Source organism: Nocardioides sp. WJ219, assembly GCF_058559815.1.
This window is the reverse complement of record NZ_JBZUJV010000009.1, coordinates 228,458-286,128: the sequence shown is the minus strand read 5'-3', so window position 1 is coordinate 286,128 and position 57,671 is coordinate 228,458. Positions and strand designations below refer to the sequence as shown.

Genomic DNA, 57,671 nt, shown 5'->3' with positions numbered 1-57,671 from the left:
GGGCTTGCGTCGTCAGATACCCACTTCTACGGACCCGTCCGCTCGTGCCGCGCTTCGGGCTCCGCCCGACCATGCCAAGTCACGTGCTCCGACCATGCCGCGACCTGAGCGGGTGCCGCCGACGCGGGTGCAGTGCCGTCGGACGCCCGAGGTGGTCGCACTGCGTGCGCGTCGGGTTGGACAGGACTCCTTGAGCATGCGACGCCCCGCCGCGCGGCCGGAGGGGGCGGGGTCGTGGACCCCGGCCGACAGCTACGTGCGGACGGGCGCGTGGTCGTTCGCCGGCGCGAAGGCCCTGGCCAGCCAGAACAGCGCGACGACCAGCACCAGCGGCACCGCGAAGCCCAGGCGCAACGACCCGGCACCGACCGCGCCGGCCATCACGGACCCCAGCAGCGCGCCCGCGTAGTTGAACTGGTTGAAACGCGCCACCACGGCGTCCACCCGCGCCTGCCGGGTGGCCGGGTCGGCGTCGCGCCCCGCGAGCGCCGCCGCGGCCGAGAAGCTCAGCGGAGCGACGACCGCGACCCCGCAGCCGAGCAGCGTGAAACCGAGGACAGCCACCCCCCAGGTGGGTGCCGCCACGACGATGACAAGCGCCACCAGCGCGACAGCCGCCCCGACGCGCATCAACCGCACGGCGCCTACGTGCTCGGTCAGCCGGTCACCCGCCAGCCGCACCAGGCCGCTGGCGAGGAGGTAGGGCAGGGTCGCGAGCGCGACGAGATCCTCGGGCGCGGAGAACACATCATCGAGGTAGACCGGTCCCCAGGTCGCGGCGGCGGTGTCGACGGTGTAGAAGACGACGAGGGCAAGGCCGACCAGCACGATGGCTCGCCACGGCACGTCGATGTGGGTCGAGGTGGCGACCTCGCCGCGGTCCCGCGAGAGGTACGGCGCCGCGGCGGTGAGCAGCGGGATCGCCGCGAGCAGCGCGATCACGGACCACGGCGCGTCCGCCGTGGCCAGTGTCAACACGGCCCCGATCACGCCGCCCAGCGTCCACGCGCCGTGGCAGGACGGCAGCACGATCCGGCCGAGCCGGTGCTCGAGCGCGACGGCCTGCATGTTGCTGGTCGCGTCGACCAACCCGAGCCCGACGCCGTACGCCCCCAGGGCGAGCACGAAGACCACTTTCGCGGGCGCCAGTACCAAGACCGCGACGGACACCGCGACCACCAGCAGGCCGGCACGGAGCATCACCGCGCTGCCGAGCCGGGGCGCCAACCGCTCCGCCACGAGGGAGCCCACACCCGCCAGCAGGACCATCATCAGCAGCACGCCCGACAGCGCGAGCTCGCCGAGGTCCCACCGGTCCTGGAAGCGGGGCAGCCGCGTCGTCAGGCTGATGAAGACCAGCCCCTGCGTGCCGAACGCGGCCGCGATCGCGAGCCGGGCGCGACCGAGGTCGGCACCGCCGGGACTGGGCGCACTCATGGCGAGCATCGTGACAGGAGACCCGACGCCCCGCGGCAGACTCGCGGACACAGCCCTTCATCGCCGGCCCCGAGCTCTGGGGGATCCGCCAGGCGAGACCGAGTGGAGCCACAACAGCAAGCACACGTCCACGACCACCCGCGCGCTCACTTCCGACGGCGAGAGGGCGGCGACTGTGTTCGAACCGTGCCTTCAACGACGTCGACGTCGATCACGTGCTGACCAGTCCGCGCTGGCGCACGCGTCGTACGGCTGAACTGGCGAGCTTCTCCCACGCGCAGGCCCGTGCCCCGGCCCCGGCTCGCAACCCGGTTGTAGGTCCCCTCCGTGAGGGTTCCGGTTCGTCAACGGGACACAAGGCGGTCTGACTCACATGGCAATTGCCAACCCGTCCCGTATCACTAGCTCCCAATCGGTATGACTGTTGGGCCATGTGCATCTTGGTACTCATCACCACGGACGATCGGTTGGTAGCACCGCCAGGTGGCCGACGCCGGTACGACGCGGTCAGGGCGCGGATACTCCAGAGCCTCAACCACCGGCCTCATCGGATGCCGCCCGGCGTGTTCAGGACACGGGGGCCACGACGGGTCCAGCCCTAACCGCCACAGCCCGACTCGAACGATGTATGCGGCGTTCTCTGCAACCTCGACCAGGATCTCCTCGAACGAGGCTGCCATCCCCGAGTAGTCGTTCCAGGCGAAGATCGCCTGGGTCATGTCCGTTGAGGTCCCGTAGGGAGCCAACGCATCCTGAGCTGGTGGTCGGTCCGCGAGGCACATGACGCCATAGACCACTCCGCTCCCCTCATCGGCGCCGTCGGAGAACCAGGGCGCCAGGGAGAACCTCAGGCGAACCGGTGTGGTGCGGTGCACCTCATCGATGACCACCCGAGCGACGGCTCCGAGTTCATTCGTCCTCACACAAGCGAGCCAAGCACATCCAGGCTTCGTGGAGCCGCTCGGCGTGGGCTCCGTCGCGCGCTGTCCTGCCGCTCCTTCACCACGGGTCGCCGTGTACGCGAAGAGCCCCGTACCTCGGGTTCCACTCTCCTACCGCTCCGTCGAGCTCCGGGTTTCCGGGACATAAGCCGGGCACAGGTCCACACCGGGCGCCAACGGCTGTCGGCCTCCCATGACGCGTTCCCGCAGGTCAGGTCAACTCATACGGGAACCGGGAGCATCGCCGACGACAACCAGATTGTGACCGTTTCCGGGGCGTAAGCGGGTCACGAGGGCAACGGACTCAAATCTCAAGTGGCCCCTGTCCTGCGTTTCCGCAGGTCAGGGGCCACTTTCTTGTAGCGGGGGCAGGATTTGAACCTGCGACCTCTGGGGTCCTGCGTCCCCGGGTCATCACTACTCAGCAGCGCTACCTCTGTGCCTGGCAGTGGGTGCACACACACCGAACTAGCTCACTCTGAACCATCTCAGTTCCCCACGTATATGGGGGGTTTCTGGGGAACTAGAGCAGTTCGTCCACTATCGATGCGCCAGAACGGGGACCCGGGCGTTGCGGTCGATCAACCTCGCGGATCGCCCGCTCAACAAACGCGCCGCGCCTAGATCTTCAGCTCCGGCCCAGCGCCACCAACCTTCGGCAGCGGCTCAGAAGTCTGGAGGACGCTCACCCCGCCGGGCAGGCGTTCGCGGGCATGGAGTTGCCGTTCACGCCTCAATCGCTGCTCGATTTGAGCGACGGCAGACGCCCGCGAGCGCTCACTCGTAACGGCAAACTGAGACATACGTTGCTTGACGATGAACCGTTCAAGTTCCCGCAACTGTTCGCGAGTCAAGTCCTGGAAGTAGTAGGCGGCAATTGCAAGTCCGAGCATGATCCCATTGACGCTGCGGAGGTCGGAATAGCGTCCTTGCGTCGCCTCGAAGTGGCTCGTCCAACTCTTCCCCCCGATACTGAACGAAAGAAAAGTCGCCATCACCGTGGCTGGAGCGTCGCTCAACAGAGTCGCATCAACGAAGGCCTTGTCTAACGTGCGAATCAGTTTGCGACTAGCCAACGTCTGTTGCATCCCACCGAAACCGATAAGTACAGGCGAGTTGGCGCGAAAAGCCTTCACCACGCGCTCGATTTCAGCCGCCCCAAACTGGTCGCCCTCGAACATTCGACGCGCCACGCTTTCGACGAAGTCAAGAAACTCGTCGTCATCCTCTAGAAGAGTAACGAGCTTCCCCCATACCGAGAGAGTGCGAATCAACACAGCTTCTTTCAGTTCAAGGTCCTTAACTGTCTCGCTATCACGAAGGACGCTAGACACCAACGTGAGGGCATGAGTGATCGCCGAGATGGGCGGCGCGTCCTCGATTCGCTCGACGGGAAATGGTGCGACATCCTCGTCAAGGCGCGAATCAAGCGGATCATAGTGCGCCACCTCGGGCCGCTTCGGATCCGTCGACTCCGATCCCTGAGCCACCTTCCGAAAAGTGAGACTGTCCAACAATTCCTCGATAGAGTTCGAGTCAAGTACGCGATCGACGGCCTTTCCAACCGGGGCGAAAGCACTTCCCTTCGACAATTCGACTTTGCCGAAATTTAGGATGCGCGCTACGCGACGAAGCGCTTCGGCGTCGCCCCGGTTCAGGGCCGCATAGTGCCGGATGATGGGCGCATAATAAAGCGGCCTGTCGAAAAGTTTCTCCCGAAGTTCGGGATCGTTGACCGCCGCCTTCGCGGCAAACAAATGAAGGTAACTGGCCTGCGCGAAACTGACTCTGTTTTCCGAGTAACGGACTACCCGCCGATCGGCCAGGTTGGCAAGCACCTGCGTAGGACTCTCAACCCATCCGACGGAATCGAAGTACGCCGCCAGAATCGCGCTCACATCCTCGTCGAGCATGGCTCCGCTGTCACGCGTCACAAAAGCGGCCGCCAACACCGAGAGAAGCTCTGTTCGCTCGTAGGCATCTAGAGTCCAACGCGCATCTTCGTGAGGATCACCACCGCCTAGGAGGAGAGTCAAGTAGCCGTCCAGCAGCGCAGTTTCCGACGACGTGGCCAGATGCTGCTGACCTTGCATTAGTGCAGAAATAAGGAGGCAGATCGTGAACGGTGTGCGCGGCAGATGTTCATTGTTGATGATGTCAATTGCCTTCTGCGCCATGCGGTTCGCTCGCCCTGGCGCAACGAGAGACGCTATGGACTTGATGTCATGTGCGTTGAGTCGTCCCAGATACCGAGTTCGGAAGCGAGGGGCTAGCGGCCCAACCCCAGTGAGAATCTCCGGCTCTGCGCCCGTTCGAGTACCGAGCACAACGTAGTCGAAATCAAAGTCTTGCAATTCTGTCACTAGTCGACTGAAGATCTTCTCCGGCTTATCCAACACATTATCGATTGCGAGAGCGATGCGCGGCCACTGATCTGTCGCGCGAAGATCGACCCCCGTTGCGCTCAGTTCCTTCACCAGGCGTTTCCGCAAGGGACCCTTTCCCTGCCCGAGAGACCGAAAATCGACGTAGACCGGGACAATCTCAGGGTTGAGTTCATGGACGCGCATGATCAAATAGCGAAGCGCCGTCGAAAGGCCCACCTTCTCATCCGAGGCAAGGACCATGTAATGAGACAGGTCGACTTCCTCATCGAGGTCGCAACGCTGAATGCGCTGCCCCCTCGAGAGTTCTTGTGACTCGGCATACTGTTGAGGCGTCACGGGCAATACCGGAGGCGCAACCACCAGATCTTCTAGGTTGGCGTCATCGACGTCGTCAATGAGATCCCCGAACATGGTTTCATTTCGAATGTCTTCGAGGATGGTTAAAGCTCCCCGAGACGCTACGGCTTCGTTCTTCTCAACTGCCTCGACGTCACGCGGCGCTGGCACTGCCACCTCGCACAACTCGCGCACGAAAGGGGTAAGCTCGGGATAGTCGTCACCATAGACGACGGTTTTAATGCGCGAACCCATGTTCGAATGATTCGCGCTCTCTGAACTTCGACAGATCCAGTAGTGAAAGACCTCTGAATCGCCAATGTTACGGTCGATCCAGTCAAAGATTGCCCCAATGTTCGGGTCATCAACAGTCGAACCGCAACCGACGAAGACAAGGCTTCGCGTACTTGTCAAGGCCCTCTGCAAGTGCTGCGCGACAGGCTCGGCTACGAGTTCGCCGTACTTCTCTGCCCCTAGGATGACCGATTCTGGCTCGCTCCAGACTCCGTGAAGGTGACCCACTGCCGTCGAGCGACCGGCGATTACACGCTCCATCTCACCATGAGCGGTCCAGGTGACTCCAGCGCGCGAGCAGGAATCCTCAATCAGTGTGTCGTAGTTCGTTGTCAAGATGGGCGCGCCGACCGACGCCAGCGAGCGTAGGAGTTCTGGATGCTTGACCTCAATCTTCTCGAACTCAGACCGCAACCAGGCTTTGAAGTCCGGACTTGTTGGGCCGCCCATTGCGGCGACGACCTTAGATGCCGCTCCGATGAGTAGTTGCGTGTCCCCTTCTTCCTTCGCCAGTTGTAACTCACTACGTAGATGTGCGAACCACGCCGGCGACTTATCGGCACCGACTTCCTCTAGGTGGCTAGCCCCGCGGTTAATGAGTCCCACCCACGACAAGTCGGGACGACCGGCTGCGTCTATCGTCGCCCCCGCTCCCACTACAAAGGCGACCTGACCTGCGCTGATCAGTCCTCGCAGGTCTGACAAGTGATCCATCGATGTGTCCCCTAGTGTCAAGACTATTTGACCGACATGATCCCACGCCGCCGGTCGATAGAGGTTGCAGGTGTCAACTTGAGGCTCAATTTTCGGAGACTTCCAACATCTGGGGTTCGTGCAGCGAACCACTGAGAGCGGGTAGGTACCCGCCGTTCCGGTTCGCTGACTTCGAACGATTCGCGCTGACCGAGAGCCGACTCGGCGGATCCGTTGGGTATCAACCGGGCCGCCAGGCGCTGCCAGCAGCGTTCGCTGAGTTGGATCAATTCCATAACGCACCACGCCCCCGCCTGATCGACTCGGCTCGACCTTCGCTCTGCTCAGGTGCGGCCGCCTCTCAGAGCGGATCAGAGTCTCGGAAGCAACAGTTGTAGGTGTGCCACCCTCCATGTTCCGGATCAGCGCGCGTGGTCGCCAGTCGCGGCAACGGGCTACTGAGACAACCGCCGCGGTTCGCTAGCCGTGTCATCTATGTAGCTGGACTCTGGCGGGGCGTTCGGCCTGGCGCGCCCTTCGAGGAGACAGAGTCAGCACATGACAGTCGGCTACGTACGCCTTTCCGAGGATAAGCATGGCGACCAGCTCGGGGTGACGCGTCAGAAGGAAGACATCGTCGCCCTGGCGAAAGCCATCGGCTGGGGCGAGGTCACGGAGATCTACCAAGACAACGACATCACCGCCAACACCGACAAGAACAGGCCCCGCCCCGCCTTCAATCGCCTCCTGGCCGACATCAGATCAAGCCGAGTCAGCCACGTCCTCGTCTACGACCAGGACCGACTCGTGCGCGACATGCGCCAACTCGAAGATGTGGTCGACGCAGTCGAGGCTGGCGGTGTCCTACTCACCAGCGTTAACGGCGACATCGACCTGATCACGGACAACGGTCGGATGGTCGCGCGAATCAAGGCCGCCGTGGCGCGCAACGAGATCGAGAAGCTGTCACGTCGCGTAAAGCGGCAGAAGCTCCAGAGCGCTCAGAGCGGGATCAAGAACCCCGGTTGCAGGCGCACGTTCGGCTACACCCGTGCGTTCGAGGTGGTTCCGGAAGAGGCAGCGATCTTGGTCGATCTCTTCCGTCGCAAGGCAGCCGGGGAGACAACAGCTTCCCTAGTGCGTTGGCTCAACGATGCCGAGGTTCCAACTTCGTTAGGAAACGTAGGAGCGTGGAAGCACGGGCAGGTGACTGTGCTAGTTCGACGACGGGAGTACATCGGCGACGTGACCCTCAACGGGCAAGTGGTAGCCAAAGCAAACTTCCCGGCAATCATTGACGAGGCGACGTTCAGGGCAGCCAATGCCCAGATGCCAACGCATCCACCAGTGTGGCGCAGTAGCCCAGAATCGGGGCTACTGACCGGTGTGCTCGTCTGCGGCGTCTGTAGGGCCTGGATGCGACGGGGGCGTGGGCAATCGTCCGATCGGCTCTACACCTGCCGGGGTCGGAGCGGCGCGTGTGGATCCACCATTGCAAGCGGCGCGGTGGAAGAGGCTGTCGTCCAGGCTATTCGGGTTCGACGACAACAGGCCCCGTCCTCGGTTACACCCGACACCCTCCCCTACAACTGGACCCTGGCCTCGACGATCGAGCAGGAAATCGAACGAGCGAGACAGATACACGCTGCAGGTGGACTCAAGCACTCCGATCTTCTAGTGGTACTTGGACACCTACAAGGGCGCCTCAACGAAGAGCGCGAGGCGGAAGCTCAGACGTCGTCCGACAACGCCGAGCCGGATGAACCTGGCCGTTGGGAAAGCATGAGTCTCGACGCGAAGCGGGCCTGGGTCGCGCGGAGCCTTCGCCAGATCGTCGTAGCCAAGAAGCAACACAACGCGAACGGGACTACGCCCGGTATTGCGCGGGTCACCGTTCATTGGAAAGACGGCAGTTCAACCAACCTGGGTCGCAGGGTCGTCTTGCTGACTGAGGTTGCCGTCGCTGCTGATTGCTCCATCACCTCTGTCTCCAAGCTTCTGCGCGGGAAACAGGGTGTGTCGCTTGAGCTGCGCAGGCGCATCGAGGCTGCCGTTGCCAGCACTGGTTACGAGCATCAAGGGGCGGCGGAGTCCGCGACGAGACTGCAAATCCAGGACCGCTGACGACTCGTCAGTGTGGTCCAGTGATCTATGACGATCATCGACTAGGGGTGGGGTATGACCCCAAGACTCAGGACGTGCTGACGCCGATCGTTAGCAGTTGGGATGCCGCACTCGTCCCCGTCGTAGTAACGGACCATCCCCCGGCGGCAGTCAGAGGCGGAGCAACGGGTGGGCAAGTGAGGCGAGTTGTCCCACGACGGCCCCCGTCTTCCCCGCCGTCCACCAGTCTTGATCACACTGCACGTCAAGCACCTGGGGACGGCTATGGACCATCGCGGAATCGCGCGCCGCCTGGTCGGCTGAAGGCAACTTCGAGCGGCGGCGCAGCCACCTTTGCGGTAGCGAGCCCTAGGCATAACGTTTTGGTAACGGCTGACTGGACCTATTGACAAGGACCTATAACCGATCCCGTGGCCCCTATGGTGGTCATAGTTGCTACAACAACAGCGAGCCACCTTGCGAAAGTGGAACGCGCCCCATCTGGGGGCGGGGCACGGGAGAACCAGAGTCAGGCCGCGCATCGGTTGCGGCGAAAGGCGCTTGACGACCGTCCCCCTCATTCCCGCGCAGGCAACCTGCGCGGTCTGAGGAACGTCATCCTCTACGCCTACGAAAGACGGACTCTTCATGACCACGACTCTGGTGGACCCTGCTACCTCCCATCTCAACCCCGAGCAGCTCGCCGCTCGCTGGGGCACGACGACGGGCCATCTGGCCAACCAGCGCAGCGCCGGACGCGGCGTGGCCTACCTCAAGCTCGGCACCCGGGTGGTGTACCGCCTGAGCGACGTGATTGCCTACGAGGCTGAGTGCATCGTGCAGACCAGCGACAGCAAGCCTGCCGCGTGATCCACTCAGGCAAAGCACCTGACCCGCCTTACGCCGTCCTGGACGACCTGCTGGCGTGGCTTCGGCGCTTCGTCCGTACGGGCAGCGACCACGACCTGTGGCTGCTTGCCCTGTGGACTCTCCACACACACGTGATCGACCAGTGCCGGACGACGCCGCGCCTGCTCGTCACTAGTCCACTGCCAGCCGCTGGCAAGACAACGACCATGGAACACGTGCAGGCACTGGCGCGGCGACCTACGTTCGCGTCCAACGCTCTCAGCGCGTCGGCTCTCGCCAACCTGGCCCGAGAGCGGCGGACCATCCTCATCGACGAGGCTGACAAACACATCGGCAACGGCAGCGAGAGCCAACGCGCTGCGCTGGGGATCGTCAATGCCGGCTACAAGGCATCAGGCACCTACGCCGTGAATGTCGCCGATGACCGCGAGCCGACTGGCTGGCGGGTCGCTGAGGTGGTGGTATTCGGCCCCCTGGCCATGGCGGGGATCTCGCCGGACCTTCCGCCCGACACACTGTCTCGCTGCGTCACGGTGCGGCTGCTGCCCGACGTCGGCGACACCGTGAGTGAGTCCGATTGGGAGCTTATCGAGCACGAGGCTGAGGCACTGCGATCCCGTCTAGCAACCTGGGGAGACAACGCCAGTCTCGCAGCCGGAGAGTCATTGCCTGACGGGGTCACCGGCCGGCTTCGGGAGGTTTGGCGCCCCCTCAAGCGGCTGGCAAACGCGGCTGGTGGTCACTGGCCCGACCGATGCGACGAACTGGCACGGCGACACCTCGCGGAAGCGCACGCGCAACGTGAAGACGGTCTTCTCGCCGAGCGACCACACATCGGCGTCGTTCGGGACCTCTTCGGTGTGTGGCACCTCGCGGACCCCGATCGCAGTGGATTCGCTACGACCGCCGACCTGCTGAACGCGCTGCACAAGCACGCGCCGAGCGTATGGGGACAGGCTCAAGGACTTGGGCGAACGCCTCTCAACGCCAAGCGACTCGGCGAGATGCTGACCAAGCACTACGGAATCCACTCGGACCGACGACGAGTGGGGACGACCAGCGAGCAACGACGCGGATACGTCTGGGCTGACCTCGAGCCGATCTGGGTTGCGCTCGGCCTTATCCCGGCAAACCCGGCCGACCAGCCCGCCGCCGCATAAGCCTTGTCCCAGGCATTTCGGCGCCACACACCCGGCTGCCGAAGCCGAAGTCACTGACACTCACTAGCTGGAGTCCCTACGGGACTGACCCCAGGCTCACCAGACTGCACCGTCGAGTCGTTGACGACCGCAAGCTGACGTCAGCCGTCCTGAATGGCAGAGCGTCATGCCACGCCCCCTCGTCTGCCCCGGCACGCCTGGCCGTCCGGCACATCCGGCCCAGGCCGGGGCTCACTAGAACACCTTCACCGGACAGGAGACACCTCATCACCAGACGGAAACGCAACCGCCAAACGATGCGAGCCCGCATCACCTGCCGCCCCGCCAGGTACGACCGCTGGCCACGTCAACCCTCACTGCCGACAGGCGCGCCGCGACCTGGCTCCCCGACCGACCGGTTCCCCCGCACCATCCACAACCCCATCCAGAACACTGAAACCGTAGGAGAACGATGACCGCCAAGACCAACATGAAGACCGTCGCGTCGAACCTGAAGCGCGCTTACGAGGCACGGACCGAGGCGGAGGCCGACTATCTCGCAGCAGTCGACCGCAGGACGACGACCACCGCGAGCCTCGGAGTACTGGAGCACCGCGCAGAGTCTGGTGATGAGTCTGTGACCGCCGAAGTCCTCATGACCGGCCAGGCTGAACTGGCCCTTGCGGAGCGCGCGCTCACTGGTAGCCGCGCGAGGCTGGAGGCAGCTCGCGGCGCAGAGCGGACCGCCTTCGTCGAGCATGTCGCCGCTCAGGTTGCAGAGGACGTGAGGCTGAACGATGTTGACACCGAGATTGCTAGGGGGTACGCGCTCATGGCGCAGGGAGTCGACGTTGTTGTGAGCGCCCTCCGGGAACGCGATCGCATCAGCGACGAGACTGGTGAGCGGCTTGCCGCCTCCGGAGTTCCTACTGACACGACGGTCGGTCGCCTCCGGTACTCCCCGGTAGTCACGGGAGTCTCGCACCGTCCGGTGGCTGGACAGTGGAACGTCACGCTCGACAACGACCGGCTTACCAACCGTCACGACTTCGGCCACACCCGCAGGCACCTCCGCCGGCTGCTCGAGAACGGGCTGGAGAGCGCTCTGCGCCAGAGCGGCTTCAAGATGACGACCGCCGGGGTCGCCGACCTCTAGGCGACGACCTTGGCCTGGCGTTGCCCTCACCGGTTCCAGGTGGGGGCAGCGCGGCAATCCTGGCGATGCTGAAACCGTGGCGGAACCGCCGCTGCTAACACTAGGCGGTCCGCCAAGGTGCCGTTCTGGGGTCATAGACCAGGGTCATCAAAAGCACTCGACCAATTTGAACTGCCTTGACTATTCCCCACAAACAACGCGATGGTGGCTCGACTGACCGGCGTAGAAGGAGAACACGATGGGCCGACCAACCAATCCCCCCTACGTCTTGGGGACGATCAGCACAAAGCCGCACCCGACCGCGCCTGGCCAAGTACAAGCACGCGGCTACTTCCGCGACACGAACGGTAAGAGGATCGAAATCACTGCCAGCGGCAGGACCGCGCCGGCTGCCAAACGCGCCGTGCAGATGAAGGTCGATCGTGCGCGGATCGAGCACAGAGGCGGCGATCAGGTGCTCAATCAGGACACGAAGCTAGTCCGCGCAGCGGAGATCTGGCTCGACACGAAGGCCCGGGAGCGATTGTCGGCGGCAACGATGCGCGACTATCGGGGCTACGTCGACCGCACAATCAAAGACGGTCCCCTCGCACACCTCTCAGTCTCAGGCGTGAACGACGTGGCACGGATCGAGGCGTGGCTTACTGAGGTTGCCGACACCCGGGGCGAGGTTGCCGCCAAGCAAGCCCGCAAGGTGCTGTCCGGCATCCTCGGACTTGCCGAACGTCGCTGCGCGATCGCGTCCAGCGTCATGCACCGCGTCAAGACTCCCGGAGCTAAGCCGGGAAGCCAGGGTGACCGCAAGTGCAGCGACTCGGACTGTGACCTTGACTGCGGCAAGCGGCACTTAGACACGGCGCGGGCGTTCACGGTGGCAGAGGTCCAGACCGTGCAGACAAACGCGGACTCTGCGAATGCCGACGTAGGCGATCTGACCGCCTTCCTGTTCGGCACCGGCGTGCGGATCTCCGAGGCGCTCCACTGTGTTTCGTGGTCGGACGTCGATCTCGCGACTCGCACCGTGCGGGTTCGTGGGACCAAGACCGCTCACGCCGACCGCGTGCTGGTCATCGGCGAGGCTCTCGCCGAACGGCTCGGGGCACGTGCTGCCCTGCACGGCACGACTGGGCTTGTCTTTGGAGTCACCTACTTCACGAGCAAGTTGGGACAGCCACGCGACCGCAACAACGTCAGCAAGGCGCTGCGACGCGTGTTTGCAAGCGCAGATGTGAGGTGGGCAGGAACGCACACGTTCCGTCGCACGGTTGCATCGTGGCTTGATGAGGCAGGGGCACCGCTAGCGGAGATCGCCAACCAGCTCGGACACGCCGACATCAACGTCACCGCCAAGTATCTCGGCCGCAAGACGGCGCCTACCCGGGCGGCCGACGTCATGGTGCTTCCGCTCGACGGGAAGCCAGGCCTCCGCGCCGTGTGAGCGGGCAGGCTCCGCAGTTTGTGGGGAGTTGATGGGGAACTTCCCCGGAAAGCAACAAGGCCTGATCTGCGTTTTCGCAGGTCAGGCCTTGTTTCTTGTAGCGGGGGCAGGATTTGAACCTGCGACCTCTGGGTTATGAGCCCAGCGAGCTACCGAGCTGCTCCACCCCGCGTCGGTGAACAGAACATTACCTGACCGGGTCGGTCGCTCCCAAATCGGGTCCCAGTCCGTCGGGTCGCCAGTGCGTCACGGCCGCGGTGAAGGCCACCGGTTCGACCACGCGACGGTCGAGCTCGAGCGGGCCGAGGCCGCGGCGGACGAAGACCATCTTCCAAGCCGAGGTCGTCGGGTCGCCGACGACCTCGATCACGGTGGCGTCGCTGGTGAGGTCGAAGGTGCGGCGCAGGTCGCCGAGGCGCAGCTCGAGCACACCCCGCTCCAGCGAGACCTCGGTGGACCGGCCGCCCAGCCACACCACCACGAACAGCGAGATCAGCACCACGAACAACGGCAGCAGGAAGACCGCGGAGACGCCGTCGCCGAGCAGGAACAACCCGGCCAGCGTGAGCAGCCCGGCGCCGGCGAGCGCCGTGGCGACCAGCATCGGCACCCGGTGGGACCGGCTGTCGTGGTACTCACCCGTCGCGGACGGCGTCACCGTCGGCTGGGCCTCGACCTCGGCCTCGGCCTCGACCTCTTCCTCGGCCTCGGTGTCCGGGCGCACCCGGGCGGTGAACCGGCGGCCGAGCCCGCTGAGCGCCGCCGTCCGGGACGCCGGCCGCGCGGTGTCGGTGTCGGAGCCGGCGTCGGCACCGGTGGCCGGTGCGGCGGGGGGCGGCGGGAGCACGACCGGGCGGGTCGCGGTCGGTGCAGGCTCGGGTTCCGGCTCGGGTTCCGGCTCGGGCTCGGGCTCCGGCTCCGGCTCGGGCGGGGCCTCGACCGGCGCCGGCTCGGGCGGAGCGGCGACCGCGACCTCGGCGACCTCGGCGACCTCGGCCTCGACCACCGGCATCGTCACCGGTCGCGGCACGGCCAGCAGCCGGGCGCGGGCCTCGGCCAGCTGGATGGCGAGGTCGGCGGCCCGGGTCTCGGCCTCGGCGCGGGCCTGGGCGTGGCGGGCGGCGGTGCGCTCGGCGTCGGCACGGGCCTGGGCCTGCTGCGCCGCCTCGCGCTTGGCGCTGGAGAGCTGCTCCTGGGCGATCCGCAGCGACTCGCGGTGCTCGCTGAGCAGCGACTCCGCCTGCTGGTGCACGTCGCGGACCCGCTGCTCGGCCTCGCGGCGCTCGTGGGACGCCGTCTCGGCGAGCGCGGCCATGCTCCGGGCGGACTCCTCGGCCTCCAGCCGCGCGCGCGAGGCCTTCTTGGCGGCCTCCTCCGAGGACAGCCGCAGCTGGCTCGCCAACCGGGCCTCCTCGGCGACCGAGGCGGCCTGCTCCTGGCTGGTGGCGGCGATCCGGTTGGCCTCGGCGACCAGCTGGACCTGCTCGCGGGCCTTGACCTCCGCCTGCTCGCGGTCGAGGAGGGCCTGCTCGGCGCGGGCGGCCATCTCGGTGGCCGCGGTCTCGGCGGACATCCGCTGCTCGAGGGCGCGGGTGGTGAAGGCGGTGTACTCCTCGGCACTGGCCGCGGCCGCCTCGGCGACCTCGCGGGCCCGCAGCTCGGCGCTCATCGCCGACTGGTGGGCCTCGGCGGCCAGCCCGGCGTGCCGGCTGGCGGCGCGCTCGGCCTCGCCGCGGGCACGGGTCTGCTCGTGGGCGTTCTCCTGGAGGACCGAGCGCTCCTGCTCGACCTGCTCGACGAAGGTGGCGAACTCGGCCGCCGACCGACGGGCCTGCTCGGCGACGTCGCGGGCCTGCTCCTCGGCGCGGGTGCGCTCGACGAGCGCCAGCCGGGCCAGCTCGGCCTGGGTGGTGGCGGCCTCGTCGGCCGCCCGTCGGGCCTCGGCCAGCTCGGCGACCCGCTGCTCGATCGCGCGCCGCTCCTCGAGCGCCTGCCGGGCGAACGCCGCGTGCTCCTCGGCGGCTGCCGCGGCCTCGTCGGCCACCCGCTGGGCCTGCTCGGCGGCATCGGCGGCCGCGGCGTGGGCCAGGCGGGCCTGCTCGCTCTGCTCTGTCGCGAGCTCCTCGGCGCGGATCCGGGACTTGGCCTGCTCGACCGCGGCCGACTGGAGCACGTCGCGGTCGTTGGCCGCGCGGCGGACGAAGTCGGCGTACTCCTCGGCGGAGGCGGTGACGGTGTCGGCGAGGTCGCGGGCGCGGTCCTCGGCCTGGGTGCGGGCCACCATGGCCTGCTCGGCCAGCGCCGACTGCTCGGCGGCGGCCTGCTCGGCCTGCCGGCGCGCCTCGGCGAGCTCGGTCAGCGCCGACTCGAGCGCCTCCCGCTCCTCGAGCGCGTGCCGGGCGAACGCCGCGTGCTCGTCGGCCTTGCTGCTCGCCTGCTCGGCGACGCTGCGGGCCCGGAGCTCGGCGTCGCGCGCGGCCTGGTGGGCCTCGGCGGAGAGCCGGGCCTGCCGCTGGGCGGCCTCCTCGGCCGCGGTGCGCGCCCGGACCTGCTCACGGGCCAGCCGCTCGAGCCGGTCGCGCTCCTCGTGGGCCTCGCGGACGGCGGCGAGGTGCTCGTCGGCCGCGGCCACCCCGGCCTCGGAGAGCTCGAGGGCCCGCCGCTCGCTGTCGGCGCGGTCGGCGAACGCCTGCTCGGCCAGCTCGGCGTGGTACCTGGCGTTCTCCTCGGCGCGGGCGCGGGCCGCCATCGCCTCCTGCGCCTGCAGGGCCTCGCGCCGCGCGGCGGTCTCGGCGGTCTCGCGCTCGGCGAGCGTGCTCACCACCCGCTCGGCCAGCTCGGTGGCGTGCCGCTCGGCCGAGGACCGCTTGGCCGACTCGGTCTCGGCGAGCTCGACGTGGTCGCGCGCCGACTTCTCGGCCGCCTCCCGGGTCAGCGCGGCGCGCTGCGCGGCCTCCTCGGCCGTACGTCGCTGCTCGGCGTAGCGCGCGGCCGCGGTCTCGGCCTCGGCGCGGGCCCGGTGGGCCTCGGCGGCGGCCTCGGCGTGCTCGCGGGCCAGCCGCTCGGCCTCGGTGCGGGCCTGGATCGCCTCAGTCGCGATCTCCTCGGCCACCAGCCGCTCGGCCGCCTGCTCGGCCGCGGCCATCTCCGCGTCACGGCGCAGCTTGGCTGCTTGCTCCGTGGCACTGGAGTAAGGGGACGACGAGGCCATGGCACCGGTTCTCAGGAGCGGGATCCGCCGGCGGCGCGGCGGGACGACGGCCGAATCCTACCCACCCGCGCCCCGGTCGGCAGACTCGCCGTCGGCGGTGATGAGCACCGCGAGACGCTCGAGGTCCCGCGCGTCGCGACCGGGCCAGCCGTGCAGGATGCGCTGCCACGGCGAGGGCACGGCCGTCATCCCCCAGCGGGCGCCGAGCAGCGCGCCGGCGATGGCCGCGACCGTGTCGGTGTCGTGGCCGATCCGGATCGCGGTGGTGAGCGAGTCGACCAGGTGGCCGCCCGCGTCGTCGGGCTCGGGCGTGTGCGTGATGGCCGACCACGCCGCCTGCAGCGCCCCCACCGACCAGGCGTTGGTGGTGAACGCGCCCGGTGGTGTCGCCTCGGCCTCCGCGAGGACGGCCCGCCAGTGGTCGACGTCGCCCGGCACCCACGGCGCGACGTCGTCGTACGACGGCAGCTCACCGGTCAGCACGGCGTGCCGGATCATCAGGCACCACAGCGCGCACGCCTCCTGCGCGAGGTCCTGGTGGTGGGTGAGGTCGCTGACGACCACCGCCGCCTCCACCAGCGCGGCCGGGTCGTGCAGGTGGGCCAGCGCGACCGGGCCGGTGCGCATCAAGGAGCCGTTGCCCGCGCTGCGGCCGGACTGCTCGTGGACCGCCAGTGCGGCCGCGGTCATCGCCGCCCCCGTCGGCGCGCGTCCCGCGCGGGTCAGCACGGCGGCGGTGTGGATGCCGACGTCGGCCGGGCCGCCGGCGTACCACTCGGCGAACGACCGCGAGATGCCGTCGAGCGCCTCGGGCGTGCGCAGGTCGACGCCGGTCGCCGCGACCTCGGCGATGGCGACGGCCTGCGCGGTGTCGTCGGTCCACTCCCCCGGCGCGAAGTCACCCAGGCCCCCGCCGATCATGTCCGGGACCAGGTCGACCGCGACCGGCGCGAACTCGTAGCCGGCGCCGAGGGCGTCGCCGACCGCGGAGGCCACGAGGACCCCGCACGCGCGGTCGGTCTGGGCCGGGGTGAGGGTCGGGCGGCGCGACACGGGTGCCCCCTACTCCTCGCCGGCGGTCGCGCCCTCGGTGCTGGTCGGGGTGGCGGAGGGCGGCGGCTGGTTGGCCGGGTCGCCGGCCACGATCTGGGCCCGGTAGGCCGCGGCCCGGCGCAGCGCGGCCTCGGCGCGCTCGAGCTCCGTCGCGTACGTCGTGAAGTCGCCGTCCTCGCGGGCGGCGTCGGCCGCCTCGAACGAGCGGATCGCCTGGTCGATGGACTGGTCGAGCAGCTCCTGGAGGGTCTGCTCGCCACCCGGCGGATTGGTGTCGGGCGGCTCGGTGGTCGGCGGCTCGGTGGTGGGCGGTTCGGTGTCGGTGCCGCCGAGCGCGTTGCGGATGGCGGCCTCGAGGTTGACGCCGTAGCCGATGTAGCGGTCGCTGTTGCCGTACTTGACCAGCACGTAGCGCAGCACCGGGTAGCTGGTCTCGGCGGTCTGCTGGTTCTGGCCGTAGACCGGCTGCACGTACATCATCGAGCTGCCGACCGGCAGCGTGAGCATGTTGCCGAACGTCGTGCGGGCGTTGATCCGCAGCTCGGTCAGGGCGGAGTTCACCCCTTCGTCGCTGGCGAACTCGTTGGCCACCTGGCCCGGCCCGGGAGTCTGGTCGTTCTCCTCCTGCTCCTCGGCGTTGGTCAGCTCACGCACCGAGATCTTGCCGTAGTCCTCGCTGGTGGCGTCGGAGTTGACCTCGACGAAGGACGCGAGGTTGGCGCGGTTGTAGGGCACGTAGACCGAGGTGAGGGCGAAGTCGGACGCCTCGGTGCCGTCCACGAACAGCCGGTAGGGCGCCTGGTAGGTGTTGGTGTTGACCGGGTCGGTCGGCACCTCCCAGCGGTCGTTCTCGGCGTACCAGTCGCCGGCGTCCTCGACGTGGTAGCGCGCGTACTGGTAGCGCTGGACCTTGAACAGGTCCTCGGGGTAGCGCAGGTGCTCGCGCAGCCCCTCGGGCATCTCGTCCGCGTCCTTGACGCTGCCGGGGAAGACGTCGCGCCACGTCTGGAGGATCGGGTCCTCCTCGTCCCACGCGTAGAGGACGACCTCGCCGGTGTAGGCGTCGACGGTGGCCTTGACCGCGTTGCGCATGTAGTTGATCTCGTCGGTGGGCACGGTCTGCAGACCCGTGTCGTCGACCTGCAGGGCGTCCTCGATCATCGTCTCGAAGGACTCACGCTGGGCGTTGGGGAACCGGTCGGTCGTCGTGTAGCCGTCGAGCACCCACAGCACCCGGCCGGGGTCCTCCTCGGTGCCCGAGGTGATCACCGGGTAGGCGTCGGAGTCGACGGTCAGCCAGGGGGCGACCTTCTCGACCCGGTCCTGCGGGTTGCGCTCGAAGAGCACCTTGGACTCGTCGTTGACCCGGCCGGAGAGCACGAAGTTGGGCTCGCCGAACTTGATCGCGAACATCAGCTGGTTGAAGCCGCCGCCCACCGAGGCGTCGCCGTCGCCGTCGTACGTCGTGCGCTCGCCGAGGTCGGAGCCCGGCACCGGCAGGTTGAGCTCGACGTCGTTGTTGCCGCCGACGACGGAGTAGTCGGGGCTCTGCTCGCCGTAGTAGATCCGGCTCTCGTAGGGCCCGATCGCCTCGGTGAGGTCGTCCTGGCCGCTGGTGCCCAGGGCCCACTCGATGCCGGCGTCCTCGCTGGTCGACCCGGACTCGCCGGTGACGTCGTCCTCGCGGTCGCGCTGGTTGGCGTAGGCCGCGATCAGGCCGCTGCCGTGGGTGTAGACGGTGTGGAGGTTGGACCAGTTGCGGGCGCCGTCGGGGACGCCGCTCTGCTGCAGCTCGCGGGCGGCGAGCACCAGGGCCCGCTGCCGCCCGTCGATCTCGTAGCGGTCGACGTCGAGCACCTCGGGCACCGAGTAGTAGCCGCGCTCCTGCTGGAGGTTCTCGAACGCCTTGGAGAGCAGCTTGGGGTCGACCGACGGCACCGAGCTGGTGTCGCCGATGAGCTGCTCGATCCCGCCCTCGGGCAGCGCGTCGCTGGCCGGGAAGTCCTCGACCTCGACGTCGTCGATGTCGTAGGCCATCCGGGTCGCCTCGATGTTGGCCTTGATGTAGGGCTCTTCCTTGTCCGACTCCGACGGCTTGACCTGGAACTGCTGGACGATCGCGGGGAAGATCATCCCGATCAGGATCGCGGAGAGGGCCAGCAGCGCGAGGCCGACCGACGGCAGCTGCCAGGTACGGCGCCACACGTTGAGGAAGAACAGCACCGCGCAGATGACCGCGACCGCCATCAGGATGTTCTTGGCCGGCAGCACGGCGTTCTCGGCCGTGTAGTTCATGCCGGTGAAGAGGTCGTTCTTCTGGGTCACCAGGTCGAAGCGGTCGAGGTAGTAGTCGACGCCCTTGGCGAGCACGAACAGCCCGAGCAGCACCGAGATCTGCGCCTGCGCCGAGCCCGAGAGCCGGTCGTGGGTCACCTGGAGGCGCAGCCCGCCGTAGAGGTAGTGCGTGACGATCGCGGCGATGAGCGCGATCACGAGCGTGGCCATCGTGAAGTCGACGACGAAGTGGTACCAGGGCAGGTCGAAGAGGTAGAAGCCGATGCTCTTGTCGAAGTAGGCGTCGGTGGCCTCGACGTCGGGCGCGTTGCGCCACATCAGGAAGGCCTGCCAGTGGCTCAGCCCCGAGGCGCCCGCGAAGGCACCGACGACGAGCGCGACGCCGACCACGAGCCAGGTGCGGATCGGGGTGACGACGTCGCGGTAGCGGTCGAGGCTGGTCTGCTCCCGCGAGCTCGGCCGGAACAGCGGCCGGAAGCGGTAGGCCAGGTAGATGTTGAGGGCGACGGCGCCGCCCAGCAGCGCACCGAAGACCAGGAACAGCACGACCTTGGTCCACAGCATCGTGCTGAAGACCTGCCCGTAGCCGGCGGACTGGTACCACATCCGGTCGGTGTAGATCGAGGCGAAGGCGGTGAGCGCGAAGATCGAGACCACCAGGACCGCCAGGGTGATCAGCAGGGCCCGCGACCGTCCGGGCGCCGTACGGGCCGGGGTGGCCCTGGGGTCGTCGTCGAACAGCTCGCTCACGGCGTCTCGTCCTCTTCAGTCTCTTCGGTGGTGGGGTCGTCGGTCAGGGTGGCGCGCAGCAGCTCGAGCAGGCCGGGCACCAGGTCGAGCGAGCCGACGACCGAGGTGTCGTCGTCGTGGGCCCGCAGCCGCAGCGCACAGTACGTCGACCCCGTTCGGGTCACGCCGGCGACGATGCGCACCTCCTGGCGGTCGGGGTGCTCGCGCGCGAACGCCTGCGCCGCAGCGGGATCGTCGGGCAGCTCGTCGTCTACGCCGGGGGGCAGCACGAGCCGCTCGACCATCGCCGCGCAGCCGGACACGGCCTCGGGCCACACGATCGACTCGAGCACCTGCTCCAGGGGCGTCGCCGGGTCGACCATCTCCTGCTCGACCGCGGTCAGCGACCCGCGCTCGGCGTCGGCGTCCAGGCCCATGGCCTCGGCCAGGGTGGGCTCCTGGCGCACCAGGGTGACGGTGTCGACCAGCGCGTAGAGCCGCGCGTGCTGGTCCCAGCCGTCGGCGGCCAGGTGGCGCTCGATCTCGACGACCGCGCTGGCCAGGGCCGGGTCGGCGTCGAGGTCGGCCCAGCGCGGGTCGGCGGTGAGCGGCTCCTGCGGGTCGGTCACCGGACCGCTCCCGCGAGGATCTCGTCGGCGTCCTCGCACGACGGGAGGTCGGCGTCGGCGTCGGCGGCGTAGTCCTCGAGCGCCGTCCGGACGTCGTGCATGGTCTGCGCCATCATCAGCCTCATGTCGTCGTGGTCGGCCTCGAGCGCGTCGGCGCAGTTCTCGATCGGCACCAGGAACAGGTCGGCCCCCTGCTCGCGGGCGCCGGCGATCTTCTGCTGGATGCCGCCGATCGCCGCGACGGAGCCGTCCGGGTTGAGGGCACCGGTGCCGGCCACCGTGCGCCCGCCGGTCAGCGAGCCCTCGGTGAGCGTGTCGTAGACGGCGAGGGAGAAGACCAGACCGGCGCTGGGGCCGCCGATGGCGGGCGGGATGTTGATCTTGACCTCGAACGGGAAGCGGTACTCGGCGACCTCGGGCAGGATCCCGATCAGCGACCGGTCCCGCTCCGGGTCAGCCACGGGCTCCACCGTGACGGTGCGCCGCGCGCCGTCGCGGGTGATGCCGATCCGCAACGGCTCCCCCGCAGGACTCTCGGTGATCAGGTCGACCAGCTGGTCCACCCGCCGTACCGGGGTGCCGCCGATGCTGGTGAGCACGTCACCGACCTCGAGCACGTCGGCCGCCGGCAGCTCCGCGGTGACCTCGGCGACCTGGACGACCTGGGGCACGACGGTGCCCATCTCGGCGAAGGCGATGTCGACCGCGGTGTCCTGGGAGGTCGTCATCTGGACCTGGCCCTCCTCGCGGTTGCGCTCGGGCGTCTCGTCGGGCTCGTGGACGTAGTCGTAGGGCAGGACGGCCTTGTCGCCGTCGACCCAGGTCTTGAGCAGGCCGAGGAGGTTCTCACCGGGGTCGTCCCCCTGGGCGGCGGGCGGGGAGACCTGCACGGTGGTCATCAGCAGCGACCCGTCGTCGCGGTAGGACCTCCCGCCCGCGACCTGGATGATCTCGGCGTCACCGTTGTCCGGGTCGGTGCCGAGGACGTCGACCGTGCCGCCCGGTGCGTAGGTCGCGTAGGGCAGCTTGCTGATCGAGGCGTAGATGAGCAGCGCGAAGACCGCAGGCACCGCGAGGCACGCGGCGAGCAGGCGCTGACTCATGCGCGAAGCCTCTCATCCGGTCCCAAGGCGGCCCGGAGGCAGGCAGGGTCGGGACGTCAGGACGCCGAGCGGGAGGGACGCACCGCGATGCCGGTGCTGCGCTCGCGCGGCTGCGGGACGACGTACGACGGGGCCGGGCGGGGACGGCGGTGCAGCAGCCGCCGGCGCGGGGCCGGGTCGAGCACCCGGGCCATCCGGCGCAGCGCCACCTCGCGGTCGACGACGCCGCGACCCTCGCGGCCGGCCCACGCCACCCACAGCATCGCGGCGAGGGTCACCGCGACGGTGGGGAGGAGCCAGAGCAGGACCATGCCTCGAGCGTAGGTCGACCACGGCCCGATCGGCGGCAACCGCTACGGCGTGCCGACCCACTCGTCGGAGCCGTCGGCGAAGACCTGGTGCTTCCAGATCGGCACCTGGTCCTTGAGGGTGTCGATGAGGTCGCGGGAGGCGTCGAACGCGGTGCCGCGGTGCGCCGCCGCCGTCGCGACGACCACGGCGAGGTCGCCGATCGCGAGCCGGCCGACCCGGTGGATCGCGGCGACCCCGTGGACGTCGTGGCGGGCGGCGACCTGCTCGCAGACCTCGCGCAGCCGGTCGAGCGCGGACGGGTGCGCGGAGTAGTCCAGGCCGCTGACGGCCCGGCCGCCGTCGTGGTCGCGGACCTTGCCCACGAACAGGGTCACCCCGCCGTCGACGGACTCGTCGAGGCTGGCCAGGACGTCGTCGACGGAGAGCGGGGTGTCGCGGATCTCGACGAGTCGCACGGTGCTGGAGGTCACGCCGTCACCCTAGGCCCGCGGCGTACCGTAGAGGCATGAGCGACCAGCCCGACGACGACCAGCCCAACCCGTTCAAGGGCACGCCGTTCGAGCACCTGTTCTCCGGCGGAGCCCTCAACTTCGGCGCCCTCGGCAACCTCGGCGCAGCGATGCCCGGCGGCGTGGGTGGCATGGACCTGAGCCAGCTGTTCGGCCAGATCCAGTCGCTGATGCAGCCCTACGACGGCGCGCTGAACTGGGACGTCGCGGTCGACCTCGCCCGCAAGTCCGTGGCCGAGAACCCCGACCCGACGCCCACGGCCAAGCAGGCCGACGCCGTCGCCGACGCCGTGCGGCTGGCCGACCACTGGCTCGACGCGGCCACCGAGTTCCCCTCCGGCGTCACCTCCACCGCGGCCTGGAGCCGCGCGGAGTGGATCGTCGGCACGCTCGACGTCTGGAAGGTGCTGATCGAGCCCGTCGCCGAGCAGTCGGTGCACGGGCTGAGCGGGGTCCTCCCCCCCGAGGCCGCCGCGCAGGCCGGCCCCCTCCTCGGCATCCTCGGCAAGGCCGTCGGCGCGATGCTCGCCACCCAGGTCGGCTCCGGCTTCGGCGAGCTGGCCGGCGAGGTCCTCACCGCCTCCGACGTCGGGCTGCCGCTCGGCGCCCGTGGGCGGGCCGCCCTGGTCACCACCAACGTCGCCGCCTTCGCCCAGGGCCTCGACGTGAGCGAGGACGACGTGATCCTCTACCTCGCGCTGCGCGAGGCCGCCCACCACCGGTTGTTCAGCCACGTGCCGTGGTTGCGCGAGCACCTCATCGGCGCCGTCACCGACTACGCCCGCGGCATCGAGGTCAACGCCGAGGGCCTGCAGCGACGGATGGAGGAGCAGCTGCGCGGCATCGACCCCACCGACCCCGGCTCGATGCAGCAGCTGCTCGACGGCGGGCTGTTCGACCTGCCGCGCTCCCCCGCCCAGGCGGCGGCGCTGGAGCGGCTCGAGGTCGCGCTGGCGCTCGTCGAGGGCTGGGTCGACGAGGTCGTCGGCCAGGCCACCGAGGAGCGGATGCCGGCCGCAGCCAGGCTGCAGGAGGCCGTACGCCGTCGCCGCGCCGCCGGCGGGCCGGCCGAGCAGACGTTCTCCGCGCTCGTCGGGCTCGAGCTGCGGCCCCGCCGGCTGCGCGACGCCTCCACCCTGTGGGGCTCGCTGCGCACCCGGCAGGGCACCGAGGCCCGCGACGGCGTGTGGCTGCACCCCGACCTGCTGCCCACCTCGGCCGACCTCGACGACCCGCTGGGCTTCCGCGAGGAGGCCTCGGCGCCCGAGACGCTCACCGAGGACGACTTCGACGCCGAGCTGCGCAAGCTGCTCGGCGACGAGAAGTCCACCGACGACGGCGAGTGAGCGGCCTCCACACCGACGCCCTCGCCACCCTGCGGCGCTGGGCGCCACCGAGCGCGGACCCGGCGGCCCAGGCGGCCCAGCTCGTGCTGCGCGACCGCTACGTCGCCCACCTCGAGACCCACCCCGACGCGATGACGCGGGCGTGCCGTCCCGACCACCTCACCGCCAGCACCGTGGTGCTGTCCGCCGATGGCCGGCACGTGCTGCTGACCCTGCACGCCAAGGCCGGGCAGTGGTTCCAGCTCGGCGGCCACGCCGAGCCGGGCGACCCGACCCTGGCCGGCGCCGCGCTGCGGGAGGCGGTGGAGGAGTCGGGGCTCCCCGACCTGCGGCTGCGGCCCGACCCGGTGCACCTCGACGAGCACGCGGTGCCGTTCTGCGGACCCGCCGACGGCGCGCCGGTGCACCACCTCGACGTCCGGTTCGTGGCGGTGGCGCCCGCCGGCGTGGCGCCGGTGGTGAGCGAGGAGTCGCTCGACGTGCGCTGGTGGCCGGTCGACGCGCTGCCGTCGGCCGAGCTCCGGCCCCTCGTCGAGGCGGCTCAGTCGGCGCTGGGCGGCGGCTCGAACTCCGAGGGCGGCGCGACCTGGGCGGCCTCGGACCAGCCCAGCAGGTAGCCCTTGGCCCGCTCGGCGTGCGGGTAGCGGTCGACCCAGGCCCAGAACCGCGCGTCGTGGCCGGGCTCGAGCAGGTGCGCCAGCTCGTGGACCAGGACGTAGTCGACCACCCACCCGGGCATCGACTGGAGGCGCTCGGAGAGCCGGATGGTGCGGTCACCGGGCGTGCACGAGCCCCACCGCGCGTGCTGGTTGGACACCCAGCGCACCGACTCGGGGGTGGCCAGCCCGCCGAGGTGCTGGTCGCTGAGGACCAGGGCGCGGGCGAGGAGGTCGCCGTCGGTAGAGCGGCCCCGGTTCTCGGCGCGCTCGATCTTGGCCACCATCGTCTCGACCCACTCGGCCTCGTCGGCCGGGCTGAACGACGCCGGGATCAGCACCACGATGCGGTCACCGTCGCGGTAGGCCGACACGGTGCGACGGCGCCGTGCTGAGCGGCGTACCTCCACCTCGGCCATGCGGCCCCACCCTAGGCGACCCCGGCCTACTTCCGGGCCCACTCCAACAGCCTGTCCCGCGGCCAGGTGTTGACGATCCGGTCGGGCTCGATGCCGGCGGCCTCGGCCCGCTCGCACCCGAGCACCAGGAAGTCGAGCTGTCCGGGAGCGTGGGCGTCGGAGTCGATGGAGAACACGCAGCCGGCGTCGCGGGCCAGGGCGAGCAGGTCGTCGGGCGGGTCGCAGCGCTCGGGCCGGGAGTTGATCTCGACGGCGACGTCGTTCTCGGCGCACGCCTCGAAGACCGCCCGCGCGTCGAACTGCGACTGCTTGCGGGTGCCGCGACTGCCGGTGACCATCCGGCCGGTGCAGTGGCCGAGCACGTTGGTGTGCCGGTCGCGCACGGCGCCGATCATCCGCCGGGTCATCGGGACGGCGTCCATCGCGAGCTTGGAGTGCACGCTCGCCACCCGCACGTCGAGCCGGGCGAGCAGCTCGTCGGTCTGGTCGAGCGAGCCGTCGTCGAGGATGTCGACCTCGATGCCCTTGAGCAGCGTGAACCCGTCCTCTCCCCCGCCCCCGAGGTGGCCGTTGACGGCCTCGACCACGCCGAGCTGGCGGGTGAGCCGCTCGGCGCTGAGCCCGTGGGCGACCTTGAGCCGGGGCGAGTGGTCGGTGAGCACGAGGTAGTCGTGACCGAGCTCGATGGCGGTCATCGCCATCTCCTCGATCGGGGAGCCGCCGTCGCTCCAGTCGGAGTGGGAGTGGCAGTCACCGCGCAGTGCGGCGCGCAGGTCGGCGCCACCGGCGGTCAGCGGCGCGGCGTGGGTGCGCTCGAGGTCGGCCAGCCGGGCCGGCAGCTCGCCGCGCACGGCCGCGGTGATCACCTTGGCGGTGCTGGCGCCGACGCCGGGGAGCTGGGTCAGGGTGCCCTCGGCGACGGCACGGGTGAGGTCGTCGTCGGCCAGCGGCAGGATCGCGGCCGCGGCGTTGCGGAACGCCTTGACCTTGTAGGTGTCCTCCCGGTGCCGCTCGAGCAGGAACGCGATCCGGCGCAGCGCGGCCACCGGGCCGCCGTCGTAGGTGATGGGGGTCTCACTCACCGAACTTTTCTTCCTCCACAGGCAGTGGACGAGCATCGTCGCAGGTCACCGCAGCGTACGACGCCTCGCCCACGCCGTTGTCCACACGGCGTGCACAGCCCGGCCCGGCGCGTCTCCCAGGGTCGGGGCGGTTGTCCACAACGTTGTCCACAGGTCTGTCCACAGGGTCGGGCGTCGATCGTTGACCGCGGGTGGTCCGGCTCGTAGCGTGGCGCGCAGTGGGCCCCCGGGCCGGCGCACGACACACGCAAGGGGAAGGCGGGTGTCGGACGTCGGTGCGGGGGCCTCCTCTGCGTCGGGCGGCTACCGGCCCTCGAACCGGGGCGGCCGCTTCTCCTGCGCCGCGCGGATGCCTTCCTGCAGGTCGGCCGTGGCGAGGGTGATCGGCTGGGCCATCGCCTCCCACTGCAGCGCCGCCTCGAGGGTGGCGTGCCGCTCGCGCAGCGCGAGGGTGGTCAGCCGGCTCGCGATCGGCGCGGTCGCCGCGATGCCGGCGGCGGTCTCGAGCGCGGTGTCGAGCAGCGCCTCGGGCTCGACGACCCGCGAGACCAGGCCGAGCGACAGCGCCTCGTCGGCGTCGACGAGCCGCCCGGTGAGCAGCAGGTCGCGCGCGGCGGACTTGCCCACGACCTCGGGCAGCAGGTAGGTGCCGGCCATGCCCGGGTGCATCCCCAGCCGGACGAACGGCACCCCCATCCGGGCCCCGCGGGCGGCGAGGCGGAGGTCGCAGGCCAGCGGCAGGCACAGCCCGGCGCCGATCGCGGCACCGTTGATCGCGGCGAGGGTCGGCACCTCCAGCCTGCGGATCGAGAGCCAGGCCCGGTAGAACGGCAGCATCCGGGCCCGCAGCAGGTCGACCCCCGCGTCGGGCTCGCTCGCGATCCAGGCCGTGTCGCCGCCGGAGCAGAACGCCGGGCCCGCACCGGTGACCACCACGGCCCGCAGCGACCGGTCGGCGGCCAGCTCGTCGACGGCCGCGGCCCAGGACGCCGTCATCTCCGCCGACATCGCGTTGCGCTGCGCGGGGTTGTCGAGGACGAGCAGGGCGACCCCGGCGGCGGGTCGTTCGAGGCGGAGGTGGGTCGGCTCGGGCATGGCGAGCACGATAACGGCGCGCCGGGCGCCTGCGGCCCCCCGCACGGACGGTGCTCTAGGGTCCGAGGAGGCCCCGCGGCGACGCGGTGCCTCCGGCGGGCTTCCCCGACGTCCCCGCCGGTCCCACAGATCAGCAAGGAGGCCGTCATGGCGGAGACCTGGAGCGGCGAGTTCTACTGCGTGAAGTGCAAGGAGAAGCGTGAGGCCGAGGGCGAGGTGAAGGTCAACGACAAGGGCACCCGCATGGCGAAGGCCGTGTGCCCGGTCTGCAGCACCAACCTCAACCGCATCCTCGGCAAGGCCTGACCTCCGCCGTACCGCGCTCGTCGCCGACCCGTCGTCCCCGGACGACGGGTCGGCGCCATTTCGGGGCGGCCATCTCGGGGCGGCCATCTCGGGGCGGCCTGTGGACGACGCCGGCGCGCGTCCGCTCCACCGTGCCAGGCTCGCCCGATGGTCAGCACCGCGACCGCGCTCGGCAACGAGGTGGTCCGACTCGCTCCCGGGGTCCACGTCGTCGCGCGCGACGACGACCACGTGCAGGTCGGGCTCGACCCGCCGGCGCGGGTGATCGTCCGGCGCGACCCCGAGCTGCTGAGCGTGCTCGAGTGCGTGCGACGCGGCTGGCCGCACCCGTTGGCCAGCCCGGCCGCGGTCGCCCTGCGGCGCGCGCTCGACGACGCCGGCCTGCTGGCGGCCGCGGCCCCGGCCTCGGTGCCGGTCCGGACCGGCACCGTCGCCGTGCTCGACCGCGGTCTCGGCACGGGACCGCTCGCCCGGCTGCTGCGCGCCGGCGGGGTCGCGGTGGCGGGGACCGGCCCGGCGGGGTCGACCCCGCCCGACCTCTACGTCGTCGGCACCGCCGGGGTCCTGCCGCGGTCGGTCCTCGACGAGTGGCTCTGCGAGGGCGCTCCCCACCTCGTCGTCTCCGGCACCGGCCGGTCCGGCAGCCTGCGGGTCGGTCCCCTGGTCGAGCCCGGCGTGACCGCCTGCCTGCGCTGCGTCGACGCCGCCGAGTCCGCGCACGACCCCCGTCGCAGCCTCGTGCTCGAGCAGCTCGCGGCGCGCCCCTCGGCGCCGCTCGACCCGGCGTTGGTCGGGCTCGGCCTGGCGTGGGCGGCGCGCGAGGCGACGGCGTACGTCGGTGGGCGTCGTCCGCTCACCTGGTCGGCGACCGTCGACCTGACCGGGACGCACCCGGAGGTACGCACCTGGCAGCGCCACCCGCACTGTGGCTGCGCCTGGGACGACCTGCCGTACTGACCCGCGTGCCGGGCCGGCGGCGGCTCACCAGTGCTCGGAGTCGAGCTTGCCCTCCATGGCCCGCAGGTGCTCGCGCGAGCAGGTGTCGCAGTAGCGCTTGAGCCGGCCCTGCTCCACGCTCGTCGTCCAGGTCAGCGTGTCGGCCTCGGCAGCCTGCCGCCCGCAGAAGTCGCAGCCCAGCGTCATGGACCCACCCTAGGCCGGACGCCAGGAAGCCGGGCCCGACGTGTGTCGAGCCCGGCTTCCCGGTCTGGTGGTTCCTGTGTGGTGGTGGTGCTTCACCCGCGATCATGGGTGACGACCGGAGTTGACGGCTCCGGAGGTTCCTACAGGGCGCGGGCGAGGGCGAGGCGGGCCTGCTGCGCCGCGCGCTCGGCCTTGCGGCTCAGGCGCCGGGTGCGGACCAGGTGGTGGCCGGTCCGCAGCTGCTGCGCCTCTCCCAGGCGCGCGTTCATCTGTGATCGCGCGAGGGCTTCGTGCATGGTCTCCATGGTGGTGCTCCGATCTCGGTGAGTGGTCTGGGTGCTGCGGGTGGTGGTGCTGGGGTGGCTCACGCCACGGCGTCCTTGCGGGGCCGGCCCCGGGGGCGCTTGCGGGGGATCACCGTTCCCTGGAGGAACAGCTCACCGCCCCAGACGCCCCACGGCTCCCGACGCTCGAGGGCGCCGCCGAGGCAGACCTGCCGGACCGGGCAGGTCTGGCACAGCGCCTTGGCGAACTCGACGTCGGCCGGGAGCTCGGCGAACCAGAGCTCGGGGTCGTTGGCCCGGCAGGGCAGCAGGGTCTCGTCGACCCTGTCGGCCTGGTCGTGCAGGCAGCCGAGGCTCGGACCAGAAGTGGCCTGGAACTCGACCAGCTTGCCGTCACTGCGCTCGAGAACTGCCGTCGGCGATTCGGATCGGGTCATCGTGTCACCTCTTTCTTGCTTGATCGCGGATGTGGTGCTGGGTGCTGGGCGGTGCTGGGTGGTGCTGGGGTTCATCCCCTGTGCTCCCTGTGTGGTGCGGAACTGCCTGGAGAAACGACAAAGGCCGCGGATCCCGGTGTTCGGGTTCCGCGGCCTGGAGGCTGCTGAGCTGTTGGGTCTCAACAGATCGGCGGACTCCAGGCGGGGTAACCCGGGACGTAGGCGACGAAGGCCACGTGTCCCTTGGCAGCCAGGTCCTTGCGGTCGCGGAGGTCCGAGACATCGGTCGTCGCCTCGACGGAGGACAGACCGGTGGCGGGGATCCACGTGGCGCGCTGCTCGGTGAGGATGCCGAAGCAGGACTGGCCGCCCATGGGCATGCCAAAGCCGGACGCGGTGGGCGCGCTGGTGCGAGCGAGCGGCGTCTGGTTGGTGATGGTGATCTCCACGGGGGTCACCTCCTTCGGATCTTCTGGCGCGGGCCTTGTCAGGGCCCTGGTGCGCGGACTTGGTTGTTGGCGGGAACGCTACTTGCTCCCCGATGTAAGGAGCAAACTATTTTATGACTTATTTTCAAGGTTTCTCGGTGAGACGCCCGTCACAGGCAGACACGGCCCGTCAGGCATCGGCGACCAGGGCCAGGACGTCGTCGCCGTAGCGGTCGAGCTTGTCGGGACCGACGCCGCTGATCGCCAGCAGTGCCTGGCTCGAGGCGGGCCGTCGCTCGGCGAGCGCCTCGAGGGTGGCGTTGCTGAACACCATGAACGGGGCGATCTCCTCGGCCCGGGCGCGCTCGAGGCGCCAGCCCCGGAGCCGCTCGAACAGCGCCTCGTCGTAGGGCGCCGGGCAGTCGGCGCAGCGGCGTCGCGTCTTGTCGGAACCGGCCAGCGGCTTGCCGCACTCGACGCAGGTCCGGGTGCCGCGCGAGCCCTTCGCGCGCGCCGGTGCGCGGTCGGCGTCGGGCAGCAGCGGGTCGAGGAACCGCGACGGCTTGCGGCGGGCGGCCTGGCCCGGGTTGCGGGCCTGGGCCCAGGACAGGGCGAGGTCGGCGCGGGCGCGGGTCATGCCGACGTAGAGCAGGCGGCGTTCCTCCTCGATCGCCTGCGGGGTCTGGGCGTAGGTGATCGGCAGGGTGCCGTCCTGGAGGCCGACCAGGAACACCGAGTCCCACTCCAGGCCCTTGGCGGCGTGGAACGTCGCCAGGGTCACGCCCTGGGCGACCGGGGCGTGCTGCTCGGCCGCGCGGCGGTCGAGGTCGTCGACGAACGTCGTCAGGTCGGTGCCGGCCTCGCCGGAGTGGGCCTCGGCCTGGCTGACCAGCGCCTGCCAGGACTCCCACCGGTCGCGGGTCTGGCCGCGGGCCTCGGGCGGGTCGGGCGTCCAGCCCATGCCGGACAACGTGTCGCGGACCAGGTCGACCCAGGTGTCGCCGTCGGCGGGGCCCGCTCCCCCGCGCGCTGCCCCCCGGAGCCGGGTGACCGCCTCGCGGACCTCGGGCCGGTCGAAGAACCGGGCCGCACCGCGGATGACGTAGGGGATGCCGGCCTCGGTGAGGGCCTCCTCGTAGGCCTCGGACTGGGCGTTGATGCGGAACAGCACGGCGATCTCTGCCAGGGGGCGGCCGGCCGCACGCTGCCGGGCGACCTCGCGGGCCACCGACGCGGCCTCGGCGACCTCGTCGGGGTGACCGGTGTAGGTCACGGCCGGGCCGGCGGGGCGCTGGGCGCGCAGCTCGACCCCGGCCGAGCCGGTGCCGGCGAGCAGGGTGTTGGCGGCGCCGACGACCTGCGGGGTGGAGCGGTAGTTGCGGACCAGGTCGATCGAGGTGGTGCGCGGGTGCTTGGCGGGGAAGTCGCGCAGGTAGTCGGCGTTGGCGCCGGCGAAGGAGTAGATGGTCTGGGCGGGGTCGCCGACCACGCAGATCTCGTCGCGCCCGCCGAGCCACAGGTCGAGCAGCGCCGACTGGAGCGGCGAGACGTCCTGGAACTCGTCGACGACGAACCACTTGTACTGGCGGCGGACCTGCGCGGCGACGCGCTCGTCCTCGGCGAGCAGCCCGGCGGTCAGGAGCAGGACGTCCTCCATGTCCATCCGACCCTGCTCGCGCTTGACGTCCTCGTAGGCACCGATCAGCCGGCCGACCAGCTCGGGGTCGACCTTGGCGACGGTGCGGCCCCGGGCCTCGGCGACGGCGGGGTAGGAGTCGGGGGTGACGTTGCTGACCTTGGCCCACTCGATCTCGGAGGCCAGGTCGCGCAGCATCGCCTGGTCGGTGCGCAGCCGCAGCGAGCGCGCGGCGCCCACGACGAGCGGGATCTTGGACTCGGTCAGCGTGGGCAGCTCGGTGCCGTGGACGTGGGGCCAGAAGTAGCGCAGCTGGCGCAGCGCCGCGGAGTGGAAGGTGCGGGCCTGGACCGCCGGAGCGCCGAGGGTGCGCAGCCGGCCGCGCATCTCGCCGGCGGCCCGGGTGGTGAAGGTGACGGCGAGGACCTCGCTGGGGGCGTAGACGCCGGTGTGCACGCCGTGGGCGATGCGGTGGGTGATGGCCCGGGTCTTGCCGGTGCCGGCGCCGGCGAGCACGCGCACCGGGCCGCGCAGGGTCTCGGCCACCAGGCGCTGCTCGGGGTCGAGCTGTCCCAGCAGGTCGGCGGGGCGCAGGTCGGCAGCCATGGCGGAACAGAACTCCTGCAGGGGTGGTTGGATCGATCAGGACAGGTCGTTCCGACCCTAGACGCCCGAGGGGACACCCCAGCATGACCACTGGTACGAGCAGCTTCACGATGTACACCACGCCCTGGTGCGGCTACTGCCACCGGCTCAAGAGCCAGCTCGACCACGAGGGCATCAGCTACGACGTCGTCGACATCGAGCAGCAGCCCGAGGCCGTCCAGATCGTCGAGTCGGCCAACAACGGCAACCAGACCGTGCCGACGCTGGTCTACTCCGACGGCACCGCCCAGACGAACCCCTCCCTGGCCCAGGTCAAGGAGAAGGTCGCCAGCCTCGCCTGAGGCTCACCCTTGCCTCACCCGGGCCTCACCAGGCGCCGGGCAGCGGGCCGCCGTACCAGTGCTCGACGAGGGACCGGCTGATCGAGACGCCGCCCGGGAGCACGAGCGTGCCGGCGGTGGCCTGCTCGTGCATCTCGGCGCGCGTGAACCAGCGCGCGTCCTCGAGCTCGTCCTGGTCGACGTGGATCTCGGTGGTCACGGCGCGGCCGAGGAAGCCGAGCATCAGGCTCTGCGGCAGCGGCCACGGCTGGTTGCCGAAGTAGGTGACCTCGCCGACCACCACCCCCGACTCCTCGGCGACCTCGCGGCGCACCGCGTCCTCGAGGGACTCCCCCGGCTCGCAGAAGCCGGCGAGCGTGGAGTAGCGGCCCTCGGGCCACTGGGGCGAGCGGCCCAGCAGGCAGCGCTCGTCGTCGGCGCCGGGCTCGCCCGCGCTGACCAGCATGATCACGGCCGGGTCGGTGCGCGGGAACTGGTGCCGCCCGCACACGGTGCACCGCAGCTCGTGCCCGGCCGCGGCCGGCACGAGCCCGCCCCCGCACCGGGGGCAGTGGCGGGTCGCCCAGTGCCACTCCGCCAGGCCCAGGGCGTGGAGGACCAGGGGCGCGTCGACGGCACCGGTGCCGGCGAGGGCCGGCAGCAGGCCGCGCAGCGGGTACCACTCGCCCTCCTGCGACGCCGCCGCCTCCGGCCCGGTGATCACCGCCCAGTACGTCGTCGCGTCGCGCTCGCCGAGCAGCACCCGCACGCCGTCGGGCGCGGCGGCCGGGTCGACCCAGGGCAGCGTGCCGTCGACGGGGCGCACGCGGGTGCCGGAGACGACCAGCACCCGCGAGCGGGCGTCGTCCCAGCGCTCGGCGAGCCAGGCGTCGTCCTTGCGGTGCACGCCCAGCCGGTCGTGGGCGGCGGCGCTCAGCAGCAGGTGCGGGTAGTCCACCCGGGGAGCCTAGGAGACTCCTAGGGTGGGCCGGGTGAGCACCCACATCGGCGCCGAGGCCGGCGCGATCGCCCCGTTCGTGCTGCTGCCCGGTGACCCCCTGCGGGCGCGCTGGATCGCCGAGACGTTCCTCGACGACCCGGTCTGCTACTCCGAGGTCCGCGGCATGCTCGGCTACACCGGCAGCTGGCGCGGTCGCCCGGTCTCGGTGCAGGGCTCGGGGATGGGGCAGCCCTCGATGGCGATCTACGTCACCGAGCTGTTCCGCGACTACGACGTGCAGGCGGTCGTGCGCGTCGGCTCGTGCGGGGCGCTCACCGAGGACCTCGCGGTGCGCGACATCGTGATCGCCTCCGGTGCGTGCACCGACTCCTCGATGAACCGGATCACGTTCAGCGGGCTCGACTACGCGGCCGTCGCCGACTTCGGGCTGCTCCGCGACGCGGCGGCCGCCGGGCCCGAGGCGCGGGTCGGCCTGCTGTTCAGCGGCGACTCGTTCTACGCCTCGCGGCCCGAGCTGCTGACGCCGATGGTCGAGCACGGGGTGCTGGCGATCGAGATGGAGGCCTGCGCGCTCTACACGCTCGCGGCACGCCACCGCCGGCGCGCGCTGGCGATCTGCACCGTCTCCGACCACATCGTCACCGGCGAGGAGACCACGGCGCAGGAGCGGGAGCAGACGTTCGGCCGGATGGTCGAGATCGCCCTGCAGGCCGGCGTCGGGGACTCGCTCGGGGACTGACCGGGGACTAACCGGCCGGGCCGGGGCGTTGCCCCGGCATGGTGCTGGAAGCCGTCGTCGTCGGAGCCGGGCAGGCCGGGCTGTCGGCGTCGTACCACCTGCGGCGGCGGGGCGTCGACCACCTCGTGCTCGACGCCGACGACGCCCCCGGTGGCGCGTGGCAGCACCGCTGGGACTCGCTGTCGATGCACGACGTGCACGGCGTCGCCGCGCTGCCCGGCGCCCCGGCCCCGGAGACCGACCCGACGGCGCCGGCCAACGTGGAGGTGCCGGCGTACTTCGCGGCCTACGAACGGGAGCACGCCCTGCCCGTCGTACGCCCCGTGCGGGTCGAGCGGGTGCACGACCGGGACGGTCTGCTGGTGGTGGAGGACGGCGAGCGCAGCTGGACCACCCGCACCCTCGTCAACGCCACCGGCACCTGGTCGCAGCCGTTCGTGCCGCACTACCCCGGCGTCGAGTCGTTCGCCGGCCCCCAGTGGCACACCGCCCACTACCCGGGCGCCGAGGCGTTCCGGGGCCTGCGGACCGTGGTCGTGGGGGGCGGCGCCTCGGCCGTGCAGCTGCTGGGCGAGATCGCGCTCGTCACCGACACGGTGTGGGTGACCCGGCGGCCCCCGGTGTGGCGCACCGACGACTTCACGCCCGACGTGGGCCGGGCCGCGGTCGCGCTGGTCGAGGAACGGGTACGCCGCGGGCTGCCGCCGGCCAGCGTGGTCAGCGTGACGGGCCTCGTGCTGCGCGCGCAGGAACGGGCGGCCGAGCAGCTCGGCGCCTACACCCGGCGTCCGATGTTCGCCGCCATCGAGCCCCACGGCGTCCGCTGGGACGACGGCACGGTGGAGCCGGCCGACGCGATCCTGTGGGCCACCGGGTTCCGGCCCGCCGTCGCGCACCTCGCGCCGCTGCACCTGCGCAGCCCGCACGGCGGGATCCGGCTCGACGGCACCACCGCCGTCGCCGACCCCCGGGTGCAGCTGGTGGGCTACGGGCCGTCGGCGAGCACGATCGGCGCCAACCGCGCCGGCCGCGCGGCAGCCCGGGGCGTGGCGGCGTGGCTGGACGGCGCGGAACGGGTCACCGCGTGAACAGCTCCTCGAGGGCGGCCCGGCCGGGCAGGTCGTCGGGCTCGACGAGCTCGCCCGAGCGCACGTAGTAGAACCCCGCCCGCACCCGCTCGGGCGGCAGGTCGTGCAGCTCGGCCCACGCCAGCCGGTAGATCGCCAGCTGCAGCGGGTCGGCCGTCTGGGCGTGGCTGGTCTTCCAGTCGACGACCAGCACGGACCCGGGCGGTCCGTCGGGGTCGCGGTAGACCGCGTCGATGCGGCCGCGCACCACCTGGCCGTCGAGCACCAGCGCGAACGCCGGCTCGACCGCCAGCGGCACCCGGTCGGCGAACTCGCCCTTCTCGAACGCCTCGACCAGCTCCTGCAGCTCGACGTCGTCGGCGACGTCGGAGTCGCCGCGCCCCGAGATCTCGTCGGTGTCGAGCAGGGTGAGCTGGCCGAACCTGGCCTCGACCCAGGCGTGGAAGCGGGTGCCGAACCGGGCGGCCGGCGACGGCGGCCGGGGCATCGGGCGCGCGAGCTCGCGGGCGAACGTCGCGGGGTCGTCGCGCAACCGGGCGACGGCCGTGGCGGACAGGCTCGACGGCATCGGCACCTCGACCACGTCACCCCGGTCGCGGCGGGCCTCGGTGAGGAGCCGCTCGATCTCGTCGTCCCACTCGGCCACCCGCGCCGCGTCCATGATCTCGTCGAGGTCGTCGTCGGCGGTGGGGTCGGCCGCCGCCACCAGGGCCGCCGCCTCGAGGCGCAGCCGCGCCTCCTCGGTCTGCACGGTGGCCGGCCACGGCACCGACGGGTCGTCGTCGGCGTAGGGGTGGGGGTCGCCCTTGACCGGCTTGTCACGCCACGGCTCGGCGTCGAGCCCCCACCGCAGCAGCAGCTCGCGCACGGTGGCCTGGTAGGCCGAGGGCCCGAACGACGTCGTGCGCGGCCCCCAGCAGTAGGACGAGATCGACAGCAGGTGCGCCGGCCGGGTGACCGCGACGTAGCCCAGGCGCAGCTCCTCCTCGGCGTCGTGGGCCCGGGTGGCCTTGCGGTAGGCCTCGAGGGCGGCCTTGTCGTGCCCGGCGAGCTGCGGCAGGTCGCCGGCGTCGCCGCGCAACGGCGACGGGAGGACCGAGGGCGAGGAGGTCCAGAGGACCCGCGAGCGGTTGGAGGGGAAACGCGTCTCGCACACGCCGACGAGGAAGACCGAGGCCCACTCCAGGCCCTTGGCGCGGTGGACGGTGAGGAGCTTGACCGAGTCGGCCTCGCTCGGGCTGGCCAGGTCGAGGCCGTTGCCCTGGTCGTCCTCGGCGGTCAGGTAGGCCAGCAGCGCCGGCAGGGTCACGTCGCCGTCGACGGCCTGGAAGTCGGCGACGCCCTTGACGAAGAAGTCGAGGTTGTCGCGCCGGGCGGCGGCCGCGGTGCTCACCGCCGAGGCGAGCTCGACGTCGACGCCGCTGGCGTCCATGATCCGCCGGACCAGGTCGAGGAGCGGCTCGCCGACGTGGGCGCGCAGGTAGCGCAGCTCGGCGGCCAGCAGCGCGAACCGGTCGAGCGCCTCGGCGGAGTAGGCCGCCTCTCCCGGGTCGGCCAGCGCGTCGTCGAGCGCCGGCAGCTCGGCGGGGTCGACGCCGTCGGCGATCTCGACGAGCTGGTCGGACAGCGCCAGGTCGGCGCCGCCAGCACCCGGACGGCCCGAGATCTCGACCGCGCGGCGGCTCAGCAGCCGCAGGTCGCGCGGTCCGACCGCCCACCGCGGCCCGGTGAGCAGGGTGAGCAGGGACGGGTTGTGGGTGACGTCGTGCAGCAGGTGCAGGGTGGCGACCACCTCGGCGACCTCGGGCAGCCGCAGCAGCCCCTTGAGCCCGACGATCTCGACGGGGACACCGACGGCGGTGAGGGCGTCGAAGACCCCCTCGGCGTGGGAGTTGTCGCGGGTGAGGACGGCGATGTCGGACCACAGCCCGCCCTTCTCGCCGGTGTGCACGGCCCGGACCGCGTCGGTGAGGGCGGCGAGCTCGTCGACGGCGGTCTCGTGGACGGCGACCCGCACCTCGCCGTCGGCCGCACCGTCGGCGGGGAGCAGCGGCTCGACCTGGTCGTAGGCGTCGTAGAGCGGCGCCGCCAGGTGGTTGGCGGTCTCGAGGATCCGGCGGTCGGAGCGGCGGCTCACCGTGAGGTGGAACAGCGCGGGCGCGCCCGACGCCGGCGGGAAGGTGTCGGCGAAGTTGACGATGTTGCTCACCGAGGCGCCGCGCCATCCGTAGATGGCCTGGTTGGGGTCGCCGACCGCGGTGACGGCGTGGCCGAGCCCGGTGGCCCGGTCGGGGCCGGAGTAGAGCCGCGAGAGCATCGTGGCCTGGGCGACCGAGGTGTCCTGGTACTCGTCGAGCAGGACGACGCGGAACTTGCCGCGCTCGACGACGCCGACCTCGGACCGCTCGCGGGCCAGCCGGGCGCCCAGCTCGATCTGGTCGGAGAAGTCCATCAGGCCGAGGTCGGCCTTGAGCCGGCGGTAGTCGGCGACCAGGGCGAGGAGCTCGGCGCGCCGGTCGATCGCGAAGACGGCCTTCTCGGGCGGCTCGCGGTAGGTCTTGCGGTTCTTGCCGGCCTCCTCCTCGGCCACGGCGCGCAGGAACGCCTCCCGCTCCGCGGCGTCGAAGGCGCGGACGTCGTCGAGGGTGACGAGGTGCTCGCTCATCGCGCTGTCGAGGGCCAGGAGGTTCTGGATCGCGGTGGGTGGGTGGTCGGTGAGGTGGTGGACGTCGCCGGTGAAGCGGTCGACCACCCGCGCGCCGAGCTGGTAGCGGGCGGCGTCGGTGACCACCCGGGTGTCGGGCTCGTGACCGATGCGCAGGCCGTGCTCGGTGAGGAGCTGGGCGGCGTAGGCGTTGTAGGTGAGGACGGTGGGCTCGAGGGGCTCGGCGTCACCCTCGTCGGGGGCGTCGGTGGCGTCGGGGGTGGGCCGGGTGGGTTGGGCAGGCTCGGCGCCGAGCGCGCCGGCGGCCACCAGCGCGTCGCGGATCTTGCGGCGCAGCTCGCTCGCCGCCTTGGTGGTGAAGGTGAGGCCGAGGACCTCGTCGGGGCGGACCTGGCCGGTGACGACGAGGTAGACCACCCGGGCGGCCATCAGCGTGGTCTTGCCCGACCCGGCACCGGCGATCACCACGGCCGGCTCGAGGGGCGCCGACACGGCCGCCCACTGCTGCTCGCTGACCGGGAACTCCGACCGCATCACCGCCTGCAGCTCGGCGGGGGTGCTGATCACCCGGCTCATGCCGTCACCGAGCCGGCGCTGCGGGCCGGGCAGATCGGCACGAACGAGCAGTCGCGGCAGTGGGTGCCGGGCACCGCGGGGAACTCCTCGTCGCGCAGCAGCTGCGCCGCCGTGGCGAGCTCGGCGCGCAGCGCGCGCCGCTCGGGGCCGTCGGCCGAGGGCGGGTCCTGGGTCTGGACCACGGCGACGTCGTGGTCGTCGAGGCTGCCGAGCTGGACCAGCTGCGCTCCCCCGGACCGGGCGGGACCGGCACCCTCGGGCAGCAGCTCGTCGACGGCGCCGGCGTCGACGGCGTACTGGTAGAGCGCGAGCTGGCGGTGCTGCTGGACGGCGGTGCCCGAGGGCATCGAGCGGTTGGTCTTGAGGTCGATCACGACGACGCTGCCGTCGGCGGCGAGCTCGAGGCGGTCGGCGAACCCGGTGAGCCGGACCGGCACGTCGGTGCCGTCGGCGCCGGGGACGGTGACCACCGCGGAGAAGTCCTGCTCGACGCCGAGGACAGTGCGGGTGCCGGCGTGGTGCCACCGCAGGAAGCGGGCCAGCGCGGCGCGGGTGCGCTCGTGCTCGCGGTCCTTGGACCAGGGCGTGCGGAACTCGAGCCGGTCCCACACCTCGTCGACGTGGGCCATCAGGGCGTCGCCGTCGTCGACCGACGCGTCGATCTCGCCGCGGGCCACGCGCTCGGCCAGCGCGTGCACGATCTGGCCCAGGCTGGCGGCCTGGTGGGCGCGGGCGACGCCGCCGGCCTCGCGCTGGAGGAACCACTGGGTCGGGCAGACCATCAGGTGCTCGAGCACGCTGGCCGAGACCGGCACCGGCCGGTCGGGGTCGCGGACGGGTTCGGTCGACCACGACCGCGAGCGGGTGCCCCACCACGTCGACGGGTCGGCCTGCGGGGCGAGCCGCCGGGCGCCGGCGGTCTCGCCGGCGAGGCGGGCGAGCCTGCTCGCGGCAGCCCGGCGCAGCGGCTCGGGCGTCGCCGGGTCGGCGAGGGTGCGGCGCAGGTCGCCGACCAGGCCCGCCATCGAGAGCGGCCGCCGCGGCCGACCGACCTGGTGGACGACCGGGACGCCGAGCTCGTCGAGGAAGCGCGAGGGCTGCTCGCCCTCGTCGTCGGGTGACTGCACCGCGGTGACCACGAGCCGCTCGCGGGCGCGCGTGCAGGCGACGTAGAACAGGCGGCGCTCCTCGAGGAGCAGCTCGCGGGCGGTGACCGGGGGGACGAGTCCGTCGTCACCGATGCGGTCGGCCTGCAGCAGCGTGGCCCGGCGCCGCAGGTCGGGCCACCCCTCCTGCTGGACGTGGGCGACGACGACGAGCCGCCACTCCAGCCCCTTGGAGCGGTGGGCGGTGAGCAGGCGGACGGCGGAGCCCCGGGTGCCGCGCTCGGCGAGGGTGTCGGCCGGGATCTGCTGCGCGGCGAGCGTGGCGAACAGGTCGGCGACGCCGAGGTGGACGCGCTGCTCCTCGGCGCGGGCGACGGCGTCGAAGAGCGCGCAGACGGAGTCGAGGTCACGGTGGGCACGGCGGGCCGCTCCCCCGCCCTGCTCGACGGCGCGCCGCAGTCGCTCGGGCCACCAGGTGCCCGACCACAGGTGCCACAGCACCTCCTCGGCCGACGCGCCGGCGTCGAGCTCGGTGCGGCAGGTGGCGAGCAGGCGGGCCAGGGCCCGGGCGCGGTCGACCTCGGCGCCCTCGAGGTCGTCGAGGAAGCCGGCGTCGACCACCGCCGAGCGGAGCAGGTCGCGGGAGGTGGGCGGCGCCTCGTCGTTGGCGCGCCCGGCCGCCTTGGCGCGGGTGCGGAGCTGGCGACCGAGGCGGCGCAGCTGGCCCGCGTCGAGCCCGCCGAGCGGGCTGAGCAGCAACGACTCGGCCCGCGAGGCGTGCACGAAGTCGACGTGGTCGGGGTCGTCGTCGTGCAGGTGGACGACGGCGCGGACGGCGTCGAGCAGCGGCAGGACGGCGGGGTCGCGCACCAGCGGGACCTCGTCGTTGGTCACCTCGACCGGGACGCCGGCCGCCCCGAGCGCCCGGCGCAGCGGCGGGATCGTCGACCGGCCCGAGCGCACCAGCACGGCCATGTCGGACCAGTCGATGCCGTGCTCGAGGTGGGCCCGGCGGAGCAGGTCGGCGAGGTGCTCGGACTCGGCGCGGTCGGTGTCGAAGGTGAACACCTCGGCCTTGCCCGGCGTGGTCGCCTCGGAGACCGGCGCCAGGAACGCGCCCTTGGCGGAGTCGGGGATCGAGCCCGGCAGCGCGAGCCGCGACGCCACCCGCTGCGAGGCGAGGAGCAGGTGGGGCCCGAAGCGCCGGGTGGTGCGCAGCGCGACCACGTCGGCCGGGGCCCCGTCGGGGCGGGGGAACTGGGCGGGGAAGTCGAGGATGCCGCGCACCTCGGCGCCGCGGAACCCGTAGATCGACTGGTGCGGGTCGCCGACGGCGACGAGGTTGCGGCCGTCACCGGCGAGCTGGCGCAGCAGGGCGACCTGCCCGGGGTCGGTGTCCTGGTACTCGTCGACGAAGACGTAGCGGTAGCGCTGGCGCAGCTCGTCGCGGTGGGCGGCGGCCTCGATGGTGGCGCGGCGGATCAGGTCGGCGTAGTCGGTGGCGCCCATCGAGTCGAGGGTGGTGAGGTACTGCTCGAGGAACAGCCCGGCCGCCACCAGCTCGGGGAGGTGGTGCTCGGCGCCGAGGGCGACCAGCTCGTCGCCGTCGAGGCCCTTCTCGCGGGCCCGGGAGAGCACGGCGTTGACCTCGCGGGCGAACCCGCGGGTGCCGAGCGCGCGGTGGAGCCCGTCGGGCCAGCGGACCGACTCGGGGTGGTCGGTGAGCAGCTCGCGCAGGACGACGTCCTGCTCGGGCGCCGAGAGCAGCCGCAGCGGCGCGGCGTAGATGTCGGCGGGCGCGTGGTGGCGCACCAGGGCGTAGGCGAAGGAGTGGAACGTCGAGGCCAGCCCGGTGGCCAGCGTGCGGCCGAGGCGGGCGGTGACCCGGTCGCGCAGCTGCTCGGCGGCCTTGCGCGAGAAGGTCAGCGCGAGCACGTTGTCGGGGTTGACGCCCGGCTGCTGCAACCGGTCGACCACCGCCTCGACCAGGGTCGTGGTCTTGCCGGTGCCGGGGCCGGCGAGCACGAGCAGCGGACCCTCGCGGTGGTCGACGACGGCCTGCTGGTGCTCGTCGAGCACGGGCACGTCGACGGCGACGCGCTCGCGCACGAGCCGGTAGCTCGTGGTCGGGGCGGCGGTGCCGGGGGCGGTCGTGGTCACGACGACCACCTAACCACCGGGCACCGACACCGCCCGCCCCGCTCCGGGTCAGCCGAGACGCAGCCACCGCACGGGCGAGGACCCGGCCTGGACCAGGGCGCTGCCGGCGTACGTCGCCTGCAGCGCGTGCTGGCCGCGCGCGAGCCGCACGGTGAACGTGCGCCGGGTGGCGCTCGGCCCGAACGCGACGGTCCGGAGCACCTGGGAGCCGTCGCGGACGACCACACGGGCGTCGTTGGGCATCCCGACGGCGTCGAAGGTCACGCTGACCTGGACGCGCCGTCCGGCGCGCTCCTCGACGTCCAGACCGACCACCGAGCGGGCCTTGGTCACCCGCACGGTGACCGGGGCGCTGGTCGCGGGCTGCAGCGCGGCCGACGACGGCGTGAACCGAGCGGTGTAGGTGCGGCTGCCGGGGCGGACGCCGGTGACGCTCACCGTGGCCGACCCGTCGGTCACCTCGGCCGTGCCGACGGTCCGGCCCGCGACGTCGAGCACCTCGACGGTGCCCGCTGCCGGCCCGGTGGCCGACATCGCGGTGACGTCGAGGCGGACGGGCCGCGGGTAGGCGACCGGCGACGCCGCGGACAGCGTCACGGTGGTGGCCTGCGGGCCGGGCACCCCGGTGCCGGCGGGACCGGCCCAGAACAGCGCCCGGGCGGCCTGGCTCAGCCCGCCCTTGGGGTGGGTGCGGAAGAACACCGACGTGCCGAAGACGACGGCGCGCGCGCCGGAGGCGGCCTCACCGGAGATGACGGCGGCCTGGCCGGCCGCGTTGGCCGGGCCGTTGGCCAGCGGGAGGCCCTGGCTGGTGCCGGGCCGCCAGTGGCCGGCGAGCAGCGGGTCGGCGGCGTAGGTCTGCTCCACCTCGGTGGTCGCCCCGAGGCCGGTGAACCAGTAGGCCGGGTAGACGAACGCGGCGTCCTGGGCGTACGGCGCGAGCAGCGAGCCCGCGGGGGTGTCGACGTCGACAATGCCGTTGCCCGAGCCGTTGCCGGACACCACGGTGCCCGAGACCAGGCCGAAGGTGCTCGCGACGTTGAACGCCTGGTTGGTGCGGCCCACGATCGACCCGCCCTCGTCGACGAACCGCTGCACCGCGGCGCGTCCCGGCGTGCCGGCCGTCGTGGCGAACGACGTGCCGACCCACAGCACGTCGGCGTCCTCGAGCCCGGTCGGCGTGCCGTTGGTGGCGGCGGTGTTGACGCCGGCGGCCGTGACCGCGACGAGGTCGTCGAACCCCAGCTCGGTCAGCGACAGGCGGTCGTCCTGGTTGCCGACGTAGGCGAGGGTGAGGTCGGTCAGGGCCTTGGTCGACTCGTCGTCGAGGGCGTCGACGTCGGCGGCCGAGGCCCGCTCGACCGGCACGTCGTAGGTCGTGGAGACCTCCGCGACCGCGGCGCGGTCGCCCGGTGCTGCGACGACCGAGCCGTCCTCGAGCATCGACAGCGCGACGCCCTCCTCGAGCAGGGCGTTGACGGCACGGACGTCGTCGACGCCGGCGACGTCGAAGGCCAGGTAGCCCGCGGCCGGCAGGGCGGCGTCGGACGCCGGCGCGGCGACCGGGGCGGTCGGGCCGACCGGGCCGGCGTCGGTGGTCGAGCCGACCTTGTCGACGGTCGCGCCCCACAGGTAGGACCAGCTCCACGCCGAGACGTCGTACATCGACGGCACCTTGGCCGAGATGTCGTCGCCGAGGTCGAGCAGCGAGCTGGCCAGGCCGCGCAGCGGCTGGTGCATGTCGACGACGTAGGACCCGGCGGGGTACGTCGTGCCGCCGACCGTGGCGGGTGCGGTGAGGGCGCCGACCTCGATGCCGTGGAAGAGGAGGGCCTCGACGAGGTTCTCGGCGTCGGCGGCCGAGCGCTGGTCGTCGCCGACCGGGATCACGTAGGCGCGCGGCAGGGTCACCGGCTCCTGGTCGTCGGCGACGTCCCACAGCGGCTTCCACTGCGACGGCCCCGGGATCGCGGCGATGTTGGCGGTGGTGACCGAGGTCTTCGGCTCACCGGCGGCGCCGCGGCGGAAGACCTCGATCTGGTTGGCCAGCATCTCGCGGGCGTTCGTGGGGACGTTCAGGTACTCGACCATGCTGCGCACGGTCTCGACGCCGACCGCGGTGTTGACCCGGGCGTTGGCGGGCGTCTGCCGCACGCCGTTCGGTCCGCCGCGCTGCAGCGGCAGCTCGACGGTGGACGTCGCGGCGCCGTAGAACGCGGCGTACTGGGCGGTGAAGATCGGCGGGAAGTCGTCCCAGCCCGACGGGGTGTCGCGGTAGGGGATCTTGATGAACCCGGTGTTGACGGTGGTGACGTCGGCCGGCGACGCGGCACCGGGGACGTAGTAGGTGTTGCCCGGGATGTCGGCGGCGACGACCTGCCGCTCGACCTCGAGCGCCAGCGCGTAGTTGTGCGGCAGGTAGAGGTCGTACTCGTAGTTGGAGCCGTGCGGCGGGCCGGCGGGCTCGACCTGGAGCACCCGGGTGTAGCCGTGCAGGTCGGAGCTGTAGATCGGCTGGATCGCCTGCGCGGTGCGCACGAACGACGTCGCCTCAGCCGTGGTGTTGGTGATCATGTCGCGGTTGGGGTCGAGACCCAGGGCGGTCGCGCGGGTGGCGTTGGTGCGGCCGTCGGGGTTGAGCGACAGGGAGAAGTAGAGGCGGTTGTTGCGCAGGATGCTGCCGACCTCCGCCGTCGGGGCGGTCACCAGCCAGTCGATGTACTGCATGACCGCGTCGGTGCCCTCCCACTCGTTGCCGTGGATGTTGGCACTGACCCACACCGGGGTCTTGTACTGCGCGAGCAGCCGCGGGTCGGCCGCGGCGGCGGCGGGGTCGGACCTGATCTGCTCGCGCCAGGCGCTCTGCTCGGCGGTCACGTCGGCGGTCTCGGGCGCCGTGACAGTGACCAGGTAGAGGTCGCGGCCCTGCTCGGACTGCCCGACCACCTGGGTCGAGATCCGGTCGCTGGCCGCCATCCAGTCGGTGAGCCGCGGGGCGAGGTCGGCGTGGCTGAGCAGCTCGGCGGTCCGCGCCGCGTCGTCGGGGTTGTCGCGGTAGTAGCGCAGCTGCGGCTGGAACGGGTAGGACGCCGGCATCTCGATCGGGTCCTCGACGGCGGGCGCGGCGGCCGCGCGGCGTACGACGTCGGCGCGGTCGGCCGGCAGCCCGCGCGCGGCGGTGGCGGGGCCGCGACCGGCGTCGGCCGGCGTGCTCGTCGGGTCGGGCGCGGCACGCAGGCCGGTCCCGGGCGGTGCGGCGACCGCTCCGGGGACGACGGCCGGCACCGCCAGCACGGTGGCGAGCAGCGCGCTGCCGCCGAGGGTGAGCAGGGTCCGCTTCAAGGGTCCTCCACGAGAGTCATGCCGCGAGAGTCACGACAGGCCGTCAGGATGTCTGACAACGTGTGTCGTGCGGATGAACTCGCGCCGCCGTCTCGCGATGTGGTTCCCCACCACCCCATCGAGTGGGGTCCGGGCCGCCGGGCGGGGCTCAGGCGTCGGGTGCCCGGTCGTTGTAGACGCCGGCCTGCTCCTGGCCCGAGAGCGCCCCGACGGCCGTCATCACCTCGTCGGTGAGCAGTCGCCGGGCCCGGCCGAGGGGCACGCCGTCGTAGCGGCCCGCCACCTCGATCGGGGCGCCGAACGACACCGTCACCGGCACGATCCGCGGCAGCCGGGCGCCCACCGGCTGCAGCCGCTCGGTGCCGACCAGCCCGACCGGGACGATCGGCACGCCGGCGGTCAGCGCGAGGTGGGCGACGCCGGTGCGGCCGCGGTAGAGCCGGCCGTCGCGCGAGCGGGTGCCCTCGGGGTAGACGCCGAACGCCTCGCCCCGGTCGAGCACCTGCAGGGCGACGTCGAGCGAGGCGATGGCGGCCCTGGTGTCGTCGCGGTCGACCGGCAGCATCCCGAGACCGGTGAACCACGCCTTGGAGATCGCGCCGCGCACCCCGGGGCCGTCGAAGTAGTCGGACTTGGTGAGGAAGACGACCTTGCGCGGCACCACCACCCCGAGGACGACCGAGTCGGCGAAGCTGAGGTGGTTGCTGGCGATCAGCACGCCGCCGGTCGTGGGGACGTGCTCGAGCCCGGTGACCGTGGGCCGCCAGACCGCCTTGGCGACGGGCGGGACCAGCGTGTGCAGGACCCGGTACAACTCCACGCGGGTCAGTCTGGCGGTTACCGGTGAGTCCGACGAACCCCTGTCCGGCGGGAACGCCTAGGCGCGGGTCCACACCCACGGCGTCGTGGTGGTGACCGGCACGAGCCCCGACCGCTCGAGGATCGGGCGCGACATCGGGGTGCAGTCGCTCTGCAGGTAGCGGACGCCGCGGGCCAGGGCGGAGCGCGCCCGGCCGGCGGTCAGCGCCCGGTAGAGGCCCAGCCCGCGGTGGGTCGGGAGCGTCGCGCCGCCCCACAGCCCGGCGAACTCGGTGTCGTCGACCACCACGAGCCGGCCGGACGCCACCGCCGCACCGCGGTCGAACGCGCCCCAGGCCTCGACCCGGCCGTCGCCCCGGGCCACCTGGTCGGCGAGGTCGCCGACGCGGCCGAAGACGCTCCGCGCCACCGCGGACGCCGCGGCGAGCTCGTCGGCCGTCTCGAGCCGGCGCACCTCGAGACCGGGACGCAGCGCGACGTCGACGGCCAGCGCGGAGGCCTCACCCACCATCACCGTCTCGACCTCCTCCGGCACCAGCCCGTGCGCGCGGAGGGCGTCGTGGAGGCCCGGCAGGTCGTCGTGGTCGCGAGCCTTCCACTCGAACGTCGGCACGCCGGTCTCGTCGCGGAACCAGGCGACGGTCGCGGCGACGAGGTCGGCGACGTCGTGGCCGTGCAGGTCCTCGTAGCTGACGAACCCGCGGTCGTCCCAGGTGGCCCGCCACAGGGGCCCGGCCTGCTCCCAGTGGCCGGCGTCCGCGACCTCGGCCACGCCGCGCAGCTGGGCGTCGTAGGCGGCGAGCAGGGCCTCGGGATCCCTCATGCCCGCAAGTCTCGCCCACCTGGGCCCGCGTACTCAGGACGAGGTGAGCCGCGACGTCGATCCGCGCGGCGCCGGCCGGCGGTGGGATGGAGGCATGTTCACCTACGCCAGCTCCCGGTTGTGCCCGTCGTGCCGTGAGCCCCTCCCCCAGCCGGTCGCCCCCGACCATTCCTGTGCCCGGTGCGGCGTGCCGGTGGGCCACCCGCTGGCGGCCGAGGTGTTCGCCACGCTCCAGCGCGCCGACGCCCTCGTCGTCCGCCTGCGCGCCGCGCGGGGCCCCCAGCCCGCGCCGGCCCCGGCGCGGCTCGCACCGGTGCCGTCGGTCGCGTGGCACCCGCGAGGAGCGGAGCCGGGCGGGACGCCGCCGCGCACCGGCGTGCGGACCACCTCGGTGCCCGCGATCCTGCTGGGCCTCGGGGCGCTGTGCCTGCTGGTGGCGGCGGTGACCTTCCTGGCGGTGGCCTGGTCGTGGCTCGGGGTGGGCGGCCGCACGGTGGTGCTCGCGACCCTGACGGTCGCCACCGCGGCCACGGGCAAGCTGCTGGAGGCCCGCGGGTTGCGGATCGCGGCCGAGTCGCTGGTCACCGTCGCCCTCGGCATGCTCCTGCTCGACGTCGTCGGGGCCGAGCGCTCCGGGTGGTTCGACCTCGGCGGCGCCGGCCTGGCGCTGACCCTGGGCCTGTCCCTGGCCGCGGGTGCGGTCCTGCTGGTGCCGGGCGAGCACCGGCTCGTCGTCCCGCAGGTCGCCGCCGTGGGCGGGTTGTTCGTCGCGCAGGCGTCGCTGCCGTTCCTCGTCGGCCACGGCCTGCTGGTCCCGGCCCTGGCCACGGCCGGGTTCATGGGGCTCGCCGTCGCCGTCCGCGACGCCCGCGACCTGGTCGTCGTGAAGTGGGCCGCCGTGACCGCCGCCGGGCTCGCCTGGGCCGACCTCACCCTCACCGCCCTCGCCCGGCTCGTCGACCTCGGCGCTCTCACGGTGGCCGGGCTCTGGGGCAGCAGCACCGGTCCGGCCCTCCTGGTCGCCGCGCTGCTGGTGCTCACCCCGGCCGCACTGAGCCGCAGCACCGAGCTGCTCCAGCTCGTCACCACCACGTCGGCGTCGATGCTCACCGGCCTCGTCGTGCTGCCGGTGCTCGACGACGGCGTGGCCCGCGTGGCCGTCGCCTCGCTCGTGGCGGGCGGGCTGTGGACGGCCGTCACCGCCGTCGTCCCGCGGTCGCACCTCGTGGTGCCGGCCCTCCCGGCCGTCCTGTCGCTGGTCCCCGGTGTGTCGGTGGCGCTGGTGCTCGGCGGGCAGGCGCTCGACTCGGCGCTCACGCCGACCGCCGACCTGTGGCTCGACCCCACCGACCCCGTCGCCCCACCGCTGCTGCTGGTGTGGACCGCCGTCACCGTCTCCGCGCTGCTGGTCGTCCTGGCGCCGCGGAGCGCCCGCGGCGCCGCGGCGGTCCGGGCGGTGCTCGCCGTGCTGCTGCTGGCCGGAGCCGCGACCCTCGCCCTCCAGCCGGTCCCCCTGTGGACGCTCGTCGGCACCCTCGGTCTCGGTGCCGCGGCGTACGCCGTCGACGCGCTGCGCCGCGACGACCTCGCCGCCACGCTCCAGCTCGTCGCGGCCGGGTCGGCGCTGGTGGCCACCCTGGCAGTGGCCGCCCCGAGCAGCGCGCTGCTGCTGGTGCCGCTCGGGCTGCTCGCGGCGACCGCGGCCGCGGCCCTGGTCGCGGGTCGGTGCGCGGGGGCGGCCGAGCTCGGCGGCCTCGCCCTGCCGCCCGCGCTGGGCGGCGTGACCTGGGTGCTGGCCGACCTGGCCGGGCTCGACGCGGCTCGCGGGGTGCCGGTGCTCGTGGTGCTCGCCGCCGTCGCGATCGCTCACCCGCGCGCCGAGGTCGAGGTGACCGCGGCCCTGGCCGGCGTCGTGGTGGCGGCCTCGTCGATCCCCCTGGCGACCGACCAGACCCTCAGCCTGGCGGTGCACCTGACCGTGGCCGGCGCGCTGGTCGTCGTCCACGCGCTGGTGCACCCGTCGCGCCGGCCGCTGGCGTGGGTCGGCTCGGGCCTGCTGGTGCTGGCCACGTGGGTGCGGCTCGCCGACGTCGGTGCCGACGCACCGGAGCTCTACACGATGCCCACCGCGCTCGGCCTGCTCGTGGTGGGCCTGGTGCGGATGCGGCGCGACGACGCCTCCCCCACGGCGGTGGCCCTGCTGCCGGGCCTGCTGCTCGCGACCGTGCCGACCTTCCTGCACGTGGCCGCCAACGACCCGGTCTCGCCGCGCGCCGCGCTGCTGGGGCTCGGCTGCCTGGTCCTGGCGGTCGGTGGCGCCCAGCTGCGCTGGAGCGCGCCGCTGCTCGTGGGGGCCACCGTCGGTGGCCTGCTCACCCTCGTCGAGCTGGCACCGTACGCCGCCGAGACGCCGCAGTGGGTCGTCATCGGCCTGGCCGGCACCGTGCTCGTCGTCGCAGGGACGACGTGGGAGCGCCGGGTCGTCGACCTGCGGCGCGCCACGACGTACGTCGGCCGCCTGCGCTGAGCAGGGTCAGCGCGGCTGCCAGAAGGCCGCCGCGATGTCGACGGCCGTGCCCGACCGGCGCAGCGGCGTGCCCTCCTCGAGGTAGCACTGGCGGGCCTCGTCCTGGTGGCTCGGCGGCAGCGACCCGTCGGCCCGCACGACGCGCCACCAGGGCACGGGCGCGCCGTGCCGGGCCATCACGTTGCCGACCAGCCGCGGGCCGCTGCCGACCACGTCGGCGATCGCGCCGTACGTCGTGACGCGTCCGCGGGGGACGGCCTCGACGAGGGTGAGCACCCGCTCGACGAAGTCCTCGTCAGCGGTCACCATGGCGCGCCAGGTTAGAGGATCGGGTCGAAGGGCTCCGTGCCCCGGGTGAGCTCGAGGCCCGCGATGCCCGAGTGGGCCTGGGCGTAGGCGAGCTCGCGCTGCAGGTCGCCGATGTTGTTCGACAGCGGCAGCGGCGCCAGGCCGAGGGTCGACAGCGTGCCGACCGCCTTGCCGTCACCGGAGACGAACGCCGAGCCGGAGTCGCCGGGGACGCCGGGCGTCACCGTGTAGAGCGGGTGGCTCCACCCGCCGTCGGCCGCGCTGTCGCCGAGGCTGATGCCGGTCTTGGGCGAGAGCGGGGTCAGTCCGGCGCGCAGGCTGGAGTTGCCGTAGGAGTAGACGCGGTCGCCGGCGGCGGTGCCGTCGGAGTCGATGCCCGTCGGGCCGCCCCAGAACGGGATGCTCGGGTTGACCTTGGCGACGTCGCCGGCGCTCACCCGGACCAGCGCGAAGTCGTTGAAGGCGCAGGCGTTGGCGTCGGTCTCACCGTTGGCGCGCATCGTGCGCCACGAGCTGTAGGCCAGGGTGCCGGTGCCGAGCTGGGTGCCTTCCGACAGCAGCGAGCCGCCCTTGCGGAAGGTCACCGTGGTGCCGAGCGGGACCGACTCGTTGAGGCAGCCGTCGGTGTCGGTCGCCTCACCGAGGCCGGCGCAGTGCGCCGCGTAGCCGACGTACACGCCGCCCGCGGCGTCGGTGAACACGAAGTTGCCGGTGCACTGGGCGCCCTGGGTGTACATCTGCACGCCGGGCGTGATAGTGGCGCTGGCCGCCGGCGCGAACGTGGTGACCCGGGTCGGGGCCGCGGTGCTGCTGGGTGCGGCCCCGACGAGGGTGGTGCCGAGGGCGACGACGGTGCTGGCCGCGACGGCGGAGAGCTTGGTGGACAGGCGCATCTGCAGTGTTCCTCCCGGACAGGTGACTGTGACGGAAGGAACAACGGACCCGGCTGCGGGAGGTTACGCCCCGGTAACGGTCTCAGTACGTCGGCTGGCTGGGGTCGACCTGGTTGACCCAGGCCACCACGCCGCCGCCGACGTGCACGGCGTCGGCGTAGCCGGCGCCCTTGACGATGGCCAGGGTCTCCGCGGAGCGCACGCCCGACTTGCAGTGCATGACGACCTGCTTGTCCGAGGGGAGCTTCTCCAGGGCGGAGCCGTTGAGGAAGTCGCCCTTGGGGATCAGCACCGAGCCGGGGATCCGGTTGATCTCGAACTCGTTGGGCTCACGGACGTCGACGAGCACGAAGTCGCGGGTGCCCTCCTCGCGCTCCTTGAGCATGTGCTCGAGCTGGGTCACCGAGATGGTGGAGCCGGCGGCGGCGTCGGCAGCCTCGTCGGAGATCGCACCGCAGAAGGCGTCGTAGTCGATCAGGCCGGTGACGGTGGGGTTGTCGCCGCACAGGGCGCAGCTCGGGTCCTTGCGCACCTTGAGCTTGCGCCACTCCAGCTCGAGGGCGTCGTAGATGACCAGCTTGCCGACGGCGGGGTCGCCGATGCCGGTGAGGACCTTGATCGCCTCGTTGACCTGGATCGAGCCGATGCTCGCGCACAGGACGCCGAGCACGCCGCCCTCGGCGCAGCTGGGCACCATGCCCGGCGGCGGGGGCTCGGGGTAGAGGCAGCGGTAGCAGGGCGCGTCGGGCCCGGAGTGCGGCCAGAAGACCGACGCCTGGCCGTCGAAGCGGTAGATGGAACCCCAGACGTAGGGGATCCCCAGGAAGTACGCCGCGTCGTTGACCATGTAGCGGGTCGCGAAGTTGTCGGTGCCGTCGACGATGAGGTCGTAGCCCTCGAAGACAGCCATGACGTTGTCGTTGTCGAGGCGCTCCTCGTGCAGCACCACGTCGACGTAGGGGTTGGCCTCGAGGATCGACTCCTTGGCCGAGACCGCCTTGGACTTCCCGATGTCGGACTGGGTGTGGATGATCTGGCGCTGCAGGTTGGACTCGTCGACCTCGTCGAACTCGGCGATCCCGAGGGTGCCGACGCCGGCCGCGGCGAGGTAGAGCAGGGCGGGGCTGCCGAGGCCGCCGGCGCCGATCACGAGGACCTTGGCGTTCTTCAGCCGCTTCTGCCCCGTCATGCCCACGTCGGGGATGATCAGGTGGCGGCTGTAGCGGCGTACCTCGTCGATGGTCAGCTCGTCGGCCGGCTCGACCAGCGCGGGAAGGCTCACGGTTGCAACTCCTCTGGTGGTGACACGGTGGTGCGGACCTGGGGAACGCGCCTCGTCCCGTCCATTGTTCCCGCCCCGCCCGCGCGGCGACCGGGCGACGTCCCGTCATCCGGACCCCGAGTAGTGTTCGGCCCGTGGCGACCACACCCCCTGACGTCGACGGCGCACGCCCTCGCGGCGGCCGGCTCCCCCGGCGCGAACGCCGGGTCCAGCTGCTCGAGTCCGCGCTCGAGGTCTTCGTCGCCTCCGGCTACCACGCCGCGGCGATGGACGACATCGCCGACCGCGCCGGGGTCTCCAAGCCGGTCCTCTACCAGCACTTCCCGGGCAAGCTCGAGCTCTACCTCGCGCTGCTCGACGCCACCTGCGACGCGATGATCGAGAACTGCCGCGTCGCCCTGGAGTCGACCCACGACAACAAGCAGCGCGTCGCGGCCGCGATGGGCGCGTTCTACGACTACGTCGGCAGCGACACCGGCGCGTTCCGCCTGGTCTTCGAGTCCGACCTGACCAACGAGCCCGCCGTGCGCCAGCACCTGGAGCGGGTCACCGCCGAGTGCGCCTCGATGATCGCCGCCGTCATCCACGACGACACCGGCCTGCCCGACCCCGCCTCCCGCCTGCTCGCCGTCTCCCTGGTGGGAATGGCGCAGGTGAGCGCGCGGTTCTGGCTCGCGGAGGCCGGCGGCATGGACCGCGAGCAGGCCGTCGCGCTCGTCTCGGGCCTGGCCTGGCGCGGCATCCGCGGCTACCCCCTCACCGACTGACCCAGCCCGCACGTCCCACCCGCAGCACCGACCAGAAGGAGCCTGACCGTGGAGGTCAAGATCGGCGTCCAGCACTCCCCCCGTGAGCTCACCGTCGACACCGACGAGACGCCCGAGGCGGTCGAGAGGCTCGTCGCCGACGCCGTCGCCGGCGAGGGCGTCGTCACGCTGACCGACAGCAAGGGCCGCAAGGTGATCGTCCCCGCCGCCAAGATCGCCTACGTCGAGATCGGCGGCGGCGTCGCCGGCACCGTGGGGTTCCGCAGCTAGCAGCCTGGGACCGTCGGCGGGATTCCCCGGTGCACCGGGGAAACCCGCGCTCCGGGGCCGGAACTCCGCCCCCGAACCGCCAGTCCTGCCCGCGAAGCCCCGGCCGGCCGCGCACGTAGCGACGGCCCGAGCCTGCGGGCGCGGGGCCTACGAGTCCAGCCCCAGCTCGCTCATCCGCTCGGCGTGCCGCTCGGTGAGCCGGGTGAACATCCGTCCCAGTGCGGCCAGGTCGAGGCCGGGGCGGTCGACGCCGCCGCTGAGCAGGGCGGTGAGCGAGTCGCGGTCGGCGGCGACGCGCTGGGCCTGGGTGAGGGCCTCCCCCATCAGCCGGCGTCCCCAGAGCGCGAGGCGGCCACCGACCTTGGGGTCGGCGGCGATCATCCCCCGGACGCGGTCGACGACGAACGCGCCGTGGCCGGCGTCGTCGTCCATCGAGGAGACGACGAGGTCGCGGGTGGTGGGGTCGAGGAAGGCGGCGATCTCGCGGTAGAAGTCGTTGGCGAGCCCGTCGCCGACGTAGGCCTTGACCAGCCCCTCGGGCCAGTCGGCGGGGGCGGTGTGGCGGTGGAAGCTGTCGATCGCGACCCGGAACGGCGCCATCGACTCGAACGGGTCGCCGCCGAGCGCCCGGACCCGGTCGTGCAGCGCGGCGACCTTGCCGAGCTCGGTGGCCGCCATCGTGGCCAGCGCCAGCTTGTCCTCCAGGCTGGGCGCCAGCGTGGCGTCCTCGGCCAGCCGCTCGAACGCCGAGATCTCGCCGTAGGCGATGACGCCGAGGAGGTCGACCACGGCGGCGCGGTAGCCGGGGTCGTCGCCGAACAGTCCCGTCTCGCCGGCGTCGGCGGTGGGATCGGGCGCGGCGGATTCAGCCATGCACGCACCCTATCGATAGACTGGCGCCACGAGTGGGCCTCGCCGGCCGTCTGCCGGCTCCCTGCGCCGCTCGCGAATGTGCGCGGTTGGCCCGCCTCCGAGTCACCAACACCTGCCGGGTCGGCCGCACAGCCATGACCGACCTGAAAGCAGAACATTGACCACCTTCCGTGAGCTCGGGGTCCTCCCCGAGATCTGCGACGCGCTCGAGCGCGCCGGCATCACCACCCCGTTCGCCATCCAGGAGATGACCCTCTCGGTCGCCCTGCTCGGCACCGACCTGATCGGCCAGGCCCGCACCGGCACCGGCAAGACCCTCGCCTTCGGCATCCCGGTGCTGCAGCGCAGCATCACCATGAAGGACCCGGCGTACGCCGACCTGCCCCAGGGCAAGCCGCAGGCCCTGATCGTCGCCCCGACCCGCGAGCTCGCGCTGCAGGTCTCCAACGACCTGCACCTGGCCAGCAAGGACCTCGGCCTGCGCGTCCTCACCGTCTACGGCGGCGTCGGCTACGACACCCAGCTCGACACGCTCCAGAGCGGCGTCGACATCGTCGTCGGTACGCCGGGCCGGCTGATCGACCTGGCCAACCGCCGTTCGCTCGACCTGTCCCACGTGCACGCCGTCGTGCTCGACGAGGCCGACGAGATGCTCGACCTGGGCTTCCTGCCCGACGTCCAGCGGCTGCTGAGCATGACGCCCGAGACCCGCCAGACGATGCTGTTCTCGGCGACCATGCCCGCGGCGATCGTCGCGCTGGCCCGCACCCACATGCGGCACCCGATGAACATCCGCGCCGAGTCGTCCTACGACACCACCATGGTCCCGGCCACGGCGCAGTTCATCTACCAGGCCCACGACCTCGACAAGCCCGAGATCATCGGCCGCGTCCTGCAGGCCGAGGACGCCGACAAGATCATCGTCTTCACCCGCACCAAGCGGCAGTCGCAGCGCATCGCCGACGACCTCGCCGAGCGCGGGTTCAGCGCGTCACCGCTGCACGGCGACATGGCGCAGATCGCCCGCGAGAAGGCCCTGGCCAAGTTCCGCGAGAACAAGATCCGGGTGCTCGTCGCCACCGACGTCGCCGCGCGCGGCATCGACGTCGCCGGGGTCTCGCACGTCATCAACTACACCTGCCCCGAGGACGACAAGACCTACGTCCACCGGATCGGCCGCACCGGCCGCGCCGGCGCCACCGGCACCGCGATCACCTTCGTCGACTGGGCCGACCTGCACCGGTGGAAGATGATCAACAAGACGCTCGACCTGCCCTTCGACGAGCCGCAGGAGACGTACTCGACGTCCGAGCACCTCTACCACGACCAGGGCATCCCGCCGGGCACCAAGGGCCGCATCGTCGACCCCGCGCCGGTCGAGCGGGCGCCGCGCGAGCAGCGCGAGTCCCGCGAGCGCAAGCCGCGCGAGCGCAGTGACCGGTCGCGGTCGCGCACCCGGAGCGGCGCCACCGTCGCGGCGCCGGGCTCGGCCGACACCGACGCCCCGATCACCGCCGGCGAGCCCCAGGAGCGCACCGCGTCGAGCACCAGCGGCAACCGCAACCGCCGGCGTCGTCGCCGCTCGGGCGGTTCCGGTGGCGGCAGCGCCGAGGGCACCAGCACCGCGGCGCCCACCGACGCCTGAGGGACGACGACTGGTCGTCGTGGTCTCTCAGACCACGACGACGGTCGACCCCAGCGGGGCGAAGGCCCAGAGGGCCTTGGCGTCGGCCGTGGTCTGCCGGATGCAGCCGTGCGACTGCGGCGTGCCCAGCTGGGACTTGGTCTGCACCTTCTCGCCGTCGTCGACGGGGATGGTGTGGAACCCGATCGCGGCACCCGTCGGGCCCTGGGTGAAGCGGACGAACCACCTCATCGTCCCGGAGTCGTCGATGCCGGTGGCGTCCTCGGAGCGGGAGTAGACCTGGTAGGTGCCGGGGTCGAGGTTGTCGGTGAGGCTGCCCGAGACCAGGTAGGTGCGCTTGACCACGCCGGCCTCGCCCACCAGCCAGACCCGCTGGTCGGTCTCGCTGAACACCACCCGCTTGCCCTCGCCGGAGTCCTCCGGCACGGGCAGGACCGCGGGCAGGGACGGCGACTCGGTCCCGCTCTCGGACTCGCTCTCGGACTCGGGCGCGACCTCCGGCTCAGGCGTGAGCTCGGGGCGGGGGTCGGACGACGGCGGTGCAGCCGTCGGCGGTGCAGCCGTCGGCGGTGCGGTCTCGGGCCGGTCGACGACCTGCGTCAGGTCGGCGGCGACGGTCGTCTCGCGGGGGCCCTGGTCGTCGGCGGCCGACGGGGACGGCAGCACCCCGACCCCGCCGAGCAGGGCGATCGCGGTGGTGGTCAGGGAGACGCCGAGCACCGCGAACCGCCCGTAGCGGGGCTGGTAGCGCGGCGGCGGGTGCCCGCGGTGCCGGCTCATGCCGACCGCCCTGCCCGGGCGACCAGGTTGGTCGCCACCTCGCGGTAGGCGGCCGCGCCCTTGCTGCTGCGGCTGGTCGCCATGATCGACCGGCCGGCGGCCGGGGCCTCGGCGAACCTGATCGTCTTGGGGATCGGCGGCTCCACGACCTCGAGGTCGTAGGTCTCCGAGATCGTCTCCAGCACGGTGCGCGCGTGGGTCGTGCGCCCGTCGTACAGCGTCGGCAGCACGCCCCACACGGCGAGGTCGCGGTTGGTGAAGCGGCGTACGTCGTGGACCGTGTCGAGCAGCTGGCCGACCCCGCGGTGCGACAGCGTCTCGCACTGCAGCGGGATCAGGACGCCGTCGGCGGCGGTGAGCGCAGCGACGGTCAGCACCCCCAGCGACGGCGGGCAGTCGAGCAGGACCCAGTCGTGGTGGACGTCCTTGGCCGCGAGGTCCTCGAGCATGCCGCGCAGCACGTGCTCGCGGCCGGTCCTGGTGAGCAGGTCGGCCTCGGCCCGGGCCAGCTCGATCGTCGCGGGCATCAGCGAGACACCGTCGTCGGTCTCGACGATCACCTCGGTGGGGTCGAGTCCCTGGGTGAGCACCTGGTGCACCGAGAGCTCGAGGTCCTCGGGGTCGATGCCGAGGGAGAACGTCAGGCAGGCCTGCGGGTCGAGGTCGACGAGCAGCACGGAGAGACCCTGCTCGGCCAGCGCGACACCGATCGAGGCGACGCTGGTCGTCTTGGCGACGCCGCCCTTCTGGTTGGCGATCGCGAGGGTCGTGCGGCGGGGGCTCATCGGGGCCCATCATGCCGGACGGAAGGGGGTGCTTGGATGCCGACATGCCCACTTCCCTCGTCACCGGCGCCACCGCCGGCATCGGTCACGCGTTCGCCGTCCACCTCGCCCGCCGCGGGCACGACCTGGTGCTCGTCGCTCGCGACGGCGCGCGCCTGGACACCGTCGCGACCGACCTCCGCACCGCCCACGGCGTCGAGGTCGAGACGCTGGTGGCCGACCTCGTCGTGCCGTCCCAGCTCGCGCTCGTCGAGGACCGGCTGCGCGACACCGCCCGGCCCGTCGACCTGCTCGTCAACAACGCCGGCTTCGGGTTGAAGAAGCGCTTCCTCGACAACCCCGTCGAGGACGAGGTGGCGATGCTCGACGTGCTGGTGACCACGGTGCTGCGGCTCAGCCACGCGGCGCTCGGTCCGATGACCGCGCGCGGCAGCGGCGGTGTCATCAACGTCTCCAGCGTGGCGGCGTTCCTCCCGCGCGGCACGTACGCCGCCGCCAAGGCGTGGGTCAACAGCTTCAGCGAGTGGGCGGCCCACGAGTACCGCAAGGACGGCGTGACGGTGATGGCGCTCTGTCCGGGGTTCACCAAGACCGAGTTCCACGAGCGGATGGAGGTCAAGCGCGGCGACGGCCTGATGTGGCTCGACGTCGACTTCCTCGTCGACAAGGCGCTCCAGGACTTCGACAAGGGGCGGGTCTACTCCATCCCCGGCGCCCACTACCGGGCCATCGTCGGCCTGACCAAGGTCATCCCGTCGCGGGCGCTGCAGGCCTACCAGTCGATCGGGCGCAAGTAGGCACGCTCGAGCAGGCGCTCGTACTCCTCGGGCGCGGTGGTGTGGCAGCCCAACGGGTGGTCGACCTTGCC

The 57,671-nt window shown here is 71.9% G+C and carries 47 protein-coding genes and 1 tRNA gene (1 of these 48 cut by a window edge); 17 read left to right on the top strand and 31 right to left on the bottom strand.

What is annotated here, in order from left to right; translation table 11 throughout:
• Positions 1-252: 252 nt before the first annotated feature.
• Entirely contained in the window at positions 253-1,437 is a 1,185-nt protein-coding gene (locus tag AC4MBH_RS19505; RefSeq protein ID WP_491797060.1) for an MFS transporter, read from the bottom strand.
• Between the two features lie 1,561 nt (positions 1,438-2,998).
• A complete protein-coding gene (locus AC4MBH_RS19500) occupies positions 2,999-6,109 on the bottom strand; it encodes an SIR2 family protein (RefSeq protein WP_491797059.1) in 3,111 nt (1,036 codons plus the stop codon).
• A 537-nt stretch (positions 6,110-6,646) separates the two neighbouring features.
• Here AC4MBH_RS19500 and AC4MBH_RS19495 point away from each other — a divergent pair.
• From AC4MBH_RS19495 to AC4MBH_RS19475, 5 genes are all read left to right on the top strand, one after another.
• Positions 6,647-8,212, top strand: a complete 1,566-nt coding sequence (locus AC4MBH_RS19495) for a recombinase family protein (protein ID WP_491797058.1) — start codon at positions 6,647-6,649, stop codon at positions 8,210-8,212.
• A gap of 627 nt (positions 8,213-8,839) precedes the next feature.
• Positions 8,840-9,061 (top strand): hypothetical protein, encoded by a 222-nt coding sequence (locus AC4MBH_RS19490; RefSeq protein WP_491797057.1) that lies wholly within the window; start codon positions 8,840-8,842, stop codon positions 9,059-9,061.
• A complete protein-coding gene (locus tag AC4MBH_RS19485; protein ID WP_491797056.1) occupies positions 9,058-10,221 on the top strand; it encodes a DUF3631 domain-containing protein in 1,164 nt (387 codons plus the stop codon). The genes AC4MBH_RS19490 and AC4MBH_RS19485 overlap by 4 nt, the downstream gene beginning before the upstream one ends.
• Before the next feature lie 451 nt (positions 10,222-10,672).
• Complete coding sequence (locus AC4MBH_RS19480) at positions 10,673-11,356, top strand: hypothetical protein (RefSeq protein ID WP_491797055.1); 684 nt, start codon at positions 10,673-10,675, stop codon at positions 11,354-11,356.
• A 238-nt stretch (positions 11,357-11,594) separates the two neighbouring features.
• Positions 11,595-12,794, top strand: a complete 1,200-nt coding sequence (locus AC4MBH_RS19475) for a tyrosine-type recombinase/integrase (protein ID WP_491797054.1) — start codon at positions 11,595-11,597, stop codon at positions 12,792-12,794.
• 98 nt (positions 12,795-12,892) lie between these two features.
• On the opposite strand, the gene AC4MBH_RS19470 is transcribed toward AC4MBH_RS19475, so the two are convergent.
• The 8 genes from AC4MBH_RS19470 to AC4MBH_RS19435 all read right to left on the bottom strand — a co-directional run bounded on the left by AC4MBH_RS19470 (position 12,893) and on the right by AC4MBH_RS19435 (position 22,596).
• Positions 12,893-12,966: transfer RNA gene (locus AC4MBH_RS19470), tRNA-Met, on the bottom strand.
• Positions 12,967-12,981: 15 nt separating this feature from the next.
• Complete coding sequence (locus AC4MBH_RS19465) at positions 12,982-16,005, bottom strand: hypothetical protein (protein ID WP_491797053.1); 3,024 nt, start codon at positions 16,003-16,005, stop codon at positions 12,982-12,984.
• A gap of 57 nt (positions 16,006-16,062) precedes the next feature.
• A complete protein-coding gene (locus AC4MBH_RS19460) occupies positions 16,063-17,058 on the bottom strand; it encodes an ADP-ribosylglycohydrolase family protein (protein ID WP_491797052.1) in 996 nt (331 codons plus the stop codon).
• A gap of 9 nt (positions 17,059-17,067) precedes the next feature.
• A complete protein-coding gene (locus AC4MBH_RS19455) occupies positions 17,068-20,103 on the bottom strand; it encodes a UPF0182 family membrane protein (protein ID WP_491797051.1) in 3,036 nt (1,011 codons plus the stop codon).
• Positions 20,100-20,711, bottom strand: coding sequence for a PPA1309 family protein (locus AC4MBH_RS19450; RefSeq protein ID WP_491797050.1), 612 nt, complete (start codon positions 20,709-20,711; stop codon positions 20,100-20,102). The genes AC4MBH_RS19455 and AC4MBH_RS19450 overlap by 4 nt, the downstream gene beginning before the upstream one ends.
• Entirely contained in the window at positions 20,708-21,814 is a 1,107-nt protein-coding gene (locus tag AC4MBH_RS19445) for a YlbL family protein (RefSeq protein WP_491797049.1), read from the bottom strand. The genes AC4MBH_RS19450 and AC4MBH_RS19445 overlap by 4 nt, the downstream gene beginning before the upstream one ends.
• A gap of 56 nt (positions 21,815-21,870) precedes the next feature.
• On the bottom strand, positions 21,871-22,125 hold the full coding sequence (locus AC4MBH_RS19440) for a hypothetical protein (protein ID WP_491797048.1): 255 nt from the start codon (positions 22,123-22,125) through the stop codon (positions 21,871-21,873).
• 42 nt (positions 22,126-22,167) lie between these two features.
• Entirely contained in the window at positions 22,168-22,596 is a 429-nt protein-coding gene (locus AC4MBH_RS19435) for a molybdenum cofactor biosynthesis protein MoaE (protein ID WP_491797047.1), read from the bottom strand.
• Between the two features lie 35 nt (positions 22,597-22,631).
• Here AC4MBH_RS19435 and AC4MBH_RS19430 point away from each other — a divergent pair, with 35 nt between their 5' ends.
• On the top strand, positions 22,632-23,981 hold the full coding sequence (locus AC4MBH_RS19430) for a zinc-dependent metalloprotease (RefSeq protein WP_491797046.1): 1,350 nt from the start codon (positions 22,632-22,634) through the stop codon (positions 23,979-23,981).
• Positions 23,978-24,598, top strand: coding sequence for an NUDIX hydrolase (locus tag AC4MBH_RS19425; protein ID WP_491797045.1), 621 nt, complete (start codon positions 23,978-23,980; stop codon positions 24,596-24,598). Before AC4MBH_RS19430 ends, AC4MBH_RS19425 begins: the two co-directional genes overlap by 4 nt.
• Here AC4MBH_RS19425 and AC4MBH_RS19420 read toward each other — a convergent pair.
• From AC4MBH_RS19420 to AC4MBH_RS19410, 3 genes are all read right to left on the bottom strand, one after another.
• Positions 24,523-25,056, bottom strand: coding sequence for a M48 metallopeptidase family protein (locus AC4MBH_RS19420; RefSeq protein WP_491797044.1), 534 nt, complete (start codon positions 25,054-25,056; stop codon positions 24,523-24,525). The genes AC4MBH_RS19425 and AC4MBH_RS19420 overlap by 76 nt on opposite strands.
• Positions 25,057-25,082: 26 nt before the next feature.
• The gene (locus AC4MBH_RS19415; protein ID WP_491797043.1) at positions 25,083-26,138 is read right to left on the bottom strand and encodes a PHP domain-containing protein; all 1,056 of its coding nucleotides are present in this window, start codon (positions 26,136-26,138) and stop codon (positions 25,083-25,085) included.
• 303 nt (positions 26,139-26,441) lie between these two features.
• Entirely contained in the window at positions 26,442-27,233 is a 792-nt protein-coding gene (locus AC4MBH_RS19410) for an enoyl-CoA hydratase/isomerase family protein (protein ID WP_491797042.1), read from the bottom strand.
• Positions 27,234-27,380: 147 nt separating this feature from the next.
• On the opposite strand from AC4MBH_RS19410, the gene AC4MBH_RS19405 reads away from it, so the two are divergent.
• Entirely contained in the window at positions 27,381-27,539 is a 159-nt protein-coding gene (locus AC4MBH_RS19405; protein WP_091115022.1) for a DUF5679 domain-containing protein, read from the top strand.
• A 147-nt stretch (positions 27,540-27,686) separates the two neighbouring features.
• Entirely contained in the window at positions 27,687-28,496 is an 810-nt protein-coding gene (locus tag AC4MBH_RS19400; RefSeq protein WP_491797041.1) for a hypothetical protein, read from the top strand.
• Positions 28,497-28,520: 24 nt separating this feature from the next.
• Here the strand turns inward: AC4MBH_RS19400 and AC4MBH_RS19395 are convergent, their stop codons facing one another.
• From AC4MBH_RS19395 to AC4MBH_RS19375, 5 genes are all read right to left on the bottom strand, one after another.
• Positions 28,521-28,682 (bottom strand): hypothetical protein, encoded by a 162-nt coding sequence (locus tag AC4MBH_RS19395; RefSeq protein WP_491797040.1) that lies wholly within the window; start codon positions 28,680-28,682, stop codon positions 28,521-28,523.
• Between the two features lie 140 nt (positions 28,683-28,822).
• The gene (locus tag AC4MBH_RS19390; RefSeq protein WP_491797039.1) at positions 28,823-29,050 is read right to left on the bottom strand and encodes a putative WhiB-interacting protein; all 228 of its coding nucleotides are present in this window, start codon (positions 29,048-29,050) and stop codon (positions 28,823-28,825) included.
• Positions 29,047-29,403, bottom strand: a complete 357-nt coding sequence (locus AC4MBH_RS19385) for a WhiB family transcriptional regulator (protein ID WP_491797038.1) — start codon at positions 29,401-29,403, stop codon at positions 29,047-29,049. Before AC4MBH_RS19385 ends, AC4MBH_RS19390 begins: the two co-directional genes overlap by 4 nt.
• Positions 29,404-29,582: 179 nt before the next feature.
• Entirely contained in the window at positions 29,583-29,852 is a 270-nt protein-coding gene (locus AC4MBH_RS19380; protein ID WP_491797037.1) for a hypothetical protein, read from the bottom strand.
• Positions 29,853-30,021: 169 nt separating this feature from the next.
• The gene (locus AC4MBH_RS19375; RefSeq protein ID WP_491797036.1) at positions 30,022-32,073 is read right to left on the bottom strand and encodes an ATP-dependent helicase; all 2,052 of its coding nucleotides are present in this window, start codon (positions 32,071-32,073) and stop codon (positions 30,022-30,024) included.
• Positions 32,074-32,156: 83 nt separating this feature from the next.
• On the opposite strand from AC4MBH_RS19375, the gene AC4MBH_RS19370 reads away from it, so the two are divergent.
• Positions 32,157-32,414 (top strand): mycoredoxin, encoded by a 258-nt coding sequence (locus tag AC4MBH_RS19370; protein ID WP_491797035.1) that lies wholly within the window; start codon positions 32,157-32,159, stop codon positions 32,412-32,414.
• 25 nt (positions 32,415-32,439) lie between these two features.
• Here the strand turns inward: AC4MBH_RS19370 and nudC are convergent, their stop codons facing one another.
• On the bottom strand, positions 32,440-33,351 hold the full coding sequence (gene nudC, locus AC4MBH_RS19365; protein WP_491797034.1) for an NAD(+) diphosphatase: 912 nt from the start codon (positions 33,349-33,351) through the stop codon (positions 32,440-32,442).
• 34 nt (positions 33,352-33,385) lie between these two features.
• Between nudC and deoD the strand changes: the two genes are divergently transcribed.
• Both deoD and AC4MBH_RS19355 read left to right on the top strand, forming a co-directional pair.
• The gene (deoD, locus tag AC4MBH_RS19360; RefSeq protein WP_491797033.1) at positions 33,386-34,093 is read left to right on the top strand and encodes a purine-nucleoside phosphorylase; all 708 of its coding nucleotides are present in this window, start codon (positions 33,386-33,388) and stop codon (positions 34,091-34,093) included.
• 38 nt (positions 34,094-34,131) lie between these two features.
• The gene (locus AC4MBH_RS19355; protein ID WP_491797032.1) at positions 34,132-35,181 is read left to right on the top strand and encodes an NAD(P)-binding domain-containing protein; all 1,050 of its coding nucleotides are present in this window, start codon (positions 34,132-34,134) and stop codon (positions 35,179-35,181) included.
• On the opposite strand, the gene AC4MBH_RS19350 is transcribed toward AC4MBH_RS19355, so the two are convergent.
• The 5 genes from AC4MBH_RS19350 to AC4MBH_RS19330 all read right to left on the bottom strand — a co-directional run bounded on the left by AC4MBH_RS19350 (position 35,171) and on the right by AC4MBH_RS19330 (position 46,672).
• The gene (locus AC4MBH_RS19350) at positions 35,171-38,422 is read right to left on the bottom strand and encodes an ATP-dependent helicase (RefSeq protein WP_491797031.1); all 3,252 of its coding nucleotides are present in this window, start codon (positions 38,420-38,422) and stop codon (positions 35,171-35,173) included. The two genes, AC4MBH_RS19355 and AC4MBH_RS19350, sit on opposite strands and share 11 nt — an antisense overlap.
• On the bottom strand, positions 38,419-41,688 hold the full coding sequence (locus tag AC4MBH_RS19345; RefSeq protein WP_491797030.1) for an ATP-dependent helicase: 3,270 nt from the start codon (positions 41,686-41,688) through the stop codon (positions 38,419-38,421). The genes AC4MBH_RS19350 and AC4MBH_RS19345 overlap by 4 nt, the downstream gene beginning before the upstream one ends.
• A 48-nt stretch (positions 41,689-41,736) precedes the next feature.
• The gene (locus AC4MBH_RS19340; RefSeq protein WP_491797029.1) at positions 41,737-45,030 is read right to left on the bottom strand and encodes a M14 family zinc carboxypeptidase; all 3,294 of its coding nucleotides are present in this window, start codon (positions 45,028-45,030) and stop codon (positions 41,737-41,739) included.
• A gap of 148 nt (positions 45,031-45,178) precedes the next feature.
• Complete coding sequence (locus AC4MBH_RS19335; RefSeq protein WP_491797028.1) at positions 45,179-45,850, bottom strand: lysophospholipid acyltransferase family protein; 672 nt, start codon at positions 45,848-45,850, stop codon at positions 45,179-45,181.
• 57 nt (positions 45,851-45,907) lie between these two features.
• Positions 45,908-46,672, bottom strand: a complete 765-nt coding sequence (locus tag AC4MBH_RS19330; RefSeq protein WP_491797027.1) for a GNAT family N-acetyltransferase — start codon at positions 46,670-46,672, stop codon at positions 45,908-45,910.
• A gap of 94 nt (positions 46,673-46,766) precedes the next feature.
• Here AC4MBH_RS19330 and AC4MBH_RS19325 point away from each other — a divergent pair, with 94 nt between their 5' ends.
• A complete protein-coding gene (locus tag AC4MBH_RS19325; protein ID WP_491797026.1) occupies positions 46,767-49,199 on the top strand; it encodes an SCO7613 C-terminal domain-containing membrane protein in 2,433 nt (810 codons plus the stop codon).
• Positions 49,200-49,205: 6 nt separating this feature from the next.
• Here the strand turns inward: AC4MBH_RS19325 and AC4MBH_RS19320 are convergent, their stop codons facing one another.
• The 3 genes from AC4MBH_RS19320 to moeZ form a co-directional block, all read right to left on the bottom strand.
• Positions 49,206-49,508 carry an MGMT family protein gene (locus AC4MBH_RS19320; protein ID WP_491797025.1) on the bottom strand — a complete coding sequence of 101 codons (303 nt, stop codon included), beginning with the start codon at positions 49,506-49,508 and terminating at the stop codon, positions 49,206-49,208.
• An 11-nt stretch (positions 49,509-49,519) separates the two neighbouring features.
• Positions 49,520-50,401, bottom strand: coding sequence for a hypothetical protein (locus AC4MBH_RS19315; protein WP_491797024.1), 882 nt, complete (start codon positions 50,399-50,401; stop codon positions 49,520-49,522).
• Between the two features lie 82 nt (positions 50,402-50,483).
• The gene (moeZ, locus tag AC4MBH_RS19310) at positions 50,484-51,683 is read right to left on the bottom strand and encodes an adenylyltransferase/sulfurtransferase MoeZ (RefSeq protein ID WP_491797023.1); all 1,200 of its coding nucleotides are present in this window, start codon (positions 51,681-51,683) and stop codon (positions 50,484-50,486) included.
• 134 nt (positions 51,684-51,817) lie between these two features.
• Between moeZ and AC4MBH_RS19305 the strand changes: the two genes are divergently transcribed.
• Both AC4MBH_RS19305 and AC4MBH_RS19300 read left to right on the top strand, forming a co-directional pair.
• Positions 51,818-52,450 carry a TetR/AcrR family transcriptional regulator gene (locus AC4MBH_RS19305; protein WP_491797022.1) on the top strand — a complete coding sequence of 211 codons (633 nt, stop codon included), beginning with the start codon at positions 51,818-51,820 and terminating at the stop codon, positions 52,448-52,450.
• A 48-nt stretch (positions 52,451-52,498) separates the two neighbouring features.
• The gene (locus AC4MBH_RS19300; protein WP_491797021.1) at positions 52,499-52,720 is read left to right on the top strand and encodes a DUF3107 domain-containing protein; all 222 of its coding nucleotides are present in this window, start codon (positions 52,499-52,501) and stop codon (positions 52,718-52,720) included.
• A 147-nt stretch (positions 52,721-52,867) separates the two neighbouring features.
• Here the strand turns inward: AC4MBH_RS19300 and AC4MBH_RS19295 are convergent, their stop codons facing one another.
• A complete protein-coding gene (locus tag AC4MBH_RS19295) occupies positions 52,868-53,593 on the bottom strand; it encodes a ferritin-like fold-containing protein (RefSeq protein WP_491797020.1) in 726 nt (241 codons plus the stop codon).
• 157 nt (positions 53,594-53,750) lie between these two features.
• Here AC4MBH_RS19295 and AC4MBH_RS19290 point away from each other — a divergent pair, with 157 nt between their 5' ends.
• Positions 53,751-55,238: a DEAD/DEAH box helicase gene (locus AC4MBH_RS19290; protein WP_491797019.1), complete on the top strand. Its 1,488-nt coding sequence runs from the start codon at positions 53,751-53,753 to the stop codon at positions 55,236-55,238.
• A gap of 27 nt (positions 55,239-55,265) precedes the next feature.
• On the opposite strand, the gene AC4MBH_RS19285 is transcribed toward AC4MBH_RS19290, so the two are convergent.
• Positions 55,266-56,018, bottom strand: coding sequence for a L,D-transpeptidase (locus tag AC4MBH_RS19285; protein WP_491797018.1), 753 nt, complete (start codon positions 56,016-56,018; stop codon positions 55,266-55,268).
• Positions 56,015-56,803 (bottom strand): ParA family protein, encoded by a 789-nt coding sequence (locus tag AC4MBH_RS19280; protein ID WP_491797017.1) that lies wholly within the window; start codon positions 56,801-56,803, stop codon positions 56,015-56,017. The genes AC4MBH_RS19285 and AC4MBH_RS19280 overlap by 4 nt, the downstream gene beginning before the upstream one ends.
• Positions 56,804-56,847: 44 nt before the next feature.
• Between AC4MBH_RS19280 and AC4MBH_RS19275 the strand changes: the two genes are divergently transcribed.
• Positions 56,848-57,600: an SDR family NAD(P)-dependent oxidoreductase gene (locus AC4MBH_RS19275; protein ID WP_491797016.1), complete on the top strand. Its 753-nt coding sequence runs from the start codon at positions 56,848-56,850 to the stop codon at positions 57,598-57,600.
• Here AC4MBH_RS19275 and AC4MBH_RS19270 read toward each other — a convergent pair.
• Positions 57,576-57,671 carry the end of a PHP domain-containing protein gene (locus AC4MBH_RS19270; RefSeq protein WP_491797015.1) on the bottom strand. It continues 741 nt past the right edge of the window, so only the last 96 of its 837 coding nucleotides appear in the window; its start codon lies beyond the right edge, outside the window; it ends in the stop codon at positions 57,576-57,578. The genes AC4MBH_RS19275 and AC4MBH_RS19270 overlap by 25 nt on opposite strands.

Bases quoted from the DNA above. Each gene is read 5' to 3' on its own strand.
- AC4MBH_RS19505 (WP_491797060.1), bottom strand. From the start codon at position 1,437: ATGAGTGCGCCCAGTCCCGGCGGTGCCGACCTCGGTCGCGCCCGGCTC.
- AC4MBH_RS19500 (WP_491797059.1), bottom strand. From the start codon at position 6,109: ATGGATCACTTGTCAGACCTGCGAGGACTGATCAGCGCAGGTCAGGTC.
- AC4MBH_RS19495 (WP_491797058.1), top strand. From the start codon at position 6,647: ATGACAGTCGGCTACGTACGCCTTTCCGAGGATAAGCATGGCGACCAG.
- AC4MBH_RS19490 (WP_491797057.1), top strand. From the start codon at position 8,840: ATGACCACGACTCTGGTGGACCCTGCTACCTCCCATCTCAACCCCGAG.
- AC4MBH_RS19480 (WP_491797055.1), top strand. From the start codon at position 10,673: ATGACCGCCAAGACCAACATGAAGACCGTCGCGTCGAACCTGAAGCGC.
- AC4MBH_RS19475 (WP_491797054.1), top strand. From the start codon at position 11,595: ATGGGCCGACCAACCAATCCCCCCTACGTCTTGGGGACGATCAGCACA.
- AC4MBH_RS19465 (WP_491797053.1), bottom strand. From the start codon at position 16,005: ATGGCCTCGTCGTCCCCTTACTCCAGTGCCACGGAGCAAGCAGCCAAG.
- AC4MBH_RS19445 (WP_491797049.1), bottom strand. From the start codon at position 21,814: ATGAGTCAGCGCCTGCTCGCCGCGTGCCTCGCGGTGCCTGCGGTCTTC.
- AC4MBH_RS19440 (WP_491797048.1), bottom strand. From the start codon at position 22,125: ATGGTCCTGCTCTGGCTCCTCCCCACCGTCGCGGTGACCCTCGCCGCG.
- AC4MBH_RS19430 (WP_491797046.1), top strand. From the start codon at position 22,632: ATGAGCGACCAGCCCGACGACGACCAGCCCAACCCGTTCAAGGGCACG.
- AC4MBH_RS19420 (WP_491797044.1), bottom strand. From the start codon at position 25,056: ATGGCCGAGGTGGAGGTACGCCGCTCAGCACGGCGCCGTCGCACCGTG.
- AC4MBH_RS19410 (WP_491797042.1), bottom strand. From the start codon at position 27,233: ATGCCCGAGCCGACCCACCTCCGCCTCGAACGACCCGCCGCCGGGGTC.
- AC4MBH_RS19405 (WP_091115022.1), top strand. From the start codon at position 27,381: ATGGCGGAGACCTGGAGCGGCGAGTTCTACTGCGTGAAGTGCAAGGAG.
- AC4MBH_RS19400 (WP_491797041.1), top strand. From the start codon at position 27,687: ATGGTCAGCACCGCGACCGCGCTCGGCAACGAGGTGGTCCGACTCGCT.
- AC4MBH_RS19395 (WP_491797040.1), bottom strand. From the start codon at position 28,682: ATGACGCTGGGCTGCGACTTCTGCGGGCGGCAGGCTGCCGAGGCCGAC.
- AC4MBH_RS19385 (WP_491797038.1), bottom strand. From the start codon at position 29,403: ATGACCCGATCCGAATCGCCGACGGCAGTTCTCGAGCGCAGTGACGGC.
- AC4MBH_RS19375 (WP_491797036.1), bottom strand. From the start codon at position 32,073: ATGGCTGCCGACCTGCGCCCCGCCGACCTGCTGGGACAGCTCGACCCC.
- AC4MBH_RS19370 (WP_491797035.1), top strand. From the start codon at position 32,157: ATGACCACTGGTACGAGCAGCTTCACGATGTACACCACGCCCTGGTGC.
- AC4MBH_RS19355 (WP_491797032.1), top strand. From the start codon at position 34,132: ATGGTGCTGGAAGCCGTCGTCGTCGGAGCCGGGCAGGCCGGGCTGTCG.
- AC4MBH_RS19350 (WP_491797031.1), bottom strand. From the start codon at position 38,422: ATGAGCCGGGTGATCAGCACCCCCGCCGAGCTGCAGGCGGTGATGCGG.
- AC4MBH_RS19330 (WP_491797027.1), bottom strand. From the start codon at position 46,672: ATGAGGGATCCCGAGGCCCTGCTCGCCGCCTACGACGCCCAGCTGCGC.
- AC4MBH_RS19325 (WP_491797026.1), top strand. From the start codon at position 46,767: ATGTTCACCTACGCCAGCTCCCGGTTGTGCCCGTCGTGCCGTGAGCCC.
- AC4MBH_RS19320 (WP_491797025.1), bottom strand. From the start codon at position 49,508: ATGGTGACCGCTGACGAGGACTTCGTCGAGCGGGTGCTCACCCTCGTC.
- AC4MBH_RS19315 (WP_491797024.1), bottom strand. From the start codon at position 50,401: ATGCGCCTGTCCACCAAGCTCTCCGCCGTCGCGGCCAGCACCGTCGTC.
- AC4MBH_RS19295 (WP_491797020.1), bottom strand. From the start codon at position 53,593: ATGGCTGAATCCGCCGCGCCCGATCCCACCGCCGACGCCGGCGAGACG.
- AC4MBH_RS19285 (WP_491797018.1), bottom strand. From the start codon at position 56,018: ATGAGCCGGCACCGCGGGCACCCGCCGCCGCGCTACCAGCCCCGCTAC.
- AC4MBH_RS19280 (WP_491797017.1), bottom strand. From the start codon at position 56,803: ATGAGCCCCCGCCGCACGACCCTCGCGATCGCCAACCAGAAGGGCGGC.
- AC4MBH_RS19275 (WP_491797016.1), top strand. From the start codon at position 56,848: ATGCCCACTTCCCTCGTCACCGGCGCCACCGCCGGCATCGGTCACGCG.